Below are 57,671 nucleotides of genomic sequence, written 5' to 3' on the forward strand. Positions count from 1 at the left end.
ATCGCGGTGCGCGCGCTCGTGTACTTCGAGGTGATCACGACGATCGCCCTCGTCATCGGGCTGGTCGTGGTCAACGTGCTGCGCCCCGGTGCGGGCATGCACATAGATCCGTCGTCACTGCACGCGGCGGCGAACACCGCACCCGCCAAGTCGGAAGGCTTCGACGACTTCCTCGTCGGTCTGGTGCCGACATCCGCGGTACAGGCGTTCGCCGAGGGGGACATCCTTCAAGTCCTGGTGTTCTCCGTGCTGTTCGCCTGCGGGCTGGCCTCTCTCGGCGAGCGGGCGCAACCCGTACTGGACATCGTCGGGAGCGTCCAGCAGACCCTGTTCTGGATCATCGGCAAGGTCATGCGCATCGCACCGCTCGCGGCCTTCGGCGCCATCGCCTTCACCGTGTCCAAGTACGGACTGGGCACACTGACCTCCCTCGGGAAACTGATCGGAGTCTTCTATCTGATCGTCCTGCTCTTCTTCCTCCTGGTCCTCTGGCCGGTGTCGCGGTACGCGGGCATCAGTCTGTTCAAACTGATGCGGTACTTCCGCGCGGAGCTGTTCCTCGTGCTCGGTACCAGTTCGTCGGAGAGCGTCTTCCCCCAACTCACCTCCAAGCTCAAGCAACTTGGCGTGGACGAACCCGTGGTCGGCCTGGTGCTTCCCACCGCGTACAGCTTCAATCACGACGGGACGTGTCTGTACTTCGCCTCGGTCAGCGTCTTTCTGGCGCAGGCGACCGGCAGTGATCTGGGGTGGCAGGCGCAGGTAGGCCTCCTGCTCGTCCTGCTGCTCACGTCCAAGGGCGGCGCGGGAGTGTCGGGATCCGCACTCGCCGTGCTGGCACTGACCCTGAGCGCGACACACAAGATCCCGGTGGACAGCATCGCCCTGGTCCTCGGTATTCACAGCATCCTGTCGGCCGCCTTCGTCTTCACCAATGTCGCCGGCAACTGCGTGGCGACCCTCGTGGTCGGGAAGTGGGAGAACGCCATCGACCGGGACCGGCTGCACGCGGAGCTCGACGCCGGGTACCAGACGGCCGCATGACGCGCACCGCCGCCCGATGACACACGTCTCCGAGACGGCCTCCGGTCCTGCGGCATCACTCGCGCCGGGCGTCCCGAAGACTGCGCCGATCGACGGCGTACGCCCTCCCAGATTTCTTTGACGGCATGGGACCGCGTGCCCGGCACAACCCTGCGCCGAGTCACTGCGCGGCTTCCGCGAGAGGGAAGAACTCATGATCATCGACTGTCACGGTCACTACACGACGGCCCCGCCGGCCCTGGAGGCATGGCGCAAGCGGCAGATCGCCTCCCTCACCGATCCGTCCGCCGCCCCCGCCCGCGCGGACCTGCGTATCGGCAACGACGAGCTGCGCGAGACCATCGAGCCGAACCAGCTGCGGCTGATGGACGAGCGCGGCATCGACATGACGGTCTTCTCGCCCCGCGCGTCGTTCATGGCGCACCACGTCGGGGACTTCGAGACCTCCGCCGCCTGGGCCGCCATCTGCAACGAACTCTGCTACCGCGTCGGCCAGTTGTACCCCGAGCGCTTCGTGCCCGCCGCGATGCTCCCGCAGTCCCCCGGCGTCGATCCGGCCACCTGCGTACCCGAACTCACGCGCTGCGTCGAGGAGTTGGGCGCCGTCGCGGTCAACCTCAACCCCGACCCCTCCGGCGGCCACTGGACCGCCCCACCCCTCACCGACCGCTCCTGGTACCCGCTCTACGAGAAGATGGTGGAGTACGACATCCCCGCGATGATCCACGTCAGCACGAGCGTCAACCCGGCCTTCCACACCACCGGCGCGCACTATCTCAACGCCGACACCACCGCGTTCATGCAGCTGGTCCAGGGCGACCTGTTCGCCGACTTCCCGACCCTGCGCCTGGTGATCCCGCACGGCGGCGGCGCCGTCCCCTACCACTGGGGCCGCTTCCGAGGCCTCGCGATGGCACTCGGGAAGCCCCCGCTGGAGCAACACGTCCTGAACAACGTCTACTTCGACACCTGCGTGTACCACCAGCCCGGCGCCAACCTCCTCTACGACGTCATCCCGGCCCGCAACATCCTCTTCGCCTCGGAGATGATCGGCGCCGTACGGGACGTCGACCCGTGCACCGGCCACCACTTCGACGACACCCGCCGCTACGCGGAGGCGGCCGAGTTGCCCGCGGAGGACCTGACAGCGGTCCAGGAGCACAACGCCCGCGCCGTGTACCCCCGCCTCGACGCGCTGCTGAAGCGCCAGGGCCGGTGAGCGGTCGAACGACCACGTTCGGAATCGGAGGGCGTCTCAAGACGTCCTGCGCCCACACCGGATAACAGCGGTCGGGAACCGTAAGGCATCGCGCGATGGTGGACATTGCTGTGCATGGACGCGGATGAACGGGGTGAACAGCTGGAGCAGCTGTTCCGAGAGACCTTCCGCCGGGTGATGGCGTACTGCTTGCGCCGAACCGGCGAGGCAGCGGCACACGACGTGGTGTCCGAGGTGTACGGCATCGCCTGGCGCCGACGACGCCAACTGCCCTCGGACAACGAAGAGGCGGTGCTGTGGCTGCTCGGCATCGCACGCAGAGTTCTGGCCAACCAGGCCCGCAGTCAACGCCGTTGGGCACGGCTGCTGCTACGGGTGGCCGAACGCACCGATCCGCCGGACACCGGCCGGCTCCAGCATGACGGGGACGACGATCTGGCGGCCGCCTTGGCACAGGCGTCGGACGCCGATCGGGAACTGCTGCGCCTGGCCTACTGGGACGACCTGTCGCGGCAGGACATCGCGACCGTCCTGGGCATCTCCGTGGGCGCCGTCGACACCCGCCTGCATCGCGCCAGACAACGCCTGCGCGTTCGTCTTGGCGCGGCGAGCGGTCACCAGGATCCGACCGACGAGAAGGACCACAAGGAGAAGGACCATGCTGAGCGATGACGAACTCGACCGGATGCTGCGGGACAGCGATCCGAGGCCCGGTGGGCCCGCAACCGACCCCGACTCGCCGACCGCCGTACGGATCCTCGCGCAGGTTCGCCGCAGCGCGCGACAGCGGCGCAAGCGCATCCTGGTCCTGGCCCCGGCGGTGGCTCTGACCGTCGCCGGCGTCACCGCGGGGACCTTTGCGTGGGTGGCCGGCGACGGCAAGGGCCACACCCTCGACTCGACCGGGCTGACATGCGACGGCCCGCACCAGGGCGACGCCGTGGTCAACTTCGATCCCGGCACCGACGATCCGGTACGCACGTGCCGTCAGCAATGGCCGGAGTTGTTCGGCCTGCCGGCCCCGAGCACGCTCACCGCCTGCGTCGACAGCTCCCAGCAGGGCTCCATCGTCGTGTACGCCGGAGGCCGGGACCAATGCGGACGCCACCGCGCCGACCCCTACCTCGGACCGACCCGGGAGCAGCTCGGCCTCGCTCGCTTCCGCGCCGACATCAAGGCGCACTTCGCCCAGCGCACCTGTGTCCCCTACCCCGAGTTCAGGAAGGTGGTCGGTCAACTCCTGGCCGAGCACGACCTCACCGGCTGGAAGAGCGGCCACTTCCAGAGCGCCGCCAAGGAACCGGAAGGAGCCTGCGCGGAGATCAGCTACTACGACGAACCGGCAAAGACGATCTGGCTCGGCGATCACAAAGCCGACGACCCCATCACCTGGCCGTAGACCGCCCGCCATGGCCGCCCCGTCAATTCCCTGTACCGCAAAGGGAGTTGATTGAAGGCGGCCATGGTCGGTCCCGGTGCGCCGGAAGTTTTTCCCTGCACGACCCTTGCCGTCGTTCGCGGCCCCTCCCTACAGTCTCGTCCCAGTCAGTCGATACGTATCGACATCGCATATCGACGCCGCGTATCGACACCGAGAGGACCGAGGGAGGTGCTCGCATGGTGACAAGCCGGGACGTGGCCCGGTTGGCGGGCGTCTCCCAGAGCACCGTCTCCTACGTCATGAGCGGGCGCCGCTCGATATCCCCCGAGACCCGGCGTCGGGTCGAGGAGGCGATCGAGACGTTGGGGTTCCAACCCAACGCGGGTGCAAGGGCGTTGGCGAGTCAGCGCAGCCAAGTCATCGGCCTGGTCGTGCCGTTCGCGCCCGGGGCCGACATGACGGGGGTGCTGCCCTTCATCGAGACGATCACCAAGTGCGCCCGGGAAGAGGACCACAACGTCATCCTGGCCACCGAGGACGAGGGCGCCGAGGGCCTCACCCGGCTCAGCGACCAGTCCCTGTGCGACGCGATCGTACTGATGGAGGTCGGGTCCAAGGACCCGCGCATCCCCGTGGCGGCCGGACTGAGCGTGCCCGTCATCCTGATCGGCGTGCCGGACGACCCCGAGGGTCTGTACTGCGTCGACCTGGACTACACGCTGGCCGGGCGTATGGCGGTGGACGAGCTGGCCGCCTCCGCGCACGACCGTGTCGTCCTGCTCGGCTACCCGCGTGACGTGATGGCCCGCGACGTCAACTTCGTCCGCCGTTTCCTGCGGGGAGCCGAGGAGTCGGCCGCCGCGCACGGCATCTCCTACGCCGAGGTGAGCCCGCCGGACACCAGCCGTGCCGGAGCCGAGGCCGCATTGGACGAGTCGCTCGCGGAACAGGGGCCCGGCGACGGCAGGTTGGGGCTCGTCGTCCCCGATCCCCAGTTGATCCAGCCGACGTTGCAGAGCCTGCTGGACCGCGGTCTGGTTCCGGGACGCGACCTGTCCGTCATCGGACTGTGCACGGACCGGACGGCCGAGACCTCCACACCCCCCGTCACCAACCTCTCGCTGGAACCCAGGGACGTCTCGCGCCGCGCGATGAGGATCCTGTTCCGGCTGCTCAACCGCGAGAGCGTGCCCACCCCTTCGACCGTTGAACTGGTGACACCGCGTCTGACCCTGCGTCAGACCAGCCTGTCCGCCCGCTGATCCCCACTGTTCGTGCCAAGGGGGGATGACGCGTCATTGCTGTCGATACGCATCGACACCCCGCGCGGTCCGCCCGAGACAGCGCCGACCGAGGAGAGAACGAACATGGCTCAACGACGAGCGATCCTCAGCAGAACGACACTGGCGGTGGCCCTCGCGCTCCTGGCGCCGCTCGCCCTGAGCGCCTGTGGCTCGAACAGCGGATCGTCGGGCGGCGCCGACACGCTGCGGGTGATGGACTACTACACCGATCAGCCCGACAAGGGGATCTACGCGAAGGTCCTGGACGCGTGCGGGCAGCAGAACGGCGTGACGATCAAGCGGGAGGTCGTGGCCGGCCCCGCCCTGATACCCAAGGTGCTGCAACAGGCCTCGTCGCGGACCCTGCCCGACGTCCTCATGCTCGACAACCCCGACCTGCAGCAGATCGCCGCCAGCGGCGCCCTCGCCCCGCTCAGCGACTTCGGTCTGAAGGCGGACGGATACGCCAAGGGCGTGGTGGACGCGTCGACCTACCAGGGCAAGCTCTACGGCCTGCAACCGGTCACCAACACACTCGGCCTGTTCTACAACAAGGACATGCTCGACAAGGCCGGGGTCAAGCCGCCCACCACCTGGGCCGAGCTCAAGTCGGCCGCCAAGAAGCTCACTTCGGGCAAGCGGTACGGTATCGCCTTCGCCGCACCGGCCACCTATGAGGGGACCTGGCAGTTCCTCCCCTTCATGTGGTCCAACGGCGGCGACGAGAAGGACATAGCAACTCCCCAGACGGCACAGGCACTTCAGCTGTGGGTGGACCTGGTCAAGGACGGTTCGGCGTCGAAGTCGGTGGTCAGCTGGGCCCAGGCCGATGCCGACGACCAGTTCGCGGCGGGCAACGCAGCCATGATGATCAACGGCCCCTGGCAGTTCCCGGTCCTGGACAAGAAGACGAGCCTGCACTACGACGTCGTCCAGATCCCCGTGCCCAAGGCCGGCGGAACTCCCGTAGTCCCCCTGGGCGGTGAGACCTGGACCGTCCCGCGGACCGGCAACGCACAGCGCCAGGACAAGGCCGCCAAGGTCGTCGCGTGCCTCAACTCCGACAAGAACCAGTTGTCGCTGGCCCAGCAGCGCCAGACCGTACCGACGAAGACCGCGCTGATGGACAAGTTCGCCGCTCAGCAGCCCAGGATGAAGGCGTTCACCGACCAGGTGCGCAACGCCCGTGCCCGCACAGGCGAGTTGGGCAAGGACTGGCCGAAGGCCGCCACCAAGATCTACACCGCGATACAGACCGCGCTCACCCAGGGCGCGTCTCCGGCGAAGGCACTGAAGCAGGCCCAGGATGGCTGACGTACTGCGCCGCGCGGTGCGGGCCAAGGAGCGGGCGGCGCCGACCGCGGACAGCGCCCCAGCGGCGGGCCGGAGGCTCGGGAAACGCAACCGGCTGCGCCAGTCCCACGTGCTGTTCCTGCTGCCCGCCCTGGCCTACATGGTGGCCTTCTTCGGCTACCCGGTCGTCAAGAACGTCGTCATGGGCTTCCAGCACTACACGACGACCACCTTCTACACCGGCCGGGCGCCCTGGGTCGGCCTCGCCAACTACCGGGCCGTCATCTCGTCCTCCGTCTTCGACAAGGCGCTCCTCAACACGGCGCTGTTCACGGTGGGTTCGATCGCGGGGCAGTTCCTCATCGGTCTGGCGATCGCCCTGTTCTTCCGCCGCAGGTTCCCGCTGAACGGCGTACTGCGCTCCCTGCTCCTGCTCCCGTGGCTGGTGCCGCTGATCGTCTCCAGCGCGGTGTGGCGGTGGATCCTCGACCAGGACAACGGCGTGCTCAACCGGTTCCTCGGCGCCCTGCACCTCGTACAGGACCGCCCCGGCTGGCTGACCAGCACCTCGCTGGCGCTGTTCGCGGTGATCGTGGTCAACATCTGGATCGGGATCCCGTTCAACGTCGCGATCCTCTACGGCGGACTGCAGGACATCCCCGAGGAGTTGTACGAGGCGGCGGCCCTGGACGGCGCGACGGGCTGGCGGGCGTTCCGGTATGTGACGTGGCCCCTGCTGCGCCCTGTGGTGAGCGTGGTGCTCGTCCTCGGGGTCGTCTACACGGTCAAGGTGCTGGACGTCATCCTCGGGCTCACCAACGGCGGCCCGGCGAACGCGACACAGACCATCGCCAGTCAGTCCTACCAACTCTCCTTCCAGCAGTTCGACTTCGGGCAGGGTGCCGCGCTCGGCAACATCCTCATCGTCGTCTCGCTGGTCTTCGCCGTCCTCTACCTGCGCGCGAACCGCCGCGCCGTCGAGCAGTGAGGCCGTCATGGCAACCGTCACGCACACATCCGTCCGACCGACCCCCCCACCTGTCCGACGCCGACGCTCCCGACGACCCTGGGGATACACCGCCGTCGGCGCGCTGATCCTGGCGGTGATGCTGTTCCCGGTCTACTGGATGGTCAACGTCTCCCTCCAGCCGGCCAACACCGCCGTGAGCACACCCTGGTTCCCGACCCACCTCGACTTCGACGGCTACGCCACCGCGCTGAGCCAGCAAGGGTCAAATCTCCTGACCAGCCTGCTCGTTGCGGTGGGGAGCGTGGTGTTCAGCCTGATCATCGCGAGCCCTGCCGCGTACGCGCTCGCCCACGTCGACTCGCGCTGGGTCGGCCCGGTTCTGTTCGGGATCCTGATCAGCCAGATGGTCCCCGGCATCGTCGTGGCCAACGCCCTCTACAGTGCGTACAACGACCTCGGCCTGCTCAACTCGATCCCCGGCCTGGTCCTTGCCGACTCCACGGCGGGCATCCCCTTCGCGATCCTGATCCTGCGGGCCTTCATGGGCAACATCCCGGCCTCGGTGATCGAGGCGGCCCGGGTGGACGGGGCGGGCAGGGTGCGGGCGTTCGTCTCGATCGTCCTGCCGATGAGCAGGAACGCCCTTATCACGGCTGGGCTGTTCACGTTCCTGTTCACCTGGAGCGACTTCCTCTTCGCTCTGACCCTGACGACGACCGAGGACGTCCGCCCCGTGACTCTCGGCCTCTACCAGTACCTCGGCTCGCACGTCAGCGACTGGAACGCGGTGATGGCCACCGCGACCCTCGCCTCGGTCCCGGCTCTCGTACTGCTCCTGGTGGCACAGCGCTACATCGCCACCGGCGTGACCGGCGGAGCCGTCAAATGACCCGCCCCCAGGGCGACTTCGGAGAAAGGCAGAACACCCCTGTGACCACGTCTTCCGCACCGCCCCCCGCTCCGGCCCCGATCAACGTGACCGTGTGGGGGGAGAACCGCCACGAGAAGATCGAGGAGCACGTGGCCAAGATCTACCCGCAGGGCATGCACACCACGATCGCCGAGGGCATCAAGGAGAACCTCGGCGACACCTGCGTCATCCGCACCGCGACGCTGGACGATCCCGAACACGGCCTGACCGAGGAGGTGTTGGCCTCGACCGACGTCCTCACCTGGTGGGGACACGCCGCCCACGCCGAGGTGTCCGACGAGGTCGTGGACCGGGTGCACCGGCACGTGCTGTCCGGCATGGGCCTCGTGGTGCTGCACTCCGGCCACTGGTCGAAGATCTTCGTCAAGCTCATGGGCACCAGCTGCACCCTGCGCTGGCGCAACGGGCACGACCGCGAGCTGGTGTGGACGGTGAACCCGACACACCCCATCGCCAAGGGAGTTCCGCATCCGCTCGTCGTCGACGAGGACGAGATGTACGGGGAGTTCTTCGACATCCCCGTCCCGGACGAGCTGGTCTTCGTCAGCTCGTTCACGGGCGGCGAGGTGATCCGCAGCGGCTGCACGTTCCGTCGCGGCCACGGCCGGATCTTCTATTTCAGCCCCGGCGACCAGGACTACCCCGTCTACCACAACAAGGACATCCGCCGGGTGATCGCCAACGGCGTCCAGTGGGCCCGTACGGACCGTCCCGAGCGCACCCACCCGGTGCTGCTGCGCTACGACACCGACGACTTCTTCAACGGCGTCGACTACTCGGGGCCGCTCCGATGACCAACCGAGCAACCCATCGGACCATCCCCTGCGGGCCCGACAACCCCCTGCGTGTACTGGTGGTCGGCGCCGGTTCCATGGGACAGCAGTGGCTGACCACCGTCACCGCCGCGCCCGAGGCCGAACTCGCCGGCATCGTCGACCTCGACCTGGACGCGGCCCGGCGCTCCGCCGCCGACCTGGGCCGGCCGGACCTCCCGGTCGGCGCCGACGCGGTCGCGCTCGCGGCCGACACCGGCGCCCAGGCGATCATCAACGTGACGGTTCCGGTGGCCCACCACCCCGTCACCACGGCCGCGTTGTTCGCCGGGCTGCCCGTCCTCGGCGAGAAGCCGATCGCCGACACCCTGGCCCACGCCCTGTCGCTGGCCGCCGCGGCCGAGGTGAGCGGCGAGCTGTTCATGGTGAGCCAGTCCCGCCGCTGGAATCCCCAACTCTTCGCCCTGCGCGGAATGTTGGGGGACCTGGGCGCGATCGGCACACTGACGACCGAGTTCTTCAAGGCGCCGCACATGGGCGGTTTCCGCGAGGAGATGGCGTACCCGCTGCTGATCGACATGGCGATCCACGCCTTCGACTCGGCCCGTTTCCTCCTCGGCGCGGACCCGGTCTCCGCCTACTGCCAGGCGTACAACCCGCCGTGGAGCTGGTACGCCGGAGACGCCGCCGCGAGCGCCGTCTTCGAGATGGAGGGCGGAACACGCTATGCGTACAACGGCAGTTGGTGCAGTCCGGGCGCCGAGACCTCGTGGAACGGAGTGTGGCGGGCGAGCGGCGAGAAGGGCTCGGCGCAGTGGGACGGCGACACCGAGCCGGTGCTCGTCGCCGACGTAGAACCCGCCGAGCGGCCTCGCTCGCCGTACTCCGACATCGCCGGAGCGCTGCGGGTCTTCGTCGAGTCGCTGCGCACCGGCAGTACTCCCATGGGCGAGGTGCACGAGAACACCATGAGCCTGGCGATGGTCGAGGCCGCGGTCGAGTCGGCCCGGACCGGCCGGCGCGTGCTCGTCGACGACGTCCTCGACCAGGCGTACGCGGCGGCCCTCCGCGACGAGACCCGCCCCAACGTGCGTGCCGCGCTTGACGGTTGGCCGTCGGTCCGCGGTGCCCTCGCCCCGCACCGGACACCGCCCGCCGCTTCCACCTGACGCCCGACGATACGGAGACCCCGTGCCCGACCCCACGCCCGACCGCCCCCGCCTCGGGGTGGCGATGATCGGCCACGCGTTCATGGGAGCCGTGCACTCCCAGGCCTGGCGCACCGCGCCCCGCGTGTTCGACCTGCCCTTCGACATCGACATGACCGTCGTTTGCGGCCGCGACCCGAAGGGCGCGGCACGGGCCGCAGACCGGCTGGGGTGGGGCGACTGGGCGGCCGACTGGCAGCAGGTGGTGCGACGCGCCGACGTGGACGTCGTGGACATCTGCACTCCCGGCGACTCCCACGCCGACATCGCGATCGCCGCCTTGGCCGCCGGGAAACACGTGCTGTGCGAGAAGCCCCTCGCCAACACGGTCGAGGAGGCCGAGCGCATGGCCGCCGCGGCGCGAGTCGCCGCCGAGTCCGGCGTCCGGTCGATGGTCGGCTTCAACAACCGGCGCGTGCCCGCACTGGCGCACGCCGCCCGGCTCGTCGCCGAGGGCCGGATCGGCGAGGTGCGGCACGTCAGGGCCCAGTACCTCCAGGACTGGATCGTCGACCCCGAGTTCCCGCTGGTGTGGCGGCTGCGCAAGGAACGGGCCGGCTCCGGCGCGCTCGGGGACCTCGGCTCGCACGTCATCGACCTGCTCCAACACCTGACCGGAGAACTGCTCACCGGGGTGTCGGCGACGCAGGCCACCTTCGTCACCGAGCGCCCCCTGCCGACGGAATCCACCGGCCTCTCGGCGCGGGCCGGCGAACAGCGCGGACAGGTCACCGTCGACGACGCGACCGCGTTCACCGGCCGACTGGAAGGGGGCGCACTCGTCGTGGTCGAGGCGACCCGCTTCGCCACGGGACGCAAGAACGCGCTGCGGATCGAGGTGAACGGCTCACGCGGGTCGCTCGCCTTCGACTTCGAGTCGATGAACGAGCTTCTGCTGTACGACGCCACCGACCCGGAAACGGAGTCGGGATTCCGCCGGATCCTGGTCACCGAACCCGGACACCCCTACCTGGGTGCCTGGTGGCCGCCCGGTCACGGCCTGGGCTACGAGCACGCGTTCGTCCACCAGGTCCACGACTTCCTGACCTCGGTGGCGGACGACGGGAACGACCCACGCCCGTCGTTCGCCGACGGCCTGCGGGTCCAGTACGTCCTGCGGGCCGTCGAACGCAGCGCGGCGGACTCCTCTCGCTGGACGAGCATCGTCTGACTACCTGTCACCTGGCGGCGCCTGCACGGGCGTTGTCCGTCAGGACCTCCGCGCCCGGCCCGTAGCCACGCTGAAAAAGCCAGGTGGTCGTGCCACAGCCGGAGGCTGCCGTCCGAAAGCCTCGCACCGTTGCCCGACGTCGCGACGGTGACCCCGGACGAGGCCCGGCCCGTTCGGATCACGGCGAAGGATCTTCGACGCACGTATGCGGCCGGCTGGGAAACCGGCCCGCGGACGGAGCAGCGGCGAGCCGTCCGATGCGACGCGGCCAAGGCCCACAGGACACTCCCACGCTCCTCCGCCACACCCTTCACACTCACAACATCCGAGGTCAGAGCGCCGCAGTGCTCCTCACCAGGGAGTTCACCGGAAGTCCTGCGCGCGGTCCGGCACCCGCATAGCGTGCGATGACCCGGACCATTCCCCGCCTTCTCGCGGTCCGCACCTCTTGGGGCCCACGACCCACTAGGAGATCTTGGAATGTCTTCCGACAGCTCCGAGTTACGCCCGCTCCCGTACCGGCCCGGACGACACGCCTCCTCCACCACGCCCACGTGGGCCTCGGCCCCGCAGGACGGCCGTCGGCCGACGACCTTGCCCCGTTCGGCGACCGGACCGCACCGCGATCTGCGTCTCCTGCGCCGGGCCTGCCGTTGGCAGCGACGCGTCGCCGCGTTAGCCGCGCTCGGCTACTTCGCCGTCTTCCTCACCCTCACCGTCGAATACCCCTCGGTGATGTCCCGCCCAGCCCCCGGCGGTCTGCCCACCGGACTCTTCCTGGCCCTGGTACAACTCCCCGTCACCTGGCTGGCCGTGATCTTCTACGAGGGAATCGCGCGCCGGTACGTCGACCCACTCGCCCGCCGGGTGCGCCGTCAGGCCCGTCACTCCCGCGACGGGGAGGTGCGGCCGTGACGGACTTCAAGGGCGCCGCGCAGTCCTGGTCGCTCGTGGCGTTCTTCAGTGTCGTGACCCTCACGCTGCTGCTGTGCGTGGTCACCGGTCCCGACCGCGACGACCTGGACGAGTTCTACACCGGCTACCGATTGCTGTCGCCCCTGCGCAACGGCCTGGCCATCGCCGGTGACTACATCTCCGCGGCCACCGTCCTCACGGTCGGCGGCATCATCGCGCTGTGCGGCTACGACGGTGTCGTGCTGGCCCTGAGCACCCTCCTCTCGCTGCTGCTCCTGATGTTCGTGCTGGCCGAACCCCTCCATCACACCGGCAGGTTCACGATGGGCGACGTGCTGGCCCGTCGTATGCCGGGCCGCGCGGTACGCATCACCGCGTGCGCGGTCACCCTGGCGGCGCTGGTGCCCATGATGGTCGTACAACTCGCCGGTGTGGGGCAGCTGTTGGCGTTCGTCCTCGGCTTCTCCGACAGCACCATGCGCACCGGGTGCGTCGTCGGCGCCGGAGCGCTGATGATCACGTACGCGGCCATCGGGGGCATGCGCGGCACCGCCCTGATCCAGATCCTCAAGACGGTGATCCTCCTGGGCTCCGGACTCGTCGTCGCCGCGCTCATCCTGCACACCTTCGGCTGGAGCCCGCAGACCCTGTTCCAGTCCGCCGCGCAGAACAGCGGGGCCGGCCCGAACTACCTGCGCTACGGCCTGCAGTTCGCGGGCGGAGAGCACCCCGCCCTCGACATGGTCAGCACCCAGTGCGCCATCGTGCTCGGCGGCGCCTGCCTGCCCCACGTCACCATGCGCATGTACACCGCCGGCAGCACCCGTCAGGTGCGACGCGCGATGTCCTGGGCCGTCTCGGCAGTCGCCCTGTTCATCGCCGTCATCACCGTCGTCGCCGTCGGCGCCACCGCCCTCATCGGCGGCAAGACGATCGCCGCCGCGGACCCCCGCGGCAACACTGCCTACCTGCTCGGGGCGCGCGCCGCGTTCGGAACGGACCTCTCCCGCTCGGAGAGCCTGCTGTTCACGACCGTCACCACGGCCATCTTCCTGACCCTGCTGGCATCCGTGGCCAGCATGACGCTGGCCTGCGCCAACTCCCTGGCCCACGACGTCCTGGCCCGCTCGAACACACCGCCCCTGCGCGAGATGGCACTGGCGCGCCTGTCCGCCCTGGCCGTGGGTATCCCGGTGATCGTGCTGGCGGTGCTGGCCCAGCACCGCAGCCTCCAGCCCCTGGCCATCGTCTCCTTCTGCCTGGGCGCCTCCGCCATCGCCCCCGCACTCGTCCTCGGCCTCTTCTGGCGGCGCTACACCCGCGCCGGTCTCCTGTGCACACTCATCGGCGGCACCCTCAGCGTCCTCGTCCTGATGACCGGCACCAACCTCGTCTCCGGCTCCCCCCAATCGGCCTTCCCCGAAGCCGACTTCAACTGGTTCCCCTTCACCACCACCGCCCTGGTCTCGGTCCCGGCAGGCTTCCTCTGCGGCCTGCTCGGCACCGTCCTGTCGGGCCGAAGGGCCACCAAACGCGAACGCCACCGCTACGAGGCGATCGAGCCCGTACTGCTGGCCGGGCCGTCACATCCCCGCAGCGGCTGACGGGAGGAGCCGAGCATCGGCAGCGAGTCGACGTCCGCGATGGCCTGCTGCCCGGCGATGAGAGAAAGGGCAGGTACGCGAGGGCAGTACAACGTGTTGCGGGTCCGCGGACCGGGCACATGCGGGTGATGCCTCTCCGGCATGGGGCTGCCGGGGAGCATGATCAGTCGGGCAGTACCTCTCCGCGGGTCTCGGGCGCCAGCGGTACCAGGGCCATGCCGACGACGAAGACCACGGCGGTGAGGCTGAGCGGGAGTGTCAGCGAACCCGTGGCGTGGATGCCGTAGCCGATGAGGAAGGTGCCGGCGGCGGCGAACCAGCGGGAGAACGTGGTGGTGAACGCGAAGGCGGTGGCCCGCATCCGGGTCGGGTACTGCTCGGGCAGCCAGATGGTGAACACCGCGAAGCTCGCCCCGCCGAGCCCGAGCACCGGCAGGAACGCGAAGGTCAGACCGATGGAGTGCAGCGGGTAGGCCAGGCCGTACGCGCCCACCGTTCCGACGGCCATCAGCGCGAAGAGTGCGGCCAGTGTCCGCCGACGGCCGAGACGACCGGCCAGGCGGGGCACGCAGAAGCAGCCCAGGATGGTGAAGGCCGCCACCGTCATGGTGGAGAGGCCGGCAAGTCGCACGGTCGTGGTGTGGCTGTAACCGGCGTCCTTGGACAGGTTGTTCATAGCGGTGGGGACGTAGGTCGAGCCGGCCCACAGACCGATGACGCATACCACCAGGAGGACCAGGTTGCCTATGGTCCGGGCGCGGTACTGCGTGCCGAGCACTTCCCTGACCGGCTGCCAGAAGGAGCGGTGGGCTCGTTCGGCGGCCCGCTCCTTCCAGCGCTCGGGCTCCGGCGTGGTGCGGCGGATGAGGAAGACGGCGAGGGCGGGTATGCCGCCGAGGAAGAACATGCCGCGCCAGCCGAGCGCGGAGCCGAAGAGGAGGTACACGGCGGCGACGAGGAGGACACCGAAGTACGCGGCCGAGTGCATCAGGCCGCCGAAGCGTATCCGTACCCGCTCCGGCATGACCTCGGCCAGCAGGGTGCCGGCCATGGCCCACTCGCCGCCGACGCCGATGGCGGCCAGGAAACGGAAGGCGTTCCACTCCCAGAGGTTGGTGGCTGTGCCGGCCAGGGCGGTGAACACCGCGTACATCAGGATCGAGACCATCATCGCCGGCTTGCGCCCGAACCGGTCGGCGATGGGGCCCCAGATGAAGGAGCAGCCCCAGCCGAGGAGAAACAGGGCAGCGCTGATCTGGCCGTACCAGCCGACGTTGTCGGTGGTGTCGGCGATGCCCGCCCGGGGCAGGAGGTCGGCCATGGTGGGGGCGAGGACCAACCCGAAGATGGTCCAGTTGAAACCGTCCATGGCCCAGCCGCCGAACGAGCCCCAGAAGGCGTGTCGTTGGGCCGGGGTGAGACGGTCTGCGCCGGCGGGTAAGTGCGCGGTGCTTGTCTCCGGTTGTTCGTTGATCGTCACGGGGACCTCGATTCGAATCGAAAGGTGACGAGGAGTCAGAGCCGGTCTGTGCTGGTCTGCTCGTGCGGTCCGGTCGCAGGTCGGCCGACGTCGGAGACGCGCGCGCGACAGATGCCGAGGACGGTCGGCATGCTGTCCTGGCCTGCGGCCGCCCCGGCGGTGAAGGTGCGCGGGCCGAGCGGTGATCGAGCTGAGCGGCGAGAGGTGAGCTGTGCGGAGCGGGCGGCACCAGAATGCTCCGGCGCGCGAGGTGGCTTCGGTGACCCGGAACGGCGGACCCCCTGACGGGTGTCGTTGCCGTCCTCGGTGTCCTCGCCCTTGACGACGTCGGCGCCCGAACCTGCCAGGACCATCGTGGCGAGGACGCCGTCCAGGACCGGTGCCGCTGCGGAACGGGGCGCTTCGGTCGGTGCCATACCTGCGCGGCGCCTTTCTCGAGCGGGCATTGTCCCGGTTCGGGCGGGCCTGATCGCGGGTCCTGGAATTGGCTGGACCACTGGGCCATTGCACTGATCGGCCAGAGTGTCAGACCCCTGCGAACTGCTGTCAAGTGGCTGCGCGGAAGTCCGAACTCGTCTGCGGAGCAAGGGATTTGGGTCCGTGCCCGATGCGCTGCGTCCGCTGTCACGGACTTCATGGCGGTGATTTCGCTGTCCATCGCGGAAAACCGCACGGAGTCGCTGAGCCGGCCCGGCCGCCCGGCGCAGTCCGTCCAACAGCACCGGCTCATCGCCGACGCGGTACGCGCAGGCGACCCCGAAGCAGCTGCCCGCGCCATGCACCATCACGCGGTCACCGCAGGCCAAGCCAAACTGCCACTTGGTCATCTCAAGCTCCACAGAGGCGGGTTGAGGCTCTCACCTCCGGCGTGCCGCCACCACATCCCACCCTCGACAAACCACCGCTGATTGATGTTCACCCACCAACAACAAGTAGGGACTCCGGTCACAACTCTTGACGCGTGGTTCACACGGATGAAGCATGCATCGGCGAGAGAGCGCTCCCAATTCCCCCCACCGTTCATTTCCTGAACCAGGAGAGTCGCCCCCCATGACTCCTTCCCCCGCCGACGCCTCGTCCTTCGGCCGAACTCCCCTTGCCCGCCGGTCGGTTCTCGGCGTCATGGCCGCGGCGGCGGCCGCGCCGGGTCTGCTCGCCCTGTCGTCGTCGGCGTCCGCCGCCCCCGACCGTGCCCTGGACCTGCCGGGCGGTGGCGATCTCGGTCCGAACGTGATCGTCTTCGACCCGTCCACCGCCGGTATCCAGGACAGGCTGGACGAGATCTTCGCCCAGCAGGAGACGGCCCAGTTCGGCACGGGCCGCTATCAACTGCTGTTCAAGCCGGGCACGTACAGCGGGCTCAACGCCCAACTCGGTTTCTACACCTCCATCGCCGGGCTCGGCCTGTCTCCCGACGACACCTCGATCAACGGGGACGTGACCGTCGACGCGGGCTGGTTCAACGGCAACGCCACCCAGAACTTCTGGCGTTCGGCCGAGAACCTCGCCCTCACCCCGGCCAACGGCACCAACCGCTGGGCGGTCGCGCAGGCCGCTCCGTTCCGGCGCATGCACGTGCGCGGCGGCCTCAACCTCTCGCCCACCGGCTACGGTTGGGCCAGCGGCGGCTATATCGCCGACAGCCGCATCGACGGTTCGGTCGGGCCGTACTCGCAGCAGCAGTGGTACACCCGCGACAGTTCGGTCGGCGGCTGGCTCAACGCCGTCTGGAACATGGTGTTCTCGGGTGTCGAAGGAGCCCCGGCGCAGAGCTTCCCGAGCCCGCCGTACACCACGCTCGACACGACACCCGTCTCCCGCGAGAAGCCCTTCCTCTACCTCGACGGAAGCGACTACAAAGTCTTCCTGCCCGAACTGCGCACCGACGCGCGCGGCACGACATGGGGCAGCGGCACGCCCAGAGGCACCTCGGTTCCGCTGACCCAGTTCTACGTCGCCCAGCCCGGCGTGACCGCGGCCACCCTCAACCAGGCGCTCACGCAGGGACTTCACCTCCTGCTGACCCCGGGGATCTACCATCTCGACCAGCCGATCCAGGTCAACAGTCCCAACACCGTCGTCCTGGGCCTGGGTTACGCAACTCTCGTCCCGGACAACGGAGTTACGGCCCTGAAGACCGCCGACGTCGACGGCGTACGCCTCGCCGGGTTCCTGATCGACGCCGGCACCGCCAACTCCGACACGCTCCTCGAAGTCGGCCCCGCGGGAGCGTCGGCGGACCACTCGGCCAACCCGACCACCGTGCAGGACGTATTCGTCCGGATCGGCGGCGCGGGCGCCGGCAAGGCCACCACCAGCATGGTGATCAACAGCCGCAACACCATCGTCGACCACACCTGGATCTGGCGCGCCGACCACGGCGACGGCGTCGGCTGGGACACCAACCGCGCCGACTACGGCCTCGTCGTGAACGGCGACAACGTCCTGGCCACGGGCCTGTTCGTCGAGCACTTCAACAAGTACGACGTCCAGTGGAACGGCGAGGGTGGCCGCACGATCTTCTTCCAGAACGAGAAGGCGTACGACGCCCCGAACCAGGCCGCGATCCAGAACGGCGACATCAAGGGGTACGCGGCCTACAAGGTCGCCGACTCCGTGTCCACGCACGAGGCGTGGGGGCTCGGCAGCTACTGCTACTTCAACGTCGATCCGACGATCGTCCAGCACAACGGGTTCGCCGTTCCGGACACCCCGGGCGTGAGGTTCCACGACGTGCTGGTCGTCTCACTCGGCGGCCAGGGGCAGTACGAGCACGTGATCAACGAGACGGGCTCGCCGACCTCGGGGACGGACACGGTGCCGTCCACGGTGACCTCGTACCCCTAGACCGGACCGCCTTACGTCATGAACTCCGCTGTGAGGGGCGGGTGTTGAGCGAGGGCTGGACACCTGTCCCGAGCGGTGCTGTCATCCACAACGCACACCGCACGCCGGACCGTACGCCGCGCTCGGTTCTGTCGGCACGAAGAACGTGCTCTCCGTGACACCCCATTAAGTGACACACCGTCAATATTGCGCGCTGACAACGATGTCGGACTCTCGTTGCCCATCGAAGGAGCCCTCCATGTCCCACTCCGAAGACGACGGCCGCCCTCCCCTCACCGCCGGACTGCCCCCGCTGACCAGACGCGACCTGCTGCGCTGGGGAGGGGTGGCCGCCGCAGGTGCCCTGGGCGGCCTCGGCATCGCCGGTTCGCCCGCCCATGCCGCCACCGCGGCGATCGAGGCCGCGACCTCGACGTTCAGCCCGCTGCGCCCCCCGGCCACTCCCCTCGCCGTGCGCTCCCCGTACCTGACCACCTGGCTGGCCGGGGACAACCTGGCCGGCACCTGGCCCACCTTCTGGAACGGGCGGATCACCGCGCTGGCCGGCATCGCCCGGATCGACGGCACACCGTACGTCTTCCTCGGCGCCCCGGCGCTGCCCGGCGGCCCGACGCTCAGCACGATGACGCAGACGTCGTTGCAGCTCACGGCGACCCGGTCGATCTTCACGCTCACCGGAGGCGGCGTCACGCTGACGGTCACCTTCTTCTCGCCGGTGGACCTCGGCAACCTCCAGCGCCAGTGCGTGCCGTTGAGCTACATCAGCGTCCAGGCCGCCAGCAATGACGGGGCGAGCCACACCGTGGACGTGCATGTCGACGCCTCCGCAGAGTGGGTGCACGGCGACAGCTCCACCCAGGTCACCTGGGCCAAACAGGCGACCGGCAGCATGACCGCCCTGACCTGCCAGCCGGCCTCCCCCGCAGTGCTGGCCGAGAACAACGACCAGGCCTCGTGGGGTTCGCTGGTGCTCGCCGCCCCGACCGTGAGCGGGCTGACCTGGCAGATCGGCCAGGACACCGTCGTACGGGCCGCGTCCGCCGCGAACGGAACGCTGGCCGGCACCTCCGACACCGCTCAGCCCCGCGCGATCAACGACCGCTGGCCCGTGCTGGGCCTCAACCAGAACCTGGGTGCCGTCACCGCGTCCGCTCCCTCGGCGGTGTTCCAGATCGTCGTCGGCCATGTGCGCACCCCGGCGGTGAGTTACCTCGGCACGAATCTGAACCCGTGGTGGACGCACTACTGGAGTTCGTGGACCGCCATGCTCGACTGGTTCAACGGCGACCGCGCCGCCGCCCTGACCGCGGCCGTCGCCTTCGACAAGGCGATCCACGACGACGCCGCGAGCGCCGCGGGCGGCGGTGACACCGGTGAACGCTACGCGGCCGTCTGCGCCCTGGCGGTGCGTCAGGCCGTGGCCGGGACGGAACTCGTCGACCGGAACGGCTCGCCGTGGGCGATGCTCAAGGAGATCTCCTCCAACGGCAACTTCTCGACCGTGGACGTGATTTACCCGGCGTCCCCCGCCTACCTGCACCTGTCGCCGGCGTATCTGCGGCTGCTGCTCGAACCGCACTTCTACTACGCCGAGCACGCGGGCTGGCCCAAGGTGTACGCCGAGCACGACCTCGGCTCCAGCTACCCGAACGCGACCGGGCACCTGGACGGCAACGAGGAGGCCATGCCGATCGAGGAGTCCGCCAACATGCTCATCATGGCGGCGGCCGTGGCCCAACGCCTTCCCGCGGCCGACGCGGCCTCCTTCGCGACCACGCACTACGCGATCCTCCGCCAGTGGGCCGAGTACCTCGTGGCCAACGCCCTCGACCCGGAGAACCAGAACCAGACCGACGACTTCACCGGCTGGATCGCACACAGCGCCAACCTCGCGCTCAAGGGCATCATCGGCATCGGCGCGATGAGCGTGGTGGCCAAGGCGGCGTCCAACTCCACAGACGCGGCCCACTACTTGACGGTGGCTCGTGGCTACATGAGCCGATGGGTCACCCTGGCCCAGGACTCCTCCGGCACCCACCTCAAGCTCGCCTACGACCAGGACGGCACCTGGAGCCTGAAGTACAACGGCTACGCCGACCGCCTGCTGGGCGTGGATCTGGTGCCCACCGGGGTGGCCGCGCAGGAGGCCGCCTGGTACCTGTCCAAGGCGGGCACGTACGGCGTGCTGCTGGACCCGCGCAACGACTACACCAAGACCGACTGGGAGGTGTGGACCGCGGCCTGGCTCGCCGACCACGCCGACGCCCGCGCCATGCTGATCAACGGTGTCTACGGCTTCGCCGACTCGACGCCGTCACGGGTGCCTTTCACCGACTGGTACGTCGTCGCCACCGGCGCCCAACGCGGCTTCGCCGACCGGCCCGTGATCGGCGGCGTCCTCGCCCTGATGAACGCCCCGGCGGCCGATTCTGTCGCCTGGAAACGTATCCAGAACAAGAACTCCGGCAAGCTGCTCGCCGTCAGCGGCATGTCCCTGGCCGACAGCGCCGAGGTCACCCAGTACGAGGACAACGGCACCGCCGACCACCTGTGGAGCGTGGTCGACAACGGCGACGGGACCGTCAAGATCTACAACCGCAACAGCGGCAAACTGCTCGCCGTCCACAACCAGAGCCTCGACGACGGAGCCCACGTCCAGCAGTACAACGACAACGGCACCCAGGACCACCTCTGGCGCCTCGTCGACAACGGCGACGGCTGGATGAAGATCGTCAACGTGCACAGTGGCAAGCTCATGGCCGTCGACGGGGCCTCGCAGGCCAACAGCGCCCAGGTGACCCAGTGGAACGACAACGGCACGTCCGACCATCTCTGGCGGCTCGTCTGATTGCGCACGCGTCACACGTTCAGAGTCGGCGACCACCTCACACCCACCACATGACCGAGCCCGCATTCGAACCACCCGACAACTCGCTCCCGCCAGCCGACAGCAGGCGATTGCCGCCCCACCCGAACTGGGCTACTGGACCTGGCTGTTGGACGGAGAAGTGGTCGGGCTGGGACACCTGCAACCAGCCCGGGACCTACCCGCCGAACTCATCGAGACCGGCTGGTGCGTCCGCCCCGACCTATGGCGACAAGGCCTCGCCACCGAGGCGATCCGGTCACTCCTGGACTACGCGCTGTCGGACCTGCGCCTGCCCGCCGTATGGGCCCTGGTCGACAGCGAGAACGCGCCGAGCATCAGGTTCGCCCACCGACTGGGATTCCTGTCGGTGGGCGAGCGCCCGCTGGACGAAGGGACGGCCCAGGTCTTCGTCAGGCCGGCCGACAGTCCGCTGTAGGCGGCCCACGCCTGGCCAACCGCGGCGCCGATCCCCTCCACGCCCGTGTGAGCGCGGCCGGTGTGGTCCCCTCTCCCTCTCAAGGGGAAGGCAGAGGGCCGGCGCCCCTCACGTATCAGTTCCCCGCCGACGTGGTCGAGCGGGCATAGTCCGTCGGCGTCCGGCCGTAGTGCTTCTTGAAGGCCCGGATGAAGTGGCTGCTGTCCGCGAACTGCCAGTGGGCGGCGAGTTCGGAGACGGTCAGGCGGCCGGAGGGTGCGGTGAGGGCGAGTCGGGCTTCTTCCAGGCGGCGTTGGCGGATGTAGGCGGTCACCGATTCTCCGGCCGCGGCGAACGCCCGTTGCAGGCTGCGTACGGAGACGTTGAGTTCGCGGGCCAGCATCGTGCCGGAGAGTTCGGGGTCGGTCAGGTGGTTGTCCGCGAGGTCCTTCGCGGCCTGGGCGAGCGCCAGGGCCAGTTGGGGTTCCGTGTCGTCGACCCGGCGTCTTGCCACCGCCTTGGCCAGTTCGATGAGGGCGCCGTGTGCGGCCTGTACTCCGGCCGGGCCGAGGTCGGCGGCCGTTTCGTAGAGCATGTTCGCGTGGGCCACCAGGAGGCGTACCTCGGCGGAGTCCGCCGGGCCGCTGACGCTCTGTCGCTCGCCCAGCAGTGGTCTGAGCGTGGCGGCGGGCAGGACGAGGACCTTCTCCCTCGTGTCCGGCACCGTCTCGAAGTGCAGGGGCTTGCCGATGTGACGGATGAGGAACTGCCCGGCCGGCACGGTCTGTTCGTCACGGGCCAGCGGCGCGCCCAGCGACCAGGAGCCGCTGCGGACGACGTACATCCGTACCTGGTCCTCAACTCCGTTGAGGGGGCCCTCGGTTCGGATGGCCGACGCGCCGTGGAGGTCGGTGACCGCCACGTCGCCCACCGTGGTGGCTCGGCTCTTGACCCGGAAGTCACGGACCGTGGCCGGGCTGAAGGTCGGCAACGGGAAGCCGTCGCCGATCTCCGTCTCCCAGCCGTCGCGGAAGGTGTCGAACGCTCCAGGTTTGGCAGCCGAGGGGCCTGAGTCCCCGGACCGCGACCGGTCCGGCGCGCCGGCCTCCACTCCCGTGCGGTCCATCTGCGGTCGTCCCCAGCCTTCGTCGCTCCGGCGTCATCTGGCGCGGATGTTCTGCCGGGATGGCGCTCTGGTTCAAGCCTGTGCCGCAGCGATCTTCCTAGGCTTCATGAGCAGAGACAACCCCCCGCCCCAGCCCGGCAGTTGCGTAGAAGGAGCCTCTCATGAGCCGGCCGAACGCCCAGGCACCCGACCAGCAATCCCCCACGGACCGCATGCGCTACTTCGTCGAGCAGGTGCAGGAAAAGGGACGGCTCGACCTGATCGACGAGCTCGTGCATCCCGGTTTCCGGAATCACACCGTCGAGCCGGGGCAGCGCGACGATCGGGAGGGGATGCGCGCGACCATGGCCGCCCTGCACGAGGCCTTCTCCGATCTGCGGGTCGAGGTCCTGCACTGCATCGGGGACGGGGACCTCGTAGCCACCCACAAAGTGTTCCGCGGCCGTCACACCGGGGCCTGGTTCGGCGTCCCGGCGTCCGGCAACCCGGTCGAATTCCGGGTGATGGACCTCGTCCGGTACCAGGACGGGCAGCTGTCCGAGCACTGGGCCGTCGCCGACGCGGTGAGCCTGCTGCGCCAGACCGGCGCCCTGCCGTAACCGCGCGCTCCCCTCCACGCGCATCCCTTGCATGTCCCTTCACCAGATGAGGAGTTGAGGTTCTTCCATGGCTGAGAACACGTTCACCGGCAAGGTCGTCATCGTCACCGGCGGCGGATCGGGCATCGGTGCGGCCACCGCCCACCGTTTCGCCGCCGCCGGCGCCACGGTGGTGATCATCGGCCGTACGCAGGCGAAGCTCGACAAGGTGGCGTCCGAGGCGCCGACGGGTTCGACGGTGATCGCCCGGGTCGGCGACGTCTCGGACGAGGAGGAGATCACCGGGCTGGTGGACGCCGTGGCACACGACCACGGCCGACTGGACACGCTGGTCAACAATGCCGCGACAGTCGAGCCGTTGGGCACCGTGTCCGACATCGACGCGGCGGGCTGGCGACGCGTCATGTCCACCGACCTCGACGGCGTCTTCTACGCCTCCAGGGCCGCACTCCCCCATCTGCGCACCGTGGGCGGCAGCATCGTCAACGTCGGTTCGGCGTCCGGGCTCGGCGGCGACTGGGGCCTGGCCGCCTACGACGCCGCCAAGGGCGCGGTGACCAACCTGACCAACGCGATGGCGCTCGACCACGGCGCGGAAGGCGTGCGCGTCAACGCCGTTCACCCCAGCATGATCTCCACCGACATGACCGCCGCATTCCTGCAGAGCGAGGAGATCGTCGCCGCCGCGCTCAACCGCGTACCGATGCGGCGCTTCGGCGAGCCCGCGGAAACGGCTTCCGTCATCACGTTCCTGGCGAGTCCGGCCGCCAGTTACGTCAACGGGGCCCATATCCGCGTCGACGGAGGCCTCGGCGCGTCGAACGGCAACCCGCACCTCGCCTGACGCCACGCCACCCCACGCCACTCTCGACCGGAATCGCCATAGCCGCCCTGCTGGTCCTGCGGCGCGGCGGCAAGGCCCCCCGAAAGCGCCGCCAGAGCGCCGTTCGGCAACACCCGCATGTCGACTCTCGTCATGAGAGTTCACTTGTATAAAAAGGTCGAGACGGCTACATTCATGAGAGTCAACCCCAACGAACACAGCCCACTCTCTTACGCGGAGGCTCAGATGACAGACGTCTCAGTGGTCGGTCCGGACGCCGGTGAGTCGATCCAGCTCGGCCCGACCCGGATGCGGATCCTGGAGGACGGCAGCACGACCGGCCACCGCCTCGGCATCGGGGAGATCACGCTCGCCCCGCACACCGACGGCCCGCCGCAGCACCGGCACGCCCGGCACGACGAGGGTTTCTACGTCGTGTCCGGCGCCGCCCGCTTCACCGTCGGCGAGACCGTCCACGACGCGCCCGCCGGCACCCTCGTCATGATCCCGCCCGGCGCCCCGCACACCTTCGCCAACCCGACCGACGGCACAACGGTCCTGCTCAACACCTTCACCCCGGACCTGTACGTCGACTACTTCCGGGAACTGCGCGACATGATCGCCGCCGGCCGGCCCCTCACGCCCGAAGCGACCATCGAGGTGATGAGCCGGTACGCCACCGAGCCGTCCTCCGAGTTCGCCTGAACATCCGCAATCGCTCAAGGAGAACGCCATGGCAACCACCACTCAGTACACCGTCAGCCTCGACGGACTCGGCCCGGTCGAGGTGTCCGTGACCGGATACGGGGACGGGGACGGGGAGCCCTTCCTGCTGCTGCACGGCGGAGCCGGCCCGCAGTCGGTGACGGGGTTCGCCGAGAAGTTCGCCGCCGCTCACGACGTGCGCGTACTGGTCCCGACCCACCCGGGCTTCGGCGGCACCGAGCGCCCCGAGGCACTGGCCTCCGTCTCCGGCCTGGCCACGCTCTACGACGCACTCCTGGACCACCTCGCGCTCACCGACGTCACCGTCATCGGCAACTCGATCGGCGGCTGGATCACCGCCGAGATCGCGCTGCTGAAGTCGCCGCGCGTCAGCGGCATCGTCCTGATCGACGCGGTCGGGATCGAGGTGCCCGGCCATCCCGTGGCCGACTTCTTCTCCCTGACCATGGACGAGGTCTTCGGGCTCACCTTCCACAATCCCGAGCCGTTCCGCATCGACCCGACGACACTGCCCCCGGCGGCGCAGGCGATCGCCGCGGGCAACCGGACCGCGATCGCCGTCTACGCGGGCTCCGCCATGGCCGACCCCACCCTCGCCGCGCGTCTCGCACCCCTCGAGATCCCGACCCTCGTCCTCTGGGGCGAGAGCGACGGGATCGTCGACATCGACTACGGACGCGCCTACGCCGCCGCGATCCCCGGGGCCCAGTTCCACCTCCTCCCCGAGACCGGCCACTCCCCGCAGCTGGAGACCCCCGACCAGGTCATCCAGGCGATCTGGGACAGCACCGACACGGACTCCGCCACGCTCACCCGCTGAACCCCTGCCACCAACAGCACTACGACGGCTGCTCCCTGAACGCGCCCACCGCCCAACGCGACCGCAGGGTCCCGCTGTTCGCCGCCCACACCGTGACCGAGGAGAACCGACATGACGACGCACACTCCCCCACCGAACGACACCCGTCGCCGGGGAGGGCTCGTCCTGGCGGTGTGCTGCCTGAGCCTGTTGATCACCGCCCTGGACACCACCGCCGTGAACGTCGCCCTGCCCGCCGTGGGCCATGATCTGCACGCCCCGGTGAGCGGGCTGCAGTGGACCGTCGACGGCTACACCCTCGCGGTCGCCGCGTTCATGATGCTGGCCGGATCCACCGCCGACCGGATCGGGCGGCGCCGGGTGTTCCAGGCCGGGCTCGTCCTCTTCACCGCCGGCTCACTGGCCTGCTCCCTGGCCCCGAGCCTCGGCTGGCTCATCGCGTTCCGTGTCGTCCAGGGCCTCGGCGCCAGCATGCTCAACCCGGTCGCCCTGTCGATCATCACGCACGCCTTCCCCGACCCCCGCGAGCGGGCCCGCGCGATCGGGCTGTGGGGCACCACGGTCGGCCTCTCCCTGGCCGCCGGCCCGGTGGTGGGTGGTCTGCTGGTCGCCTCGGCCGGCTGGCGCTCGATCTTCTGGATCAACCTCCCGATCGGGGTGGCCGCGCTGGTGCTCACCGCGCTGTTCGTCCCCGAGTCCAGAGCTGCGGCGCCCCGCCGCCCGGACCCGGTCGGTCAGATCCTCGTCGTCACGATCCTCACCTCGCTGATCTTCGCGATCATCGAGGGCTCCCACCGGGGTTACGGCAGCACCCCCATCGTCGCCCTGTTCACCCTGGCCGCAGGCGCGGCCGTAGCGCTGCCCGCCTACGAGCGGCGTCGTCAACAGCCGCTGGTGGACCCGGTGTTCTTCCGTTCGGTCCCGTTCACCGGCTCCTTCGTCGCCGCCGTCACCGCGTTCCTCGTGCTGTCCGGTTTCCTGTTCCTCAACACCCTCTATCTGCAGGACGTACGCGGCTGCAGCGCACTGCAGGCCGGTCTGCTGACCATGCCGATGGCCGCCGGCACCGCGCTCGCCTCACCGCTCTCCGGACGCCTCACCGCCGCACGCGGTCCCCGCCCGCCACTGGTCGCCGCGGGCCTGCTGATCGCCGTCGCCGCACTGACACTGACCACGCTCACCCCGACCACGCCATGGGCGACCCTGCTGATCGCCTATGTCCTCCTCGGCATCGGATTCGGCCTGGTCAACGCGCCGATCACCACCACGGCCGTAGCCGGTATGCCGCGCGCCCAGGCCGGGGTCTCCGCCGCGATCACGACCACCGGCCGCCAGGTCGGCAACAACCTCGGCGTCGCCGTCCTCGGCTCGATCGTCACCGCCCGCATCCACACCCCGGGCGGCCCCGGACTCGCCACCGCCAGCCACCCGGGCTGGTGGATCCTCGTCACCGGCGGCTTCGTCATCACCGCGATAGGCCTGGCGACCACCACGGCCCGCGCCACCGCCACCGCCGGCCGGGTCGCCGCACGTTTCCCGGCCGATCCGGTATCGACGCCGAGCACCACGCCCGCAGTGCGCGACAGCGCCCAGGCCTGATGCCGGAACAACGCCGCGCTACGGCGTCCAGGGCGCCCCACGCCCCCCTGGTCACGCCACTGCTGCGAGGGGACGGAAGCTCAACACCCTTACCGCAGCAGGGAGTTCAACAGCAGGAAACCCACACACCCCCGTCCCACCCCCGGTGAACCGACGCGCACAGAAACCATCGGCGGCAAGGGTTGACAACGATGTCGGCCAGGAGCAGATTCCACCAGGCGCGAACGGGAACCGGCACACCTCCACCACAGGCCCACGTGGCCCCACTCCAGGACGGAGCCGTCCGTGAGAAGACGATCGGCGTCACGCACCACACGCTCGCCGCGAAGACGCGTCACGGTCCTCGCCCTCATCAGCACCCTCGCCGCCATGCTCGTGACCGGTACCGGAGCGGCCTCGGCAAACGTCGCGGCCAACCACCGTGCCGCGTCGGTGACTTCGGGCAACGCGCGCTTCCAGGTCCTCTCCCCGACCCTGATCCGCACGGAGTACGCGCAGGACGGGAAGTTCACCGACAGCGCGACGTTCAACGCGATCGGCCGCACCGCGTTCACGCCGCCGCCGTACACATCGAGCACCTCCAACGGCTGGCTAACCATCAGCACGAGCGCGCTCACCCTCAAGTACCAGGTGGATTCAGGGCCGTTCGACGCGCAGAACCTCTCCGTGCACCTGTCGACCGGCGGGTCGGCGGTCGACGCGACCCCCTGGCACCGGCTCATCTGCGGCCTGGGCGCCCTGTGCGAGGCCGAGCAGTTGGCCCACAGCGGGGCCGGCGTCGCCACGGACCACACCGGCTTCACCGGGTCCGGCTTCCTCGCCGGATTCGAGGGAACGGGCGACTCCGTGTCGGCCGACGTCAACGTCAGCGCAGCGGGGACGTACACGTTCGACGCGCGCTACGCCAACTACGTCGGCGGGGACGGCCAGAACACCACCCGCACCCTCACGCTCTCGGTGGACGGCGCCGCGAGCCGTACGGTGAGTCTGCCGAGCACCGGCAACTGGAACACCTGGGGTCTGGCAAGCAGCGCGGTCCAACTCGGCGCCGGACAGCACACGTTGACGCTGACCAGGACAGCCGCCGACTCCGGGGACATCAACCTCGACAGCGTCGCCGTGGTGAACCAGGGCAGCGGTTTCCCCTCCACCTCCACCACCGCGATCACGAGTTGCGGATACGGCGTCACCTGCGAGGCCGAGGCCGGTCGCGTCTCGGGTACGGCGATCACCGCCACCGACCACACCGGGTACTCCGGCAGCGGATTCCTCGCCGAACTCAACCAAGGGTCAAGCGCGTTGACCCACGTGGTCGGCGTACCGGCCGACGGCACCTACGCGTTGCAGGTCCGCTACGCCAACGCCACCGGCAGCGACGGGCTGTACCAGACCCGTACGGCGACGGTGTCGTCCGGCGGTACCACGCGGACCCTGTCGCTGCCCGTCACCGCCAACTGGGACACCTGGAGCACCGCCTCCGTACCCGTCACCCTCAAGGCCGGGGCGAACGACATCACCGTCGGCTGCCCGGACGCCGCGAGCTGTCACGTCAACCTCGACACGGCCTCCGTCACGGCGGCCAACTCCCCTGCCCCGCAACCCCACTTGGCGCTCGGCGGGTACCGTCGCAGCCTGGACGGCATCGACGGCAACAACGGGGCGCCGGCCACCACACCCGGCCTGCTGTACAAGGACGGCTGGTATCTCCTCGACGACACCACCTCGGCCCTGTACGACACCGGCACCCACCAGGTCACCGAACGCCCCTCCCACGGCGGCACGCCGTACCAGGACGGCTATGTCTTCGGCTACGGCCACGACTACCAGCGCGCGCTGACCGATCTGGCCACGCTCACCGGGCCGCCCGAGCTGCTTCCCCCATGGGCGTACGGCGTCTGGTACTCGGAGTACATCGACCGCACCGCCGCCGACTACGAGAACCGGATCCTGCCCGCCTTCCGCGCCGAGGGCGTGCCCCTCGACGTCCTGGTGACCGACACCGACTTCAAGTCGCCCAACACGTGGAGCGGTTGGGAGATCGACCAGTCCAAGTTCCCTGATCCGAAGGGGTTCTTCGACTGGGCCGCGTCCCAGGGGCTGCACAACACGCTCAACATCCATCCGAGCATCCTGAGCAGCGACCCGCAGTTCGCGCAGGCCCAGGCGACCGCCAAGGGCAAGCTGCACAAGGGGGGTTGTGCCCCGGCCGCGAGCAGTGGTGCCGGTGACTGCTACACCTTCGACTGGGGCGACCCGGACCAGCTCAAGGCGTACATGGATCTGCATCAGACGATGGACCAGCAGGGCAACGACTTCTGGTGGCTGGACTGGTGCTGCGACAGCTCCCAGTCCTCGCTGTCCGGTGTCACCCCCGACGCGTGGATCAACCAGCAGTACGCCACGGACGCCGACAAGACCATCGGCCGGGGTTTCGCCGTCTCCCGTGCCTACGGTTCGCTCCAGGCGGGCGGTTACAGCGGTCAGCAGGGGCTGCCCACCGGGCCGTGGGCCGACAAGCGCACCACCGTCCACTTCACCGGCGACACCTCCTCCACCTGGGGCACCCTGAAGGCCGAGGTGGGTTACACGCCCGGTGAGGCGGCCGCCACCGGCATGTCGGCGATCAGCCATGACATCGGCGGCCACAACGACACGACGAAACTGACCGGTTCGGAGACCTACACCGCCGACGGCACGACCCACACCACCTTCAAGCTCCCCGACGACATGTACGCCCGCTGGGTCCAGCTCGGCACCTTCCAGCCCATCGACCGCCTGCACAGCAACCACAGCGACCGGCTGCCCTGGCAGTACGCGACGGCGGCCCGCGCCTCCGCCGACAAGTTCCTCAACCTCCGCGAGAACCTGGTGCCTTACACGTACTCGCTCGCGCAGCAGGCGAACACGACCGGCGTCCCGGTCACCCGCCCGATGTATCTGCAGTACCCCGACGAGCCGCAGGCGTACGCCACTTCGGGCAGTGAGTACTTCTACGGACCCGACATGCTCGTCGCCCCCGTCACCACACCCGGCACCACGGCGACGACCTCGGTGTGGTTCCCGCCGGGCAGTCAGTGGACCGACTACTTCACCGGGCAGACCTACGCCGGCGGTACCACCCAGAACATCACCTCCGGCCTCGACACCATGCCGGTGTTCGTCCGGGCGGGGGCCGTCATCCCGACCCGCACGAGCGATGTCACCAGCAACGACAAGGCCCCCCTGACCAAGGTCACGCTCAACGTGGCCGTGGGCGCCTCCGGCACCTCCACCCTCTACGAGGACGACGGGACCGCCCGCACCGGGCGCGGCCACAGCGCCGTCACGAAGATCCGGTACCGGGAGAACGGCACCCGGCACACGGTGACGATCGACCCGCCGACCGGGACCTTCCGCAGCCAGATCCGAAACCGGCAGTGGACCGTCGCCCTCCTCGGCGTCACCGCCCCGGGCACCGTCCGAGTGGGAGGGGCCCAACTCCCCGCCCACGCCTACCACTTCGACAGCACGACCCGCACGTTGACCGTCACGCTCCCCACTCGGAGTGCACACACGCCGATCACCGTGACGTACGGCTGACCGACCCCTAGCCGGTCGGCACGTCCGACTGGGCCTGTCGTGTGCTTCCCGGCCCTGCCGCAGGGGCCGAGCCGTCCGGGCCGGGAAGCAGACGCAGTCGGTCCCCGTGTTCGGGTTCGACCGACGCCAGGCGCTTGAGCAGCACCGGCGTCAGGCGTCGGTACGCGGCCGGATCGACCGGGCCGAGCCAATGGGCCGCGCGGACAAGCGGGTTGATGTTGAGGTCCAGGTCGCTGAGCACTTCGTCGGCGTTGTGCATGGAGAACGGGATGATCTTGGTGCCGCGACCGTGGTGCGTGTCGGTGGCGAGGTCCATGAAGGCCAGTTGGTCCACGACCGCGTCCCGCATGGTCCCGGTGTCGGGGATCGTCAGCGCGCCGGCGAGGTCGGCGGCGATCCACAGGGCGGCGATCTCGGCGTTGAGGGGGCTGAAGAAGGAGGAGTTGTAGCCGTTGAAGTACAGGCCGGGGATCCCGAGGGGCAGGATCTGGCGGTAGAGCATGAAGTTGCCGCGCTCGTCGAGGAGTTGCTCCCGCACCTTCTCCGGCAGGAACGGGACGCCCTGGGTGAAGCCGGTGGCGCAGACGACCAAGTCGGCGGGGAGCACCGTACCGTCGGAAAGGCGGGCGGAGGGTTTGCCGTCCACGACGAGGAGTTGCTCGATGGTGCGGTCCCGGCGGACGGTGATGGCGCCCGCGGTGACGGCCGCGAAGAAGCCCTCGGTCGCGAGCCCGATGGCGCCGCGCACGATGTCCTCCATCGTTCCCCGGGGCACCAAGTCGAGCCGCTTGAGGCCGAGTTGGCGTATCGAGACGGTGCCGATGGAGTTGATCATCCGGCGGCGCAGCCCGTTGCCGGGGCCGTGCAGGAAGCGTTCGAAGCCGCGCGGGCGGATGTAGCGGAACAGGCCCTCGCCGAGGCGGGTGAGCAGCAGCAGCTTGAAGTTGAGCCGGCCGCCGACCTTGCGCGGGACCTTCCAGAGCAGTTGGCGCGCGATGACGTCCGTGCTCGCGGCCACGGCGCTGATCGGTACGGCCACGTCGCAGGCCGACTTGCCGTAGCCGACGACGAGGACGTTGCGGTCGCGCGCCTGCTCGGCGTCGTGGAACTCGGTGCCCGCGCACACCTGGCCGCCGGCCGCCGTGAATTCCGCCAGGCCGTCGAACTTCGGGACCGCCGGTTCGCAGAACACACCATTGGCGACGACGAGTCGGTCGTAGGACTCCGTGGCGTGGGTGCCCGCCGAGTCGCGGTACTCGACGCTCCACCTGCCGTCGGCGGTCGGGAGGGCCGACAGCACCTCGGTGCTCAGGCGCAGGACGGGTTCGAGTCCGAAGTGCGCGGTGTAGTCGGCGAGGTAGGACTGGATCTGGGCGCCGTCGGGCCACTCCGGGAAGTCCGCGGGCATGGGGAAGTCGGAGAAGGAGTACTGCGCCTTCGGGCTCTGGGTGGTGACTCCCGGATAGCGGCGCGTGCGGCTCCATACGCCGCCGACGTCGGGGGTCTTGTCGAACACGTCCGTGCGGTGTCCGGCCTGCGTGAGGACTTTCGCGGTGACCAGGCCCGCGACACCGGCTCCGATGATGGCGATCCTCATGATCAGGCGACCTCGGGCGGCAGTTGGAGCACGATGCCGAAGTCGGCCATGATCTTCTTCATCAGGCCGATGTCCTTCGGTCCCGGCGGCATGTCCGCGAGCGTCCGGTAGTACTCCTCCAGGCCGGCCGGCGAGACGACGGAGATGACGCGCGACTCCTCCCCGTAGGGGTTGCGGAAGGCGTGGACCACATCGCGCGGCAGGTACAGGTAGTCGCCGTGTTCGAGGACGAAGTCCCTGCCGCCGAGGTGCACGTCGAGCCGTCCGGCCAGACAGACGAAGGACTCGTCCTCACGGGTGTGCAGGTGCGGCGGCGGTCCGTCGGTCTCGGGCGGGACCGTGTACTCGAACAGCGAGTACGCGTCGTGCGTCGCGGCACCGTCCGCCTTGAGGGTGATGCCCAGCCCGATCGCCGCGATCTTGTGTCCGTCGCGGGAGGGCAGCATGTAGCCACCGCCTAGAGTCACCGTCGTCTCCTTCCGGTCGCCACCGTGGCCGACCGGCCACGGCGCTGGTCTGCTGCGCCCAGCGTGGGTTCGGCGCGGGCGATGCGCAATGATCCAGTCCCACCGGCTGGGACTTTTTCAACGGCGGGTGCTGTAGGCCCGCGATGCGGCCGCAGCGGCGAGCCGTACGGCGGGCCCGGCCCGGTCGGCGCGGACCAGCGCGGTGGGCCCGGTGACGGACAACGCGGCGGCGACCCCGCCGGACGGCCCGAAGATCGGGGCGGCGACGCAGCTCACACCGATGTTGCCCTCCTCGCGCTCCACCGCCCAGCCCCTGGCAGGGACGGCGGTCAACTCGCGGATCACGGCCGCCTTGGTGGTCAGCGTGCGCGGGTTGCGCGGCGGCGTTCCGGCATCGAGTACGGCGTCGATGGTCTCGGCCTCGCTGTAGGCGAGGATGGCCCGGCCCAGCGCCGAGCAGTACGCCGGGATGATCCCGCCGACCTGGGAGAGCATCGGCATCGGACGGTGGCCGGTGATCTTCTCGACGACGAGGATCTGCGCGCCCTCCAGGACGCCGAGCTGCACGGTGGTCCTGGTCGCGCTGTGCAGGTCCTGGAGGTAGGGCAGCACGGCCTCGCGCAGTTCGAGCCGGATCGGGGCCAGGCTCGCGATCTCGAACAGCCGGTTGCCGATCCGGTAGTGGCCGTGGGGTTTGTCCAGCCAGCCGAGCCGGATCATCCGGTCCGCGGTGCGGTGGGTGGTCGACCGGGGCAGGCCGCAGCGGGCCACGAGCGCGGACAAGGTCAGTTCGCGATGCGCCGCGTCGAAGGCGCCGAGGATCGCCGCCGCGCGCTCCAGGCCCGAGGTCTCGGACTTGCCGTCCCGCGCAGTGGGACTCGTCCCTTGTTCACCTGGGGTCATGCCGGTCACGCTAAGGCTGCCCGGACCGGCGGGCAAGGGGAGGGCCCGGGACGGCCGTCCCGGCCGGCGGACAGGGCGCGGACTCAGGAGGATGCCAACATCATGCGGACAGCATTGGTCGGCGGCGGCGCGAGCGGTATCGGGCACGCGATCGCCGAGCGTCTGGCGGTTTCGGGCGACCGGGTGGTGATCACCGGCCGGCGCGCCGACGTCCTCGAAGCGGCGGCCGCCCGGCTCGCCGACACCGTGGCCGACGGCCCGGAGCACGACGTGCACGCCCTGGTGAGCGACATGGCCGATCCGGCCTCGGCCGCAGCGGCGATGAAGGAGGTCGACGAGCGGTACGGCGGCCTCGACGTGCTCGTGCTCAACGCCGGCGGTCCGCCGCCCGGGGGGATCCTCGATCTCGACGACGCGCTGTGGCGGGAGGCGACCGAGCTGTTGTTGCTGGGCCCGCTGCGGCTGGCGCGGCTTGCGATGCCGGGCATGGCGAAGCGGGGCTTCGGGCGGGTGGTGTTCGTGACATCTACGGCGGTACGGCAGCCGCAGCCCGACCTGGCCGCCTCCGTGGTGCTGCGTTCCGCGGTCACGGCGGCGGCCAAGCTGCTCTCCCGCGAGTTCGCGGCGGCGGGTGTGACCGTCAACTGCGTTGCCCCGGGCGCCACTTCGACCGAGCGGCGCACGCAGATCCTCGCCAACCGGGCACGTGCAGCGCAGCGCGGCTTCGACGAACTCGACGCGCAGGACCTCGCGCACATTCCGGCCGGGCGGGCCGCGCGGCCGGCGGAGATCGCGGCCGCCGTGGCGTTCCTGGCCTCCGACGAGGCGGCATACATCAACGGGACCGTGCTCACGGTCGACGGCGGAAGGACGGAGACGATCTGATGGCGGAATCAGGATCCCGCTTCACCATGGCCGATTTCCTCGGCTCGATCCACGACACCGTGCGGCCCGGTACGGCACGGCCGGTCGTCGTGCACGCCGACCAGCTCCAGCCGCTGCCTGCCGACCAGGTGCACAACCCGACCGTGCTGGCGATCGCCGGGCTGCTGCCGACGGCCAGCTTCGAGCTCTTCCGGCAGACCATCCCGGCGGGGCTGAGCTCGGACATGCAGCGCCACCATCACGAGACGGTGCACTTCGTCATCAGCGGGCGCGGCCACAGCGAGATCGAGGACGACACCGAACCCTGGGCCACCGGCGACTTCATCTACACCCCGCCCTGGACCTGGCACCGCCACTACAACGACTCGGACACCGAGCCGGTCGAGTTCCTCACCATCGAGAACTCCCGTCTGCTGAGCCTGCTGGGCGTCGGCCGCCGGCAGAGCGCGGGTCTGGTCACGGTCGCGGAAGCCCGCGCACGATTCAAGGAGGAGCAGGCATGAACCCGTTGCCCGCCCACATCGGCATCTGGGGCGAACTGTCCGACGTGGAGCACGAGTTGCGCTTCGTCGACGTCGGAGGCGTCCGCACGCGGGTCCTGCGCGCGGGGTCCGGCCCCGAGCTGATCCTGCTGCACGGCACCGGCGGACACCTGGAGGCCTACGCCCGGGACATCGCCGGGCTCGCCGCCGACTTCCGGGTCACCGCGTACGACATGGTCGGCCATGGCTGGTCCGACCTGCCGGACCGGCCGTACACGATCGACGTGCTCTCCGATCATCTCCTGGGCCTGATGGCCGAGTTGGGGATCGACTCGGCGCATCTGTCCGGCGAATCGCTCGGCGGCTGGGTGACCGCGTGGACCGCGGCCCACCACCCCGAGCGTGTCGAACGGCTCGTGCTCAACACCCCCGGGAACATCGCCAACAAGCCCGAGGTGATGGTCAAGATGCGCGAGAGCACCCTGGCCGCCGTCCGGGACCCGAGCGACGAAACCGTGCGCCGCCGCGTCGAGTTCCTCTTCCACGACACGTCGATGGTCACCGACGAGTTGGTGAACCTACGGCGTGCGGTCTACGGCCGCCCCGGCTTCCTGCGCGCGATCGAGAACACGCTGGTGGTCCAAGACCCGGAGGTACGGAAGGAGTTCGCGTGGGACCCGGCCTGGGTCGGCCAAGTCACCGCGCCCACGCTGCTGTTGTGGACCGACCACGACCCGACCGGCGGACTCGACGAGGCGGCGATGCTCCAGAGCTGGCTGCCGGACGCCCGCCTGCATGTCATCGAGGACGCGGGCCACTGGCCGCAGTGGGAGAAGCCGGACCAATTCCTGCGCGCCCACCGTGACTTCCTCCTCCTCGGCAAGGACCCGGTATGAGCGAGATCCTCGGCCTGGTCGCCCTGTCCCACTCCCCCTTCGCCACCCTGCTGCCGCCCGAGGGCCCCGAGCAGCCCGGCGGTCGGTTTCTCGCCGAGGCGGCCCGGCTCTCCCGGACGGTCGCCCGGCTCGCGCCCGACGCGGTCGTGGTCATCGGCCCCGACCACTTCCACGCGAACTTCTACGACGCGATGCCGCCGTTCCTCATCGGCGTCGAACACGCCGTAGGATTCGGCGACTTCGGCAGCCGGCCGGGTCCCCTGCCCGTCGCCGGCGACCTGGCCTGGTCCGTGTACGACGGGCTCACCCACGCGGGCTTCGACCTGTCGCTGTCGTACGCGCTGACCGTCGACCACGGGCTCGTACAGAGTTACGAGATGGTGTGCGGCGGCACCGACGTCCCGATGGTGCCGCTCGTCGTCAACACCGCCGCTCCCCCGCTGCCCACCATGGAACGCTGCATCGGCTTCGGCCGGGCGCTCGGCGACGCCCTGCGCGACAACGGCGCCGCCGGGCGGGTGCTGGTCATCGCGAGCGGTGGCCTCTCCCACTGGCTGCCCAGCAACGACCCGCGCGATCCCGCGATGGCCGAGGACCGCCGCCACTCGGTGATCCACGGCCGCGAGGACGCCCAAGCCTTCGCCGCCGCGCGCGAACCCCGGGTCCGGGCGATGGGCGGCGACCCGCACGCCCATGTCAACAGCGCGTGGGACCGCTGGTTCCTCAAGCAGTTGGGGACCGGGGAGTCCGAGCCGATCGCGGCCCTCGGCGACGCGGGGTTGGAGGAGCAGGCGGGCAGTGGCGGGCACGAGATCCGTACGTGGCTGATCGGACAGGCGGCGGTCCGGGCGCCGTTGGTGTGGAGCGCGTACGAGCCGGTTCCGGAGTGGATCACCGGGATGGGGATCGGCGCGACCTTCGGGGTGGAGTGAGGTGCCCGGTTCGGCGACGAAGTCGCGAGCGGGTACCAACTGGGCGCCGGGCAGGCCGAGTTGGGCCCGCCCGGCCGGGACGCCTGACCTAAGATCAACACGCCGGAAGTGGAGCAACGAAAGGAAGCCGTGTGTCCGCGTTCCCCGACAACCTGTGCAAGGCGATCTCGACCCATGATCTCGAAGCGCTGGTCGCCTGCTTCACCGAGGACTACCGCTGCGACATGCCGACCCACCCGGCGCGGAGTTTCGTGGGCCAGGACGTCGTACGCAAGAACTGGACCGGCCTCTTCGCCCGCGTCCCGGACATCGAGGCGCGCGCCCTGCGGTCCGTGCAGGACGGTGACGTCGTCTGGAGCGAGTGGGAGATGGCGGGCACCGCTGTCGACGACACTCCCTTTCTGGTGAGGGGCGTGGTCGTCGCGCACACCGAGGGCGACCGGGTCGCGCAGGCGAACTTCTATCTGGACCCGGTCGAGCGGGACGGTGCGTGAACTGCCCGCCGGTCAGCGGAAGATGGAGGGATCACGCTCCGAAAATCCGTGCCCGCATCCGTACGTCTCAGCGACTGCCGAGCCGTTCCGCCTGACGCAACGGCCGTTCACCGGAGTCCGTCGAGGGCCCGCCGAATCGATACACCCGCCACGGCACTTCACCCCATCGGCCACAGGAACCGCCCGATCGAACAGTCGCCAGTTCCGATCAGTTGCGACCGTTTCCGTTGAGGGGGTTTAGGCCGTCCTCCGGGCCGTGCAGGATGGGACCGTGTTAGGCAACCTCCCAGTGATGACGACCAGCTTTGTCGGCCGCGACAGCGAAGTCGACACAGTCAAAACGGCGTTGGCGCGGCAGCGGTGCGTCACGCTCACCGGTGGTGGCGGGGTCGGGAAGAGCCGGCTGGCGCTGCGCGTCGCGGAGCAGGTCCGGGGGCAGTACGCCGACGGGGTCTGGTGGGTCGACCTGTCCAACCTCTACGACGACCGGTTGTTCACCGCGACGGTGTGCGACGCGGTCGATCTCCTGGACCACAATCCGCGCGCCCCCGTCGAGGCGTTGTGCGAGTGGCTGACCGGTCGGCAGATCCTGCTCGTGTTCGACTGCTGCGAGCGCGTGTTGGCCTCCTGTCTGCTGCTGGTGAGCGAACTCCTCGCCGCCGCACCGCAGTTGACCGTGCTCGCCACCAGCAGACAGGCCATCGGGGTCCGGGGTGAGCGCCGTGTCGAGGTGGCTCCGCTCTCCGTGGACGAGGGTGGGGACGGGGACGCCGTACGGCTGTTCCGGGAGCGCTGTGCCACGGCCGCGCCCGCGGTGTCCCTCGACTCCGCCGGTTCCGCCGAGGCCGTCGCCGCCATCTGCCGCCGTCTTGAGGGAATTCCCCTCGCGGTCGAACTCGCCTGCGCGCGGCTGCGGGAGAGCAGCCTCACGGAGATCGCCGAGCGGCTCGGCTCGCGGCTGGACACGCTCGTGGACGAAACGGTGTGGCCCCGGCGGCACCGGGCCCTGCGTACGGCGATCGGCTGGAGCCATGAACTGTGCTCGCCGCTCGAACGGTTGCTGTGGGCGAGGCTCTCCGTGTTCCGCGGTCCCCTCGAAACGGCCGACGCGCAGTCCGTCTGCGCGGGCGGCCCGCTCGACGCCGACGACATCCCCTGGCTGCTTGAGCGGCTGGTCGACCAGTCCGTCCTCCAACAGGCGGGCACCCGCTACCGGATGCTCGACACGCTGTGCGAGTACGGCGCCATGTGGCTCGCGGAGCTCGGTGAGGAGAACGTCCTCGCCCGGCTCCATGCCGAACACTTCGCCGCCATGCTGGGCGAGGCCGAGGCCGGCTGGCTCAGTGACCGGCAGGTCGCCTGGTACGCGCGCATCTCGGCGACCCACGCCGACGTGCGCGCCGCACTCGACCATCTCATCGAGACGGATCCCGACGCCGCCGTCGAAATGGCCGGCCGTACGGGCCTGTTCTGGCCCTGCTGCGGGCATCTCCACGAATCCCGCGACTATCTCGAACGCGTCCTCGCCCTCGACACCCCCAAGGGCCCGTCCCGCACCCGCGCACAGTGGGCCCTGGGGATCACGCTCACCCTCCAGGGCGATCACCGGACCGCCCTGCGCGTCGGCGAGGAATGCACCGAGGCGGCGCGCGAGGACGGCACCCCGCAGTCCGAGCTCTTCGCCGCCCACACGCTCGGCCTGACCCACCTCATGGCCGGCCGCCCCGAGGCCGCGTACGACGTGTGCGACCACGCGCTGATCAGCCACGGCACGTCACCGCCGTCGGGCGCGCCCCAACTGTGCTGCATGGTGATCAGGACCTTCGCCCACTCCGCGCTGGGCCGCCTGGCCGAGGCCTACGAAGCGGCCGTCTCCCTGCGCCGCCTGAGCGTCCGGTACGGCGAGCACTGGGCACGGTCGTACGCGTTCCACCAACTCGCCTTCATAGACCTCCTCCAGGGCCGCGCGCACGACGCCGAACTGCACGCCCGGGCCATGCTCGCCAGCAAGCACAACCTCAACGACAACCTCGGCATCGCCCTCGCCCTCGACCTCCTCACCGGGGCGAACGCGGTCCAGGGCAACGGCATCGCGGCCGCGCGCACATCCGGCACCGGCAACACGTTCTGGCGCATGCTCGGCCACCCGAACCACGGCACACCCGAACTCTCCGAGGTCCGCGACCAGTGGGAACTGCAGGCCCGCAAGTCGGTCGGGGACGACGCCTACGACAAGGCCTTCACCAACGCCCTGAACGACGACGCGGAACAGGGCCTCGCCCTCGTGATGCAGGGCCCCCTTCCCTCCTGACCCGCGCCGACGGCTCAGGAGGGGCTTTCCAGGGGGCCGTCTCCCTGGTCGCCGGGCGGCGCGGAAGACGACCTGAAGGCCTCGGCGATCGTCGCGTACTGGGTCGCGAGGTGCAGGTCGGGCCCGCCCAGGGTGTCCGCAGCCTTGACCTGGGCCTCGTAGAGGAAGAACCTGGCTCGCTCCAGGCAGAAGGCGCGGACCTGCGCGTCGCTCATGTTGAGGACGTCCGCGCCCTGGTAGCGGAACACGCCGATGACGTCCTCGGTCCGGGGCAGATCAGCGGCCCCGCTCGGCTGTCGCGATCGTTCCCAAGGCCGTTTGTCCTGTGCCATGCGGACCCCCTCTTCCGCGGAACATCATGGCAGGGCGGAAACGGCCTCGGGAATCGCGACCCCCTGAATACGGGTCAGGCGTAGCAGTGCGAGCCGGTGTCGATGCGGATGCCGGTCACGTTGCCGTAGCCCCGGTGGTACAGGGAGCCCTGGCGTCCCGGTTCGGCGCAGCTGGTGTAGCCGCTGCTGTAGAGGAAGTACGCGGCGCCGTAGTGCCGGGCGTTGTAGACGTAGGTGACGTCGGTGCGGCTGAAGGTCTGCCAGTAGGGCGTGACGTCCTTGTAGGCGCCCACCATGACCTCGTGGGCCTCGTACACGCAGACGTAGGGATTCCGGCATCCGCCGAGCGATGACGGCGCCGCGTGGGCTGCCGTTCCGGTGGCCAGGGTCGACCCGATGAGCAGAGTGGCCGACGCGCACAGCACGGCGAGCCGTTGCGTAAGACGATGACGCATGTTCTTCTCCCCCTTGTTGGACGAACGACGAGCACATCAGTGGCCGGTCGCCAACAGGAGGGCGTGCGGGGGTGGTTCGGAGGTGTGTGCACGGGGTGCGACCGCCCCTGCGCCCTTCTGCACGCCCGCGCCGTGCGGAAGGTGTTGACGGTTCGTCACGCCTGCGACTGGTCCGTCGCCAGCAGCAGGGCGAGCGTGCCGAGCGCGGCTCCCGTGACGTACCGCTGTACCCGCAGCCAGGCGGGGCGCGCGGCGAGGAAGTTCGAGAGCGTGCCTGCGGCCATGATGATGACCAGGTTCGCGCACACGCTCACGGCGACCTGGATGCCGCCGAAGGCGAAGCCCTGGAGCAGGACATGGCCCGCCCGGGTGTCCACGAACTGCGGGATCAGGGAGAGGTACAGCAGGGCGATCTTGGGGTTGAGGAGGTTCGTGACCAGGCCCATGACGAAGAGGCGGCGGGTGGAGGTGTCCGCCATCTCGCGCGGGGCGAAGACGGACGCGCCGTCGGATCGGAAGGCCTGCCAGGCGAGCCAGCCCAGATAGGCGGCGCCCGCGATCTTGAAGGACGTGTACAGCACGGGGACGGTTCTCAGCACGGCCATCAGCCCGAGGTTCGTCACCACCACGAAGACCAGGGCGCCGACGGCGACCCCGCCCAGCGACACCACCCCGGCGCGGCGGCCCTGGGCGATGCTCCGCGAGACCATGTACATCATGTTCGGTCCGGGGGTGATCACGACGCCGAGGGATATCGCGGCCACGCTGATCCCGTTGCCCAGGTTCACCGTCGGTGCTCCGCGCCGGCGTCGGAAGGCCGGGCTCCACCCCGGCGAACGGGCTTCCAGGCGAGTTTCCCGGAGTCGTGCACGACGGCGTTGCCCGTGATGTCAGCGGCCGTCGAGGGAAAGTCCTCGCGGTAGTGCGCCCCGCGCGACTCCTCGCGGAGCAGCGCGGCCTCGACGATCAGCCGGGAGGCCAGCAGGAGGTTCTCCAGGTCCAGACACGTCTGTACCTGGCCCGCGGCCCGGGGCCCCGAGGCGATGTCCAGCCTCTCCCTGCGCTCCTCCAGCGCCGCGACCGTGTCGGTCATCGCCAGGAGGTCACGGGCCGTACGGATCGGACCGGCCTTCAAGTACATCTCCCGCCGCAGGAGTTGGAGCAGGGCCTCGGGGCAGGCGCCGTCCGGGGAGACGTCCATGCGGTAGGGCCCGGTGACCCGGATGTGCTCTTCCTTCAGTCCCGTACCGCCGCCGGGGGCCGCCGCGTGCCGACCGGCGATGCGGCCGAAGACGAGGGCTTCCGACAGGCCGTTCCCGCCGAGGCGGTTGGCGCCGTGGGCGCCGCCCGCGGTCTCGCCCGCGGCGTACAGGCCGGCGATCGTGGTGCGGGCCGTGCTGTCGATGCGAAGTCCGCCCATCAGGAAATGAGCGGTGGGGCGTACGCCGAACACCGACGCGTCCGCCGAACCGAATCCGGGCCTGATCAGACAGAGACGTTCGTACAGGGCCGGATAGCGCTCCGGTACGACCTGCGCGCAGGCACCGAGATCGAGCCGGACCGTCGCGTCCGGGAAACCGCGCCCCTCCATGATCTCGCGGTACGCACCGCGCGACACCTTGTCCCGGGTGGCCTGTTCGCCCAGCGGGTCGTACCGCACCATGAACCGCTCACCGTCACGGTTGAGCAGGGTCGCGCCGTCGAACCGTACGGCTTCCTCGACCGGCATTCCGTCGTACGTCGGTACGTCCGAGGCGAGCCCGGTGGGATGGAACTGGACGTACTCCATGTCGATGGCCTCGGCACCGGCCCGCAGGCCGAGGGCGAGACCGTCGCAGGTCTTGTCCGTGGAGGCGGCGGACGGTGCGTACATCGAGGTGCCGCCGCCGTCCGCGAGGATCACGGAGTCCGCGGCGATCTCCAGGACTTCGAGGCTCTCGACGGACAGCACCCGGAGTCCTCGTACGGCTCCGTCGGCGTCGAGAAGGACGTCCGTGGCCCGCAGTCCGGAATGGACCTCGACGCGGCCTTCCTGGACGAGTCGTGCCAGTCGTCCGCCGAGCACACGCTGGATGTGGAAGCCGAGCCGGTCCTCCAGATGGACGGCACGGGGCGCGCCGTTGCCGCCGAACGGGCGGGTGGCGAAACGGCCGTCACCGCCCTTCTCGAACCGTAGCCCGAGGCCTTCCAGCCAGTCCACCAGGCCCAACGCGCCCTCGCAGAGCGTCCGGACGATGTCCTCGTCGCCCGCGTACGCACCGCCCGCCAGGGTGTCCTCGATGTGGGCCGCGACGCTGTCGTCCGGCGCGACGGCCGCGTTGAAGGCATGGGTCTTCCAGGTGCACCCGCCGGCCGAGGACCAGCGGTGCCGGGCATGCTCGTAGACGGCCTTCGTGACGAGTACGACGTGTGCGCCCTCGGCGGCGGCCTCGATGGCGGCGGCCAGTCCCGCGCCACCGGCGCCGACGACGATCACACGAGGGGCTCGCGACACGGGTACGGACTTCAGCCGAGCCGTGTTCGCCGTCGTCGCCCCCTTCGCCCGCGACGTCCTCGTCCGCGTCCTGTTCCTCTTCATCAGTCCCCCGTGCTTTTCCGAATGTCCGTCGCTCGTGTCAGAGCCGGGCGCAGATCTCGTCGAGCAGTCGTCGCTCGGCCGCCTCGTCGTCGTCGACTCCGCCGAGCATGTAGCCGCCGAACTTCATGTGTCCGCGCTCCCGGCCGAGGGCGATCACGCCCCGGCCGATATCGGCGATCGCGGCTTCCACGTCGGCGAGTTCGACCTCTGTGTTCTCGTGGACGTACAGCTCGGTGAGGCGCCGGGCCGGAATGATCTCGCCGTGCGCGGCACGCACTTCGGGATGGGATCGGAAGCTCTCCCAGTACATGCGCGAGCCCGGGATGACACCGGGCGCCGCGACCGAGACCGTGGTGATGGTGTCCCGATAGGTCTCCGCGAGGGAGAGCCAGGAGTCGACCTCTTCGTGGAGTTGCTTCCGGGTGGTGCCGGGCAGTCCGAGGATGCCCGAGGCGTAGATCTTGTAGTCGAGTTCCTGGGCCAGTTCGAGCGCCTCGTAGACGCGGTCGGGTCCTTTGTTGATGCCCTTGGAGTCACCCTTGAGGAGTTTCGGGTCGAAGGCCTCCAGGCCGACGTTCCACGTGCGGACGAATCCCTGGCACAGCTTGGCCGACTGGAGGAACTCGAAGACCAGGCCGTAGGCGAGGAGGAACCGGTGGTCCCGGAGAACCGGTGAGGCGGCGCAGCGTTCGGCGAGTTCGTCGAGGTAGCCGATGTCACCGGACCACTGCGCCCGGGAGAACCCGAGGGTGGAGTCCCCGGCGGCGTAGACATTGGCGCCGAGGCCGCCGACCGCCGTTTCGAGTGCGGGAACGATCGTGTCCATCCGGGCGAATTTCGGTGTGAGCCCCTGGATCGAGCAGTGTTTGCACCGGCGTCCCGGACGCGTTCCCCAAGTGCAGCCCGCGTCCAGAGGGAGCGTCACCATGCGCTTCAGCTCGTAGTGATGCGCGTACCAGACGTCGAACGCCTTGTCGTAGTACCGCTCCAGTTGATCCTCGATGAGTGTGTAGTCGGGGAGCATGCGGCGGTCGAGCGGATAGGTGGGAGCGGGCTGGTTCACGACCCGGAGGTGTTCGCGATAGGCGAGGGAAGGGACACGTTTCAGGTCCAGTTGCCCTCGTAACGCGTACAGGAGGCCGAGCATGGTGAAGGGGCCGTTGTTGCCGGTGCTGACGAAATCGACGAGCCGGTGGCCGTAGTGGCCGGTGAGTATTTCGCGATGGAGGATTCCCGCGTGGTCGTTGCCGAACACGACGACCGCGTCCGGGTTCACGCGCTTGATCTCCGCGGCGACGATGAAGGCCCACAGTGCGGTGGCGGTGTAGACGGTGAACGCCGCCACGTCCGGCGGGTCCGCGGCGATGGCGGCCCGTACGTCGTCCCACGGGACATGGCTCAAGTCCAGGTATTTCCAGGAGAGTTCGGGGAGGTACCGCTCCTGGTAGGTGATCATCTCGACCAGACCGGAGTGGGGGTAGACCGTCCCCTCGTTCCGGTACCGCTCCTGGCCGTCGACGCCGTCCACGAGGGCACCGCCGCCGGAGTGCCCACCGCGGTGGGCTGAGGTGAGCGGCAGGGCGAAGTACCAGACGGACAGGTCAGCGGAGGCGGACCCCGAACCGGGGTCGGGGCCGGTGCCGCCCGGCGGAGGGAACACCCACTGGAACCGTCCATCGACGCCGACGACTTCCTCCACCGGCTCCAAGCCCATCTCCACGACGTCTCCCACCACAGTCGGTACCAGGAGCGCCCCAGCGTCATCGCCACCTGCCGGCCCTGTCACGCGTGGTTCCGCTGAGCGGACCGGCCACCGAGGGGTTGCCCCACCCGCGCATCGGGCCCGCCACCGGTTCCTTCGACAGCGGGGAACGGCACCGCTCGTGATAGCCCCCGGGGCCCTCGACTCCCGCCGCGGATCGCGCCCTTGCGGGTTTCCGGCCGGACACGAGGCGCCGTGATGTCAGGTGTTCTCGCAGGCCTTGGCCTCGCACTCCGCGACCTGGACCTGCCCCACGGTCACACGACGGGAAGGTCGCCGGGGCTCACCAAGCCGCTCCGGTAGGCGAGGACGACCAGTTGGGCGCGGTCGCGGGCACCCAGTTTCATCATCGCCCGGTTGATGTGGGTCTTGGCGGTCAGTGGAGAGACGTACAACCGCTCCCCTATCTCGTCGTTGGAGAGCCCGGCGGCGACCAGGGCCATGATCTCGCGCTCCCGCTCGGTGAGTGCGTCGAGCTGGACCGGGCTGGGCAGCGGGCCCGGGGTCGGCTGGGACAGGAAGCGCGCGATGAGGCCGCGGGTGGCCTTGGGCGAGAGCAGGGCCTCCCCTCGGGCGACGACACGCACGGCTTCCTGGAGGTCGGCCGGTTCGACGCTCTTGCTGAGGAATCCGCTCGCGCCGGCGTGGAGCGCGCGCAGGACGTTCTCGTCGAGTTCGAAGGTGGTGAGGATCAACACCCGTACCCCGGCGAGGTCTTCGTCGGCGGTGATCAGCCGGGTCGCCTCGATGCCGTCGAGGTCCGGCATCCGGATGTCCATGAGGATCACGTCGGCGCGGGTGCTGCCGGCGAGTTCGACCGCCTCGCGGCCGGTCGTCGCCTCGCCGACCACCTCCAGGTCCGGCGCACCGTCGACGAGGACCCGGAACCCGGCCCGGATGAGTGTCTGGTCGTCGGCGAGCAGCACTCTGATCGTCACGTGGAGGTGTCCTGTCGGTCGAGTGCGGCGGGAAGGAAGGCGTCGACGGTGAACCGGCCGTCGTCACGCCCGGTGCGGACGCGCCCGCCGACCGAACTGACCCGTTCACGCAGGCCGATGAGGCCGTGGCCGCAGCCGTCGGCCTCCGGGACCGGGCGGCCGGCGGCGTTCTCGACCATGATGCCGAGACCGGCCGGGGTGTAGTCGAGCAGCAGCCGGGCCGCCGGTTCACTGCCGTGTTTGTGGGCGTTGGTGAGGGATTCCTGGACGATGCGGTAGGCGGCGAGGTCGACCGCGGAGGGCAGGGGGCGCGCCTCGCCCTCCTGCCGGTGCTCCACCCGCAGGCCGACTGCGGCCAGCGAGTCCAGCATCGCCGTGAGCCGGCTCAGTCCCGGCGGGGGCTCGGCCGTGGAGGCGTGCTCGGCGTCCTGCTCCTCGGAGCGCAACACGTCCAGCACGGTGGAGAGTTCGGCGAGTACGGTGCGCGTGGCATGCCGGACGTGGGCCAGTGCCTCCTCGGCGGCGTCGGGCCGCTCACGCAGCAGATGGGCGGCGACGCCGACCTGCACGTTGATGACGGCGATGTGGTGGGCGACGACGTCGTGCAGGTCACGGGCGATGCGCAGCCGCTCCTCCACGACCCGGCGGCGGGCCTCCTCGTCGCGGCTGTGCTCGGCCTGCCGGGCCCGTACCTCGACGGCATCCAGGTTGGCCAGGCGGATGCGGGTGGCGTCGCCGACGACGACGGCCAGGGCGCCCCACACGACGATCGCGGCGTTCTGCGGATCGGTCCAGGATCGGCCGGCGCCGATGACGACCGCGACGTACACGGTCACGATGGTGACGGCGCCCGTCACCACGGCGGTCCTCCGGTCGGTCCGGGAGGCGACCGTGTACGTACAGATCACGTTCGCGGCGAGCAACGGGCCGACGAGGGCAGCGTGCAGATTGAACGCCGCGCTCACCGCGGTCACCGCCCCGAAGACCGGCAGCGGCCACCTGCGCCGGGCGGCGATCAGCGCGAACGCGAGCGCACTCGCGGCCAGATCTTCCCCACGCAGCGGGCGCCCGGCGCGGACCGCGAGCAGGATCACGGTGACGACCAGAAGGCCGAAGGCCACGTCCACGGCCTGCGGGTGGGACGTGACGCGGCCTCGGATGCGGGACAACCGGTAGTCAGCCATGGGCCGCACGGTATCGGAGGGCCGGCCACGGCCACGTCGTCCAGCCACGGTACGGGCCCCCGTGACCGTATACCGCGTCCGCAGTACGGCGGATCCACCGCGTCCGGACGACGTGGACGACGGACCGTGTCACCCATCGTCTGCGCCATGACCGAACCACCTGGACCCGAGCGCCGACGCCTTCTCCGCACCATGGCCGCACTCACCGGCGCCGTGACACTGGGGACGGCGGCCGGGTGCAAGTCGCCGGGATCGGACGCGGCCGCCGCAGGCACGACGGGCGCCGAATTCGGCGGCCGTACGCTCACCTCCGCCGCCGCGTCACCGAAGCCGTTCACCACGCCGCTGCCGCTTCCCCCGGTGAAGCGGCCGTCGCGGAGCACCGCGGACACGGACTTCTACGACCTCACCGCGCGGGAGGCGAGCGTGGAGATCCTGCCCGGACTGCGCACGACGATCATGGGCTACGACGGGATCTTCCCGGGGCCGACGATCGCGGCGCGCCGCGGTCGCAGGACCGTGCTGCACTACCGCAACCAGCTCGCCGTACCGACCGTCGTGCATCTGCACGGCGGGCACACCCCGCCGGAGAGCGACGGTTTCCCGACCGACCTCGTACTGCCCGCCACCGGCAGCGCGGCCTTCGCGGCGCAGGCCGTCGGCGGTACCGCCAGTACCGGCACCCGCGACTACACCTATCCGCTCGACCAGCGGGCCGCGACGCTCTGGTACCACGACCACCGGATGGGCTTCACCGGTCCCCAGGTCTGGCGCGGGCTGGCCGGGTTCATGCTGCTGAGCGACGACGAGGAAGCGGCCCTGCCGCTGCCGCGCGGGGACCGGGACATCCCGTTGATGATCGCGGACCGCGCCTTCGACGCGGACGGCGCGTTCCGCTACCCCGCCATGGATCCGGACCTGAAGAGCATGCCCGGCGTCGACGCCGACCACATGGCGGGCGCGGCCGGTGACGTGATCCTCGTGAACGGGGCGCCCTGGCCGGAGTTGGAGGTCGACGCGGTCCGCCACCGGTTCCGCCTCCTCAACGCCTCCAACGCCCGCCGTTACGAACTCGCCCTCGACCCGGTACCCCCGGGCGGCCCGTCGTTCACTCAAATAGGCTCGGACCAGGGGCTGTTGGCGGCTCCGCTACGGCACACCACCCTCCCGATAGCACCGGCCGAACGGTTCGACGTGATCGTCGACTTCTCCCGCTACCCGGTCGGAACCCGGGTGACGCTCACCAACAGGGCGGGCAGCGGCGGCACTTCACGGGTCATGCGGTTCGTCGTCGCGCGCAGGGCGACCGACGACAGCCGGATCCCGGCCCAACTCTCCGCCGTCGAGGCCCTGTCGACGGCCTCCGCGAGGACCCGGCCGTGGATGTTCCGCAAGGGCAAGGTCACCACCATGGGCACGGGCGCGGCGGGTTGGGTCGTCAACGGCCGCGCGTTCGACCCGCGCCGCATCGACGCTTCCCCCCGCCTCGGCGAGGTGGAGATCTGGCGCCTGGCCACCGACGCCTACCACCCCGTGCACATCCACCTCTCGCCCTTCCAGGTGCTCTCCCGCAACGGCGGACCGCTCGGTCCCGGCGACCACGGGTGGAAGGACACCATCGACCTCCGGCCCAAGCAGTACGCCGACGTCGCGATCCGCTTCGAGGACCACGCCGGCCGCTACCTCCTGCACTGCCACAACCTCGAACACGAGGACATGGCGATGATGGCCGCTTTCCGGACCACCCCCTGAACCGCCCACCGAGCGAACCGCCGACAAGGAACAAGAGGAGCAACTCGTGTCCACATGCGCGCACTTCGTCCTGCGCCACCGCTGGTGGGTGATCGCGTTCTGGCTGGTCGTCCTGCTCGCCGGCGGCACCGCGGCCGGCCATCTGCAGTCCCGGCTCTCGTCGGACTTCTCGCTGCCCGGCCAGGAGGGCTCCGAGACCCAGGCCCGACTGGCCCGCTCCTACGGCGTGTCCGCCGACCTGGGCTACCTCCCGGTGCTCACCGCACCCACCGGCCGCCCCATCGACCGCGCGGACGTCACCACCGTGGCGAACCGCCTCCGCACGATCCCCGGCGTCCGCGTCCTCGACTACGGCACCACCGGCGACCCCGGCTTTCTCACCCAGGGCGGCCACAGCACCTTCCTGCTGGTCTACGGCCCTCAACCGGCCGGTTTCACCGACCCGTTGGCGCCCACGGTGGACCGCACGGTCAAGGCGGCCGCACGACAGCAGGGCCTCACCGCCGAGGTCACCGGATACAACCAGCTCTCGGCCGGCAGTGACGCCGGAGACCGCGGCGGGCTCAGTGTGCTGGGCGAGACACTCATCGGCGCGCTGGGTGCGCTGCTCGTCCTCGCCTTCGTGTTCGCGTCGTTCCTCGCCCTGATGCCGCTGCTCGTCGCGGGGGTGTCGATCCTGGCGACGTTCCTGGTCGTCCTCGGTCTGACCACGTTCACCGACGTCTCGTTCGTCGTGCAGTTCCTGATCGCGCTGGTCGGGCTGGGCGTGGCGATCGACTACTCGCTGCTGGTGGTCTCCCGCTGGCGCGAGGAGCGGGCCCGCGGCCGGTCGAACGACGAGGCCGTGATCACCGCGGTGACGACCGCCGGGCACGCGGTGCTCGCCTCCGGGATCACCGTCGCGATCAGCCTGGTCGCGCTCGTCGTGGTCGACGTGCCGCTCATCCGCAGCATGGGATTCGGCGGCATGGTGATCCCGGTGATCAGCACTCTGGTCGTCCTCACCCTGCTTCCGGCCCTGTTGAGCCTGGTCGGTCCGCGGGTCGACCGGCCGAGGATCCGCAAGGAGGCACATGTGTCCCGGGCCTGGTCGGCCTGGGCGCGCGGTGTCGTCCGCCATCGATGGGCCGCCGCCGCCGCGGCCACCGCGGGGCTCGCGCTGGCCATCGTCCCGGTGTTCGGTCTGCAGATCGGCCAGGCCGGCTCCGACTCCCTGGCCCGCACCGGCGTCGCCCATGACACGCTGGCCACGCTCGGCGCCGGCGGGGTGGGCAGCGGGGTACTGACACCTGTGCCGTTGCTGGTCCGGTCAGGTGCGGACGCGTCCACCGTGGCCGCTGCGGCGCGGCGGGTACCGGGCATCCGGATGGCGGTCGTGGCCCCGCCCGGACGGGACGGCGTCACGGAGGTCGTCGTCGTACCCACCCGCGAGACGGTGGACAACACCAGCGTGGCGGTGGTGCGTTCGGTCCGCAACGCGACGAAGGACCTGCCGGGATACGTCGGTGTGACGGGCCGGGGTGCCATCGTCCTCGACTACCAGCGGGCGGTCTTCGACGACTTCCCGTACGTCCTGGGTCTGATCGCGCTGGTCACCTTCGTGCTGCTGGTCCGCACGTTCCGCTCCCTGCTGCTGCCGCTCAAGGCGGTGCTGCTGAACCTGGTCAGCGTGGCCGCGGTGTTCGGGATGATCACCTGGTTCTGGCAGGACGGACACGGCTCGAACGCGGTGTTCGGGATCGCCGCGACCGGTGCGCTGACGTTCTGGCTGCCGGTCCTGATCTTCGCGTTCCTGTTCGGACTGTCCATGGACTACGAGGTGTTCATCCTGGCCCGGATGCGCGAGGAGTACGACCGCACCGGTTCCACCGCGTACGCCGTGGAGCACGGCCTGGGCCGCACCGGGCGGCTGGTCACGTCGGCCGCGCTGATCCTGTTCTTCGCCTTCGCCGCGCTGGCGTCCGCCCCGGGCACCGACATCAAGGTCCTCGCCACCGCGCTCGGCGCCGGCATCCTGCTGGACGCCACCGTCGTACGGGCACTGCTGGTGCCGGCGATGGTCTCGCTGTTCGGCAAGTACAACTGGTGGCTGCCCGCCGGGATCGCCCGGCTGCTGCGCGTCGAGCCGTCACCGCTGGTCCCCGACGCCGTCGTTCCCGCCGGATACGAGGCCGACCCGCACCCGCCGACCCAGCCCACGGCCGACCGCGAACCGCTCCTCCCCCAGGTGCGTCCGTGACCCGGGCGGCGTGCTGCACACGACGCGCACGACCGGTCAGCCGAGAGAGGCGAGATACCCCTGAACCCGCCCGAGCGGCCACACCTCGCCGATCTTGTGCCTGATGTCGAAGAGGTTCGCCGCGTGGATGTCCGGGTCCCGGTCGCCCACGGCCTCCTCGACCACGACCGGCACGAACCCGTACTGCATGGCGTCCAGCGCGGTGGCGCGGACGCAACCGCTCGTCGACAGTCCGCCGATGAGCACGGTGTCGATGCCGTTGGCCGTGAGGTGGGCGGCCAGTCCGGTGTCGAAGAAGGCGCTCGGGCACTGTTTCGTCACGGTCAGTTCGTCCGGCGCCGGGGCCAGCCCGTCGATGAAGTCGCCGAAGGGGTTGCCCTCCGCGAACACCCCCAGGACCGGCACCTTGCGCAGGAACAGGCCGCCGTCACTCCCGTCCGCCCGCAACAGCACCCGCGTCACGATCACCGGGATCCCGGCCCGGCGTGCATCGGCCAGGAGGAGCCTCATCGCGTCGGCCGCCGGTTCGACACCGGCGTAGAGCGGGCAGTCCGGGTCGATGTAGGCGCGGGCGGGGTCCACCAGGATCAGGGCCGGGGACGTGCCGGGGGTGAGCCGGCCGTCGAACCCCGCGCGCTCGTAGTCCTGCTGCTGCTGACCGGTCATGGCGACGTCCTTCGTGAAGTGGCGGACTCCGGTGGGGAGTTGACGGCTGCCGTCTCGGCGGTACGGGGTGCCCGCAGCGACGTGGGAAACGCCAGGCAGATCGCTCCCCCGACCACGACGATGCCCGTGAGGACGAACCCCGTGGCGCGGATGTTGGCGACGAAGCGGTCCAACTCGCCCGAGCCGAGGGCGTTCAGCGTGTTCAGTGTTCCGTCGTAGGCGGCCTGTCGGGCCGGTCCGCTCAGGCCCGTCGTCGTGAACGCGAGGGCGAGCGCCGTGCTGAGGAGGTAGCCCACGTTCTGCGTGGTCGAGCGCAGGCCGTTGGCCATTCCGCGTCGGTCGGCCGGCACGGACAGCATCAGCGCGCTCGTGCTCGGCGTCATGAACAGCCCGGTGCCGGCCCCGACGAGGAAGAGAAACGGGGCAACGGCCGGGAACGGCACGGTCGTCGTCGAGAGTGTCAGCGAGAAGCCCAGCAACCCGCACGCCGTCACCGCCATGCCGGTTGTGGTCAGCGCGCGCGGGGTGAAGCGGTCGAACAACGGACCCGCGGCGGCCGAGGCGATCAGCGTGCCGACCGCGACCGGTGTCACCAGCACCCCCGCCTCCAGGGAGGTGGCGCCGCCGACCGCCTGCTCGTGCAAGGAGGCCAGAAGCACGACGGCGTAGCTGCCGACCGCGTTGGCGAGTACGGCCGCGAGCACCAGGGCGATCGCGCGGGTGCGCAGCAGCGCCACGTCGACCAGGGGGTGCGCACGCCGGGTCTGGACGACGACGAAGGCGGCGAGGAGCGCGAGGGTCGCGGCGCCGCAGAGCCACGGCAGCCAGTCGGCGACGGTGGCCGTGACGCCGGGGGTCAGGGTGAGGACGAGCGCGGTCAGCATCGCCGTGGACAGCAGCGCGCCCGGCAGGTCGAACGGTTCACGGACCCTGCCGACCCGCTGCGCGCTCGCCGGAACGGCCAGTACCGACGCGCCGATCGCGACCAGTCCGATCGGTACGCAGACGACGAACAGCCCGCGCCAGCCGAGGAGTTGGGTCGCCGCGCCGCCGACGACCGGCCCGGCGACCTGAGCCGTCGCGGCCACCGTGACGTTCCAGCCGAGGGCCCGGCCCAAGGAACGCGCGGGGAACACGTCGGCCAGCAGGGCCGTGTTGTTGGTGATCACGGCGGCGGCGCCGACGCCCTGCACGACCCGGGCCGCGATCAGGAACCCCGCCGAGGGAGCGAGCGCCGCGAGCCCGGTCCCGACGGTGAAGACGACGAGCCCGGTGAGATACAGGCTGCGGCGGCCGACGATGTCGGCGAGCCGGCCGAAGACGAGGATCAGGGCGGTCGTCACCAGCATGTAGCCGAGCAGGATCCAGTCGGCCTGCCCGGGGTCGGCCCCCAGTTCCCGGGTGATGGTGGGCAGCGCGACTGCGAGACCGCTCATGTTGAGGAACACGGCCACCACCCCCACGGCGGTGGCCGCGAACACCCGCCACGGACTGCGGCCGACGGTCACGACCGCCCGCCCGGACCGTCCGGAGCGACGGTCACCCGGCCTGCGACCGCGACTTCATCAGCGGCTGGATACGGGTACCGAAGTTCTCCAGACCTTCGAGGAAGTCGTCGAAGACGAGCATGATCCCCTTGGTGCCCTCGACCTCGGCGACCTCGTCGAGCAGCTTCGCGACCGTCTCGTACGACCCGACCAGCGTGCCCATGTTGAAGTTCACCGCGCCCTCGGGCAGCACGATGGTCCGGGCGGTGGAGGTGTCGTCCGCGGTGGTGTCCGAGGCCGATTCGCCCGCCATGTACGCCAGCGCCGCGTGGTCGGCGTTGTCGTGGTAGTCCTGCCACTTCGCCCGGGCGGCCTCGTCGGTCTCGTCGGCGATGACCATGAAGAGGGAGAGCGCGCCGACGTCACGGCCGGTCTCCGCGGCCGCGTCCACGAGCGAGGCCGTGGTGTCCGACAGCGCGAGCGGGGTGTTGACCCCGCTGCCCAGGATGAAGTTGTACTCGGCGTGCTCGGCGGCGAACCGGATGCCGGTGGGGCTCTGCCCTGCCGCGACGATGTCGATGCGCCCATCCGTCGGGCGCGGCGAGAGCACGCAGTCGTCCATCTCGTAGAACTCGCCCTTGAAGTTGCTGACGCCCTCGCTCCACAGCTCCTTCATCACCGTGACGTACTCGGCGGCGCGGGCGTAGCGGTTGCCGAAGTGTTCGTCGCCGGGCCACAGGTCCATCTGGGAGTACTCGCCGGGCGCCCAGCCGGTGACGATGTTGATGCCGAAGCGGCCGGGGGCGATGGAGTCGATCGTGGTGGCCATGCGAGCGACGATCGCCGGGGGCAGCACGAGGATCGGCGTCGAGGCGTACAGCTTGATGCGTTCCGTCACGGCGGCCAGGCCCGCCATCAGTGTGAACGACTCCAGGTTGTGGTCCCAGAACTCGGTCTCGCCGCCGAACCCCTTGAGTTTGATCATCGACAGCGCGAAGTCGAGCCCGTGCTCCTCGGCCTTCCGCACGATGGCCTTGTTGAGCTCGAAGCTCGGCAGGTACTGGGGTGAACTCTTCGATATGAGCCAGCCGTTGTTGCCGATGGGGATGAATACGCCGATGTCCATGCCGCTCCTGTGTGACGGGTGGGCGGGGGTGAGCCTGACGGGGTGACAACGTCCGGACATGATCAAGGGGTTCCATACCCCGTTCGCGACGCCCCGTTCCCCCGGATGCCGAGTATTGTCACCCGAGCGAACACAGGTGGACCACCGGGGCAACTCGGTCTGGACCGCTGCCTGTTGAGAGCCCTGTGCGAGAGCGGGAGTCAAAGGTGAGAGTCCTGCGCAGCACCGCGTTATGTGAGGCGGGAACGGTAAAATTTACGGTATGAACGCACGTCTGGCTCTGCTCGGCACCGTGGACCCCGGCGTCACCGAGAGCGAGGTCTTCCGGCTGGCACTGCAGCACGCGGTGGGCGAGCTGGGCGCGCTCGGTGGGGCGATTCATCTGCGCGGCCCGATGTCCGCGCTGCGGCTGGTGTCGTCGACCGGTCTGCCGCCCGCCCTCACCCGCCCGTGGGAGATCATCGACCAGGAGGGCCCGACGGCCCCGGCCCGGGCCCTGCACCGGGGCAGCGGGGTGTGGGTGCCCGTGTCCACGGAGCAGGATCTGACCTGGCCCGGCACCGGTCTGGCCGCCGTACCGGTGTCCGGCGGGGACCGCAGCATCGGCACCCTCACTGTCCTCATGGGGGACCAGGGCGAGCCCACCCCGCAGCAGTGGACCTTCCTCCGGGACCTGGTCGCCTGGACCGAGGAGCGCATGCGCCAGGCACCGCCGCCCTCGCGGCCCTTCCAGCCGGAGCCCAGCGGCAACCGCGACCGGCTTCGGCAGGCCCTGAAGGAGGTCAGTGTCGGCTCCTGGGACTGGGACATCCGCGGCGGCGAGCTGATCTGGGACGAGGCGGCCCTGGAGCTCTACGGCACCAGACCCGAGGACTACACCGCCCGGGTCGAGAACTGGATGGCCTGCGTCCACCCCGACGACCTGGCGCCGACGCTGGACGCGGTGGACCGGGCGATCCGCGGGCACGGCGTGTTCGAGGCCGAGTACCGGGTACGGCGCCTGGACGGCACGTACGGCTGGACCCGGGCCCGCGGCCTGGCGACCTACGACGAGCACGGCGAGCCCCTCCGGATGATCGGCGTGGGCTGGGAGAGCAACGAGTCCCGGACCGCCCGGGACGCGCTCAGCCGTGCCCTGCGCCACATGAGCGACGGCTTCCTCGCGGTGGACGACGAGTGGCGGATCACCTTCGCCAACCTGGAGGCGGAGCGCACGCTGGGCCTGTCCGAGGAGGAGCTGTTCGGACGCCTGCTGTGGGAGCTGCCCACGGTGCGGAACGTCCCCGGCCTGGAGGACCGCTGCCGCAGGGCCGCGGCCGAGGAGACGCCCGTCGGCTTCGACGCCCAGTTGGAGGGCACCGGCCGGCGCCACCACCTGCGGCTGGTCCCGGGTCCCGACGGAGTCACCCTCTATCTCACCGACGTCACCGAGAAGCGCCAGCACGAGGAGGAGCGCCGGGCGTCCGAGCTCTCGGCGGCCCGACGCGCGGTCCGGATGGGCGAGTTGACGGCCGCCCTCGCCAAGGCGACGACCTCGCAGGACGTGGTGGCCGCGGTCGCCCGCCGGGTGCTGCCGCCGTTCGCCGCCGCCGGACTCCTCGTCCAGGCCATCGAGGGCGACCGGCTGCACACCGTCGGCGCGGACGGCTACCCGGAGGCCTTCCTGGCCACCGTCGACGGCCGCGTCCGGACACCCGGTGAGCCGGGCTGGGACGTCATCGCGTCCGGTCTGCCGCTGTTCCTCTCCTCGGTCGAGGAGTACGCGACCCACTACCCCGAGCTGGCCGCCCGACCGGAACGGGCGGGGAAGGAGGCGTGGGCGTTCCTGCCCCTGACGGCCTCCGGCCATACCTTCGGCGTCTGCGTCGTCGCCTTCGACCGCGCCCGCCGCCTCACCGACGAGGAACGCACCCTGCTGACCACGATCAGCGCCCTCGTCGCCCAGGCCCTGGAACGAGCCCGGCTCTACGACGCCGAGCACACCCGTTCCCGCGAACTCCAGCGGAGCCTGCTCCCCCGGGCCCTGCCCGAGCTGCCCGCGTGCACCGCGGCCGCCCGCTACCTTCCCGCGGGCCAGGGCATGGACGTGGGCGGCGACTGGTACGACATCATCCCGCTCTCCGGCGGCCAAGTCGCCCTCGTGGTGGGCGACGTCATGGGCCACGGCCTCCCCGAGGCGGCGACGATGGGCCGCCTGCGCACCGCCCTGCACACCCTCGCCGACCTGGAGCTGCCGCCCGACGAGATCATGAGCCACCTCAACGAACTCGTCGCCGGCATGGGCGAGGAGTCGTACGTGACGTGTCTGTACGCGCTCTACGACTCGACGACCCAGATCTGTTCCATCGCCGGCGCAGGTCATCCGCCACCGGCGGTGGTCCACCCGGACGGCACCGTGCACTTCCCGGAGCTGTCGGCCGACCCGCCCCTCGGCGCGGCTGAACCCCCTTTCGAGACAGTCGAGTTGAAGGTGCCGGAGGGCAGTCTCCTCGTGCTCTACACCGACGGTCTGGTGGAGTCGTCGAAGCGCGAGATGGACGAGGGCATGGCGGACCTGGCCCGTCTCCTGAGCGCGGCGCACCGCACCGAGTCCGGCGCGGAGGCGGACCTGGAGGACCTCTGCGACACGCTCACCGCGGGCCTGCTCCCCGCCGAGCACTCGACGGCCGACGACGCCGCGCTCCTCGTCGCCCGCCTCCACGCCCTGACCAGCGACAAGATCGCCTCCTGGCCGCTCCCCCAGGACCCGCGCGCGGCCGGCCAGGCCCGCCGTCACGTCCGGGAGCAGTTGCGCACCTGGGGCCTGGAGGACCTGACCCCGACCACGGAACTCCTGGCCAGCGAGCTGGTCGGCAACGTCGTACGCCACGCCAAGGGCCCGGTCAGCCTGCGTCTCCTGCACGGCGCCGAGCTGATCTGCGAGGTCTTCGACGGCAGCCTGACGATGCCCCGGATCCGCCGCGCCACGGAGACGGACGAGGGCGGCCGCGGCCTGCAACTGGTCACCGCCCTCTCCCAGCGCTGGGGCACGCGCTACACGCCGACGGGCAAGTGCATCTGGACGGAGCAGGCGCTGCACGCGTCAGGCGTCGGGCAGGAACTGCCGTCCGACGCCCTGGAGTTGGCGTTCCCGAACATGGAGGACTTCACCGGAGACCTCGACGCGCTGGCCTTCGGCGACGAGGACTGACAGACCCGTCGTGAGCGCTCAGGCCGCCGCTCGGCCGACCGCCCCTATGGCCACAGAACCGCCACCAGGCCGATCAGCCCGAGCAACAGACCGGTGGCCACGACCGTGCCCAGGACCATCTCCCCGACACCGATGGTCGCTTCACTCTCGTAGTCGGCCAGGTTGCCGAGGTAGCACCACGTGTCGGGGCGGTCCCGCCGATAGAGCACGGGCAGCTCAATGCCCTCCTCCGGTGGAAAGCTCTTCGGTTTCCCCTTCGCCTTGGCACGCACCAACCGGCCCGTCTCGATGGTGAATTCGAGTGTCGGCACGTAACCCTC

Annotated in this window: 49 protein-coding genes (2 of these 49 only partly in view); 32 read left to right on the forward strand and 17 right to left on the reverse strand. The window is 70.0% G+C overall.

Features of this window, described 5'->3' with window-relative positions:
- From dctA to ACIBK4_RS36050, 13 genes are all read left to right on the forward strand, one after another.
- On the forward strand, nucleotides 1-1,044 hold the 3' portion of the coding sequence (dctA, locus tag ACIBK4_RS35990; protein ID WP_399001706.1) for a C4-dicarboxylate transporter DctA. 261 nt of this gene lie to the left of the window's left edge; only the last 1,044 of its 1,305 coding nucleotides appear in the window; the start codon falls outside the window, past its left edge; the stop codon is at nucleotides 1,042-1,044.
- 193 nt (nucleotides 1,045-1,237) lie between these two features.
- On the forward strand, nucleotides 1,238-2,263 hold the full coding sequence (locus ACIBK4_RS35995) for an amidohydrolase family protein (protein WP_399001708.1): 1,026 nt from the start codon (nucleotides 1,238-1,240) through the stop codon (nucleotides 2,261-2,263).
- Between the two features lie 114 nt (nucleotides 2,264-2,377).
- On the forward strand, nucleotides 2,378-2,935 hold the full coding sequence (locus tag ACIBK4_RS36000) for an RNA polymerase sigma factor (RefSeq protein WP_399001710.1): 558 nt from the start codon (nucleotides 2,378-2,380) through the stop codon (nucleotides 2,933-2,935).
- A complete protein-coding gene (locus ACIBK4_RS36005; protein ID WP_399001712.1) occupies nucleotides 2,922-3,662 on the forward strand; it encodes a hypothetical protein in 741 nt (246 codons plus the stop codon). Before ACIBK4_RS36000 ends, ACIBK4_RS36005 begins: the two co-directional genes overlap by 14 nt.
- 218 nt (nucleotides 3,663-3,880) lie before the next feature.
- On the forward strand, nucleotides 3,881-4,906 hold the full coding sequence (locus ACIBK4_RS36010) for a LacI family DNA-binding transcriptional regulator (protein ID WP_399001714.1): 1,026 nt from the start codon (nucleotides 3,881-3,883) through the stop codon (nucleotides 4,904-4,906).
- A 105-nt stretch (nucleotides 4,907-5,011) separates the two neighbouring features.
- Complete coding sequence (locus tag ACIBK4_RS36015; RefSeq protein ID WP_399001716.1) at nucleotides 5,012-6,241, forward strand: extracellular solute-binding protein; 1,230 nt, start codon at nucleotides 5,012-5,014, stop codon at nucleotides 6,239-6,241.
- The gene (locus ACIBK4_RS36020) at nucleotides 6,234-7,208 is read left to right on the forward strand and encodes a carbohydrate ABC transporter permease (RefSeq protein WP_399001718.1); all 975 of its coding nucleotides are present in this window, start codon (nucleotides 6,234-6,236) and stop codon (nucleotides 7,206-7,208) included. The genes ACIBK4_RS36015 and ACIBK4_RS36020 overlap by 8 nt, the downstream gene beginning before the upstream one ends.
- Before the next feature lie 7 nt (nucleotides 7,209-7,215).
- Entirely contained in the window at nucleotides 7,216-8,079 is an 864-nt protein-coding gene (locus tag ACIBK4_RS36025) for a carbohydrate ABC transporter permease (RefSeq protein WP_399001720.1), read from the forward strand.
- Nucleotides 8,076-8,915: a ThuA domain-containing protein gene (locus ACIBK4_RS36030; protein WP_399001722.1), complete on the forward strand. Its 840-nt coding sequence runs from the start codon at nucleotides 8,076-8,078 to the stop codon at nucleotides 8,913-8,915. Before ACIBK4_RS36025 ends, ACIBK4_RS36030 begins: the two co-directional genes overlap by 4 nt.
- Nucleotides 8,912-10,063, forward strand: a complete 1,152-nt coding sequence (locus ACIBK4_RS36035; RefSeq protein ID WP_399001724.1) for a Gfo/Idh/MocA family protein — start codon at nucleotides 8,912-8,914, stop codon at nucleotides 10,061-10,063. Before ACIBK4_RS36030 ends, ACIBK4_RS36035 begins: the two co-directional genes overlap by 4 nt.
- A gap of 64 nt (nucleotides 10,064-10,127) precedes the next feature.
- Entirely contained in the window at nucleotides 10,128-11,273 is a 1,146-nt protein-coding gene (locus tag ACIBK4_RS36040; protein ID WP_399002184.1) for a Gfo/Idh/MocA family protein, read from the forward strand.
- A 480-nt stretch (nucleotides 11,274-11,753) separates the two neighbouring features.
- Complete coding sequence (locus tag ACIBK4_RS36045; RefSeq protein ID WP_399001726.1) at nucleotides 11,754-12,188, forward strand: DUF485 domain-containing protein; 435 nt, start codon at nucleotides 11,754-11,756, stop codon at nucleotides 12,186-12,188.
- Nucleotides 12,185-13,792 (forward strand): cation acetate symporter, encoded by a 1,608-nt coding sequence (locus tag ACIBK4_RS36050; RefSeq protein WP_399001728.1) that lies wholly within the window; start codon nucleotides 12,185-12,187, stop codon nucleotides 13,790-13,792. Before ACIBK4_RS36045 ends, ACIBK4_RS36050 begins: the two co-directional genes overlap by 4 nt.
- A 163-nt stretch (nucleotides 13,793-13,955) precedes the next feature.
- On the opposite strand, the gene ACIBK4_RS36055 is transcribed toward ACIBK4_RS36050, so the two are convergent.
- Both ACIBK4_RS36055 and ACIBK4_RS36060 read right to left on the reverse strand, forming a co-directional pair.
- Nucleotides 13,956-15,272: an MFS transporter gene (locus tag ACIBK4_RS36055; RefSeq protein WP_399001730.1), complete on the reverse strand. Its 1,317-nt coding sequence runs from the start codon at nucleotides 15,270-15,272 to the stop codon at nucleotides 13,956-13,958.
- Between the two features lie 35 nt (nucleotides 15,273-15,307).
- Entirely contained in the window at nucleotides 15,308-15,688 is a 381-nt protein-coding gene (locus tag ACIBK4_RS36060) for a hypothetical protein (protein ID WP_399001732.1), read from the reverse strand.
- 174 nt (nucleotides 15,689-15,862) lie between these two features.
- Here ACIBK4_RS36060 and ACIBK4_RS36065 point away from each other — a divergent pair, with 174 nt between their 5' ends.
- The 4 genes from ACIBK4_RS36065 (at nucleotide 15,863) to ACIBK4_RS36080 (ending at nucleotide 21,424) form a co-directional block, all read left to right on the forward strand.
- Nucleotides 15,863-16,180 (forward strand): FCD domain-containing protein, encoded by a 318-nt coding sequence (locus ACIBK4_RS36065; RefSeq protein WP_399002186.1) that lies wholly within the window; start codon nucleotides 15,863-15,865, stop codon nucleotides 16,178-16,180.
- A gap of 142 nt (nucleotides 16,181-16,322) precedes the next feature.
- A complete protein-coding gene (locus ACIBK4_RS36070; RefSeq protein WP_399001734.1) occupies nucleotides 16,323-18,119 on the forward strand; it encodes a coagulation factor 5/8 type domain-containing protein in 1,797 nt (598 codons plus the stop codon).
- A 238-nt stretch (nucleotides 18,120-18,357) separates the two neighbouring features.
- Nucleotides 18,358-20,967, forward strand: coding sequence for a glutaminase domain-containing protein (locus tag ACIBK4_RS36075; protein WP_399001736.1), 2,610 nt, complete (start codon nucleotides 18,358-18,360; stop codon nucleotides 20,965-20,967).
- A complete protein-coding gene (locus tag ACIBK4_RS36080) occupies nucleotides 20,948-21,424 on the forward strand; it encodes a GNAT family N-acetyltransferase (RefSeq protein ID WP_399002188.1) in 477 nt (158 codons plus the stop codon). The genes ACIBK4_RS36075 and ACIBK4_RS36080 overlap by 20 nt, the downstream gene beginning before the upstream one ends.
- A gap of 115 nt (nucleotides 21,425-21,539) precedes the next feature.
- On the opposite strand, the gene ACIBK4_RS36085 is transcribed toward ACIBK4_RS36080, so the two are convergent.
- Nucleotides 21,540-22,529 (reverse strand): helix-turn-helix domain-containing protein, encoded by a 990-nt coding sequence (locus tag ACIBK4_RS36085; protein WP_399001739.1) that lies wholly within the window; start codon nucleotides 22,527-22,529, stop codon nucleotides 21,540-21,542.
- Between the two features lie 161 nt (nucleotides 22,530-22,690).
- Here ACIBK4_RS36085 and ACIBK4_RS36090 point away from each other — a divergent pair, with 161 nt between their 5' ends.
- The 6 genes from ACIBK4_RS36090 to ACIBK4_RS36115 all read left to right on the forward strand — a co-directional run bounded on the left by ACIBK4_RS36090 (nucleotide 22,691) and on the right by ACIBK4_RS36115 (nucleotide 30,675).
- Nucleotides 22,691-23,128 (forward strand): ester cyclase, encoded by a 438-nt coding sequence (locus ACIBK4_RS36090; protein ID WP_399001741.1) that lies wholly within the window; start codon nucleotides 22,691-22,693, stop codon nucleotides 23,126-23,128.
- Nucleotides 23,129-23,195: 67 nt separating this feature from the next.
- Nucleotides 23,196-23,972, forward strand: coding sequence for an SDR family NAD(P)-dependent oxidoreductase (locus tag ACIBK4_RS36095; RefSeq protein WP_399001743.1), 777 nt, complete (start codon nucleotides 23,196-23,198; stop codon nucleotides 23,970-23,972).
- Between the two features lie 225 nt (nucleotides 23,973-24,197).
- Complete coding sequence (locus tag ACIBK4_RS36100) at nucleotides 24,198-24,656, forward strand: cupin domain-containing protein (RefSeq protein ID WP_399001745.1); 459 nt, start codon at nucleotides 24,198-24,200, stop codon at nucleotides 24,654-24,656.
- Between the two features lie 28 nt (nucleotides 24,657-24,684).
- Nucleotides 24,685-25,497 (forward strand): alpha/beta fold hydrolase, encoded by an 813-nt coding sequence (locus ACIBK4_RS36105; RefSeq protein ID WP_399001748.1) that lies wholly within the window; start codon nucleotides 24,685-24,687, stop codon nucleotides 25,495-25,497.
- Nucleotides 25,498-25,608: 111 nt separating this feature from the next.
- On the forward strand, nucleotides 25,609-27,096 hold the full coding sequence (locus tag ACIBK4_RS36110) for an MFS transporter (protein WP_399001751.1): 1,488 nt from the start codon (nucleotides 25,609-25,611) through the stop codon (nucleotides 27,094-27,096).
- A gap of 369 nt (nucleotides 27,097-27,465) precedes the next feature.
- Nucleotides 27,466-30,675 (forward strand): TIM-barrel domain-containing protein, encoded by a 3,210-nt coding sequence (locus ACIBK4_RS36115; protein WP_399002190.1) that lies wholly within the window; start codon nucleotides 27,466-27,468, stop codon nucleotides 30,673-30,675.
- A 7-nt stretch (nucleotides 30,676-30,682) separates the two neighbouring features.
- Here ACIBK4_RS36115 and ACIBK4_RS36120 read toward each other — a convergent pair whose 3' ends face one another.
- From ACIBK4_RS36120 to ACIBK4_RS36130, 3 genes are all read right to left on the reverse strand, one after another.
- Nucleotides 30,683-32,272, reverse strand: coding sequence for a flavin-containing monooxygenase (locus ACIBK4_RS36120; protein WP_399001753.1), 1,590 nt, complete (start codon nucleotides 32,270-32,272; stop codon nucleotides 30,683-30,685).
- A 2-nt stretch (nucleotides 32,273-32,274) separates the two neighbouring features.
- Complete coding sequence (locus ACIBK4_RS36125) at nucleotides 32,275-32,739, reverse strand: cupin domain-containing protein (RefSeq protein ID WP_399001755.1); 465 nt, start codon at nucleotides 32,737-32,739, stop codon at nucleotides 32,275-32,277.
- A 117-nt stretch (nucleotides 32,740-32,856) separates the two neighbouring features.
- Complete coding sequence (locus ACIBK4_RS36130) at nucleotides 32,857-33,642, reverse strand: IclR family transcriptional regulator (RefSeq protein ID WP_399001757.1); 786 nt, start codon at nucleotides 33,640-33,642, stop codon at nucleotides 32,857-32,859.
- A 102-nt stretch (nucleotides 33,643-33,744) separates the two neighbouring features.
- On the opposite strand from ACIBK4_RS36130, the gene ACIBK4_RS36135 reads away from it, so the two are divergent.
- The 6 genes from ACIBK4_RS36135 to ACIBK4_RS36160 all read left to right on the forward strand — a co-directional run bounded on the left by ACIBK4_RS36135 (nucleotide 33,745) and on the right by ACIBK4_RS36160 (nucleotide 39,642).
- The gene (locus ACIBK4_RS36135) at nucleotides 33,745-34,527 is read left to right on the forward strand and encodes an SDR family oxidoreductase (protein ID WP_399001759.1); all 783 of its coding nucleotides are present in this window, start codon (nucleotides 33,745-33,747) and stop codon (nucleotides 34,525-34,527) included.
- Nucleotides 34,527-35,030 (forward strand): cupin domain-containing protein, encoded by a 504-nt coding sequence (locus tag ACIBK4_RS36140; protein ID WP_399001761.1) that lies wholly within the window; start codon nucleotides 34,527-34,529, stop codon nucleotides 35,028-35,030. Before ACIBK4_RS36135 ends, ACIBK4_RS36140 begins: the two co-directional genes overlap by 1 nt.
- Nucleotides 35,027-35,905: an alpha/beta fold hydrolase gene (locus tag ACIBK4_RS36145; RefSeq protein WP_399001764.1), complete on the forward strand. Its 879-nt coding sequence runs from the start codon at nucleotides 35,027-35,029 to the stop codon at nucleotides 35,903-35,905. Before ACIBK4_RS36140 ends, ACIBK4_RS36145 begins: the two co-directional genes overlap by 4 nt.
- Complete coding sequence (locus tag ACIBK4_RS36150) at nucleotides 35,902-36,837, forward strand: 2,3-dihydroxyphenylpropionate 1,2-dioxygenase (RefSeq protein ID WP_399001766.1); 936 nt, start codon at nucleotides 35,902-35,904, stop codon at nucleotides 36,835-36,837. The genes ACIBK4_RS36145 and ACIBK4_RS36150 overlap by 4 nt, the downstream gene beginning before the upstream one ends.
- Nucleotides 36,838-36,968: 131 nt before the next feature.
- Entirely contained in the window at nucleotides 36,969-37,331 is a 363-nt protein-coding gene (locus ACIBK4_RS36155; RefSeq protein ID WP_399001769.1) for a nuclear transport factor 2 family protein, read from the forward strand.
- Between the two features lie 292 nt (nucleotides 37,332-37,623).
- Complete coding sequence (locus ACIBK4_RS36160) at nucleotides 37,624-39,642, forward strand: ATP-binding protein (RefSeq protein ID WP_399001771.1); 2,019 nt, start codon at nucleotides 37,624-37,626, stop codon at nucleotides 39,640-39,642.
- A 14-nt stretch (nucleotides 39,643-39,656) separates the two neighbouring features.
- Here ACIBK4_RS36160 and ACIBK4_RS36165 read toward each other — a convergent pair whose 3' ends face one another.
- From ACIBK4_RS36165 to ACIBK4_RS36195, 7 genes are all read right to left on the reverse strand, one after another.
- Entirely contained in the window at nucleotides 39,657-39,974 is a 318-nt protein-coding gene (locus tag ACIBK4_RS36165; protein ID WP_399001773.1) for a hypothetical protein, read from the reverse strand.
- Between the two features lie 74 nt (nucleotides 39,975-40,048).
- The gene (locus ACIBK4_RS36170; RefSeq protein WP_399001775.1) at nucleotides 40,049-40,429 is read right to left on the reverse strand and encodes a hypothetical protein; all 381 of its coding nucleotides are present in this window, start codon (nucleotides 40,427-40,429) and stop codon (nucleotides 40,049-40,051) included.
- Nucleotides 40,430-40,584: 155 nt separating this feature from the next.
- Nucleotides 40,585-41,217 carry a LysE family translocator gene (locus ACIBK4_RS36175; RefSeq protein WP_399001777.1) on the reverse strand — a complete coding sequence of 211 codons (633 nt, stop codon included), beginning with the start codon at nucleotides 41,215-41,217 and terminating at the stop codon, nucleotides 40,585-40,587.
- Nucleotides 41,214-42,923, reverse strand: coding sequence for an FAD-binding protein (locus tag ACIBK4_RS36180; RefSeq protein ID WP_399001779.1), 1,710 nt, complete (start codon nucleotides 42,921-42,923; stop codon nucleotides 41,214-41,216). Before ACIBK4_RS36180 ends, ACIBK4_RS36175 begins: the two co-directional genes overlap by 4 nt.
- 121 nt (nucleotides 42,924-43,044) lie before the next feature.
- Nucleotides 43,045-44,727, reverse strand: coding sequence for a B12-binding domain-containing radical SAM protein (locus ACIBK4_RS36185; protein WP_399001781.1), 1,683 nt, complete (start codon nucleotides 44,725-44,727; stop codon nucleotides 43,045-43,047).
- Between the two features lie 299 nt (nucleotides 44,728-45,026).
- The gene (locus ACIBK4_RS36190; protein ID WP_399001783.1) at nucleotides 45,027-45,707 is read right to left on the reverse strand and encodes a response regulator; all 681 of its coding nucleotides are present in this window, start codon (nucleotides 45,705-45,707) and stop codon (nucleotides 45,027-45,029) included.
- On the reverse strand, nucleotides 45,704-46,891 hold the full coding sequence (locus ACIBK4_RS36195) for a sensor histidine kinase (protein WP_399001785.1): 1,188 nt from the start codon (nucleotides 46,889-46,891) through the stop codon (nucleotides 45,704-45,706). The genes ACIBK4_RS36190 and ACIBK4_RS36195 overlap by 4 nt, the downstream gene beginning before the upstream one ends.
- A 147-nt stretch (nucleotides 46,892-47,038) precedes the next feature.
- Between ACIBK4_RS36195 and ACIBK4_RS36200 the strand changes: the two genes are divergently transcribed.
- Together ACIBK4_RS36200 and ACIBK4_RS36205 are read left to right on the forward strand one after the other, a co-directional pair.
- A complete protein-coding gene (locus ACIBK4_RS36200) occupies nucleotides 47,039-48,643 on the forward strand; it encodes a multicopper oxidase family protein (protein ID WP_399001787.1) in 1,605 nt (534 codons plus the stop codon).
- A gap of 46 nt (nucleotides 48,644-48,689) precedes the next feature.
- Nucleotides 48,690-50,882, forward strand: coding sequence for an MMPL family transporter (locus ACIBK4_RS36205; RefSeq protein ID WP_399001789.1), 2,193 nt, complete (start codon nucleotides 48,690-48,692; stop codon nucleotides 50,880-50,882).
- 36 nt (nucleotides 50,883-50,918) lie between these two features.
- On the opposite strand, the gene ACIBK4_RS36210 is transcribed toward ACIBK4_RS36205, so the two are convergent.
- The 3 genes from ACIBK4_RS36210 to rutA are packed head-to-tail and all read right to left on the reverse strand — an operon-like array spanning nucleotide 50,919 to nucleotide 54,161.
- Entirely contained in the window at nucleotides 50,919-51,548 is a 630-nt protein-coding gene (locus ACIBK4_RS36210; protein ID WP_399001791.1) for an isochorismatase family protein, read from the reverse strand.
- Nucleotides 51,545-53,056: an MFS transporter gene (locus ACIBK4_RS36215; RefSeq protein WP_399001793.1), complete on the reverse strand. Its 1,512-nt coding sequence runs from the start codon at nucleotides 53,054-53,056 to the stop codon at nucleotides 51,545-51,547. Before ACIBK4_RS36215 ends, ACIBK4_RS36210 begins: the two co-directional genes overlap by 4 nt.
- A gap of 31 nt (nucleotides 53,057-53,087) precedes the next feature.
- On the reverse strand, nucleotides 53,088-54,161 hold the full coding sequence (gene rutA, locus ACIBK4_RS36220; RefSeq protein WP_399001795.1) for a pyrimidine utilization protein A: 1,074 nt from the start codon (nucleotides 54,159-54,161) through the stop codon (nucleotides 53,088-53,090).
- A gap of 262 nt (nucleotides 54,162-54,423) precedes the next feature.
- On the opposite strand from rutA, the gene ACIBK4_RS36225 reads away from it, so the two are divergent.
- Nucleotides 54,424-57,351, forward strand: coding sequence for a SpoIIE family protein phosphatase (locus ACIBK4_RS36225; RefSeq protein WP_399001797.1), 2,928 nt, complete (start codon nucleotides 54,424-54,426; stop codon nucleotides 57,349-57,351).
- Nucleotides 57,352-57,395: 44 nt separating this feature from the next.
- Here the strand turns inward: ACIBK4_RS36225 and ACIBK4_RS36230 are convergent, their stop codons facing one another.
- Nucleotides 57,396-57,671 carry the 3' portion of a DUF3592 domain-containing protein gene (locus ACIBK4_RS36230; protein ID WP_399001799.1) on the reverse strand. The gene runs 168 nt beyond the window's last position, so only the last 276 of its 444 coding nucleotides appear in the window; its start codon lies off the right edge, out of view; its stop codon occupies nucleotides 57,396-57,398.

Origin of the sequence: Streptomyces sp. NPDC050528, from assembly GCF_044457795.1 — a bacterium.
GTDB lineage: Bacteria > Actinomycetota > Actinomycetes > Streptomycetales > Streptomycetaceae > Streptomyces.

Bases quoted from the DNA above. Each gene is read 5' to 3' on its own strand.
- ACIBK4_RS36210 (WP_399001791.1), bottom strand. From the start codon at position 51,548: ATGACCGGTCAGCAGCAGCAGGACTACGAGCGCGCGGGGTTCGACGGC.
- ACIBK4_RS36015 (WP_399001716.1), top strand. From the start codon at position 5,012: ATGGCTCAACGACGAGCGATCCTCAGCAGAACGACACTGGCGGTGGCC.
- ACIBK4_RS36085 (WP_399001739.1), bottom strand. From the start codon at position 22,529: ATGGACCGCACGGGAGTGGAGGCCGGCGCGCCGGACCGGTCGCGGTCC.
- ACIBK4_RS36165 (WP_399001773.1), bottom strand. From the start codon at position 39,974: ATGGCACAGGACAAACGGCCTTGGGAACGATCGCGACAGCCGAGCGGG.
- ACIBK4_RS36040 (WP_399002184.1), top strand. From the start codon at position 10,128: ATGATCGGCCACGCGTTCATGGGAGCCGTGCACTCCCAGGCCTGGCGC.
- ACIBK4_RS36140 (WP_399001761.1), top strand. From the start codon at position 34,527: ATGGCGGAATCAGGATCCCGCTTCACCATGGCCGATTTCCTCGGCTCG.
- ACIBK4_RS36025 (WP_399001720.1), top strand. From the start codon at position 7,216: ATGGCAACCGTCACGCACACATCCGTCCGACCGACCCCCCCACCTGTC.
- ACIBK4_RS35995 (WP_399001708.1), top strand. From the start codon at position 1,238: ATGATCATCGACTGTCACGGTCACTACACGACGGCCCCGCCGGCCCTG.
- ACIBK4_RS36070 (WP_399001734.1), top strand. From the start codon at position 16,323: ATGACTCCTTCCCCCGCCGACGCCTCGTCCTTCGGCCGAACTCCCCTT.
- ACIBK4_RS36120 (WP_399001753.1), bottom strand. From the start codon at position 32,272: ATGAGGATCGCCATCATCGGAGCCGGTGTCGCGGGCCTGGTCACCGCG.
- ACIBK4_RS36075 (WP_399001736.1), top strand. From the start codon at position 18,358: ATGTCCCACTCCGAAGACGACGGCCGCCCTCCCCTCACCGCCGGACTG.
- ACIBK4_RS36160 (WP_399001771.1), top strand. From the start codon at position 37,624: ATGACGACCAGCTTTGTCGGCCGCGACAGCGAAGTCGACACAGTCAAA.
- ACIBK4_RS36130 (WP_399001757.1), bottom strand. From the start codon at position 33,642: ATGACCCCAGGTGAACAAGGGACGAGTCCCACTGCGCGGGACGGCAAG.
- ACIBK4_RS36105 (WP_399001748.1), top strand. From the start codon at position 24,685: ATGGCAACCACCACTCAGTACACCGTCAGCCTCGACGGACTCGGCCCG.
- ACIBK4_RS36195 (WP_399001785.1), bottom strand. From the start codon at position 46,891: ATGGCTGACTACCGGTTGTCCCGCATCCGAGGCCGCGTCACGTCCCAC.
- ACIBK4_RS36000 (WP_399001710.1), top strand. From the start codon at position 2,378: ATGGACGCGGATGAACGGGGTGAACAGCTGGAGCAGCTGTTCCGAGAG.
- ACIBK4_RS36135 (WP_399001759.1), top strand. From the start codon at position 33,745: ATGCGGACAGCATTGGTCGGCGGCGGCGCGAGCGGTATCGGGCACGCG.
- ACIBK4_RS36200 (WP_399001787.1), top strand. From the start codon at position 47,039: ATGACCGAACCACCTGGACCCGAGCGCCGACGCCTTCTCCGCACCATG.
- ACIBK4_RS36110 (WP_399001751.1), top strand. From the start codon at position 25,609: ATGACGACGCACACTCCCCCACCGAACGACACCCGTCGCCGGGGAGGG.
- ACIBK4_RS36005 (WP_399001712.1), top strand. From the start codon at position 2,922: ATGCTGAGCGATGACGAACTCGACCGGATGCTGCGGGACAGCGATCCG.
- ACIBK4_RS36020 (WP_399001718.1), top strand. From the start codon at position 6,234: ATGGCTGACGTACTGCGCCGCGCGGTGCGGGCCAAGGAGCGGGCGGCG.
- ACIBK4_RS36010 (WP_399001714.1), top strand. From the start codon at position 3,881: ATGGTGACAAGCCGGGACGTGGCCCGGTTGGCGGGCGTCTCCCAGAGC.
- ACIBK4_RS36090 (WP_399001741.1), top strand. From the start codon at position 22,691: ATGAGCCGGCCGAACGCCCAGGCACCCGACCAGCAATCCCCCACGGAC.
- ACIBK4_RS36225 (WP_399001797.1), top strand. From the start codon at position 54,424: ATGAACGCACGTCTGGCTCTGCTCGGCACCGTGGACCCCGGCGTCACC.
- ACIBK4_RS36095 (WP_399001743.1), top strand. From the start codon at position 23,196: ATGGCTGAGAACACGTTCACCGGCAAGGTCGTCATCGTCACCGGCGGC.
- ACIBK4_RS36100 (WP_399001745.1), top strand. From the start codon at position 24,198: ATGACAGACGTCTCAGTGGTCGGTCCGGACGCCGGTGAGTCGATCCAG.
- ACIBK4_RS36115 (WP_399002190.1), top strand. From the start codon at position 27,466: ATGCTCGTGACCGGTACCGGAGCGGCCTCGGCAAACGTCGCGGCCAAC.
- ACIBK4_RS36170 (WP_399001775.1), bottom strand. From the start codon at position 40,429: ATGCGTCATCGTCTTACGCAACGGCTCGCCGTGCTGTGCGCGTCGGCC.
- ACIBK4_RS36045 (WP_399001726.1), top strand. From the start codon at position 11,754: ATGTCTTCCGACAGCTCCGAGTTACGCCCGCTCCCGTACCGGCCCGGA.
- rutA (WP_399001795.1), bottom strand. From the start codon at position 54,161: ATGGACATCGGCGTATTCATCCCCATCGGCAACAACGGCTGGCTCATA.
- ACIBK4_RS36145 (WP_399001764.1), top strand. From the start codon at position 35,027: ATGAACCCGTTGCCCGCCCACATCGGCATCTGGGGCGAACTGTCCGAC.
- ACIBK4_RS36035 (WP_399001724.1), top strand. From the start codon at position 8,912: ATGACCAACCGAGCAACCCATCGGACCATCCCCTGCGGGCCCGACAAC.
- ACIBK4_RS36150 (WP_399001766.1), top strand. From the start codon at position 35,902: ATGAGCGAGATCCTCGGCCTGGTCGCCCTGTCCCACTCCCCCTTCGCC.
- ACIBK4_RS36030 (WP_399001722.1), top strand. From the start codon at position 8,076: ATGACCCGCCCCCAGGGCGACTTCGGAGAAAGGCAGAACACCCCTGTG.
- ACIBK4_RS36060 (WP_399001732.1), bottom strand. From the start codon at position 15,688: ATGGCACCGACCGAAGCGCCCCGTTCCGCAGCGGCACCGGTCCTGGAC.